Source organism: Burkholderiales bacterium (genome assembly GCA_035543335.1).
Classification (GTDB): domain Bacteria; phylum Pseudomonadota; class Gammaproteobacteria; order Burkholderiales; family JAHFRG01; genus JAHFRG01.
In genome coordinates, this window is the sequence record DASZZH010000015.1 from 1 (window position 1) to 56,742 (window position 56,742).

Annotated in this window: 61 protein-coding genes, 1 tRNA gene and 1 pseudogene (1 of these 63 only partly in view); 24 read left to right on the forward strand and 39 right to left on the reverse strand. The window is 57.5% G+C overall.

What is annotated here, in order from left to right:
• Nucleotides 1–138, reverse strand: a 138-nt coding sequence (locus tag VHE58_02915; protein ID HVS26238.1) for a pilin, incomplete at its 3' end; no start/stop codon positions are given.
• A 559-nt stretch (nt 139–697) separates the two neighbouring features.
• On the opposite strand from VHE58_02915, the gene VHE58_02920 reads away from it, so the two are divergent.
• Both VHE58_02920 and VHE58_02925 read left to right on the forward strand, forming a co-directional pair.
• Nucleotides 698–1,450, forward strand: a complete 753-nt coding sequence (locus VHE58_02920; GenBank protein HVS26239.1) for a glycosyltransferase — start codon at nt 698–700, stop codon at nt 1,448–1,450.
• Entirely contained in the window at nt 1,437–2,300 is an 864-nt protein-coding gene (locus VHE58_02925) for a ChbG/HpnK family deacetylase (GenBank protein HVS26240.1), read from the forward strand. Before VHE58_02920 ends, VHE58_02925 begins: the two co-directional genes overlap by 14 nt.
• A 605-nt stretch (nt 2,301–2,905) precedes the next feature.
• On the opposite strand, the pseudogene VHE58_02930 reads toward VHE58_02925, so the two are convergent.
• A pseudogene (locus VHE58_02930) lies at nt 2,906–3,016 on the reverse strand (integrase core domain-containing protein).
• Between the two features lie 624 nt (nt 3,017–3,640).
• Between VHE58_02930 and VHE58_02935 the strand changes: the two are divergent.
• Both VHE58_02935 and VHE58_02940 read left to right on the forward strand, forming a co-directional pair.
• Nucleotides 3,641–3,736 (forward strand): hypothetical protein, encoded by a 96-nt coding sequence (locus tag VHE58_02935; protein HVS26241.1) that lies wholly within the window; start codon nt 3,641–3,643, stop codon nt 3,734–3,736.
• A 779-nt stretch (nt 3,737–4,515) separates the two neighbouring features.
• On the forward strand, nt 4,516–5,736 hold the full coding sequence (locus tag VHE58_02940; GenBank protein ID HVS26242.1) for an acetamidase/formamidase family protein: 1,221 nt from the start codon (nt 4,516–4,518) through the stop codon (nt 5,734–5,736).
• Between the two features lie 1,136 nt (nt 5,737–6,872).
• Here the strand turns inward: VHE58_02940 and VHE58_02945 are convergent.
• Complete coding sequence (locus tag VHE58_02945; protein HVS26243.1) at nt 6,873–7,181, reverse strand: hypothetical protein; 309 nt, start codon at nt 7,179–7,181, stop codon at nt 6,873–6,875.
• Between the two features lie 59 nt (nt 7,182–7,240).
• Between VHE58_02945 and VHE58_02950 the strand changes: the two genes are divergently transcribed.
• A complete protein-coding gene (locus VHE58_02950; protein HVS26244.1) occupies nt 7,241–8,269 on the forward strand; it encodes a site-specific integrase in 1,029 nt (342 codons plus the stop codon).
• A 20-nt stretch (nt 8,270–8,289) separates the two neighbouring features.
• Here VHE58_02950 and VHE58_02955 read toward each other — a convergent pair.
• Nucleotides 8,290–8,365: transfer RNA gene (locus VHE58_02955), tRNA-Arg, on the reverse strand.
• 110 nt (nt 8,366–8,475) lie between these two features.
• Between VHE58_02955 and VHE58_02960 the strand changes: the two genes are divergently transcribed.
• Together VHE58_02960 and VHE58_02965 are read left to right on the forward strand one after the other, a co-directional pair.
• Entirely contained in the window at nt 8,476–9,015 is a 540-nt protein-coding gene (locus tag VHE58_02960) for a c-type cytochrome (protein HVS26245.1), read from the forward strand.
• Between the two features lie 185 nt (nt 9,016–9,200).
• Entirely contained in the window at nt 9,201–10,028 is an 828-nt protein-coding gene (locus tag VHE58_02965; GenBank protein ID HVS26246.1) for a symmetrical bis(5'-nucleosyl)-tetraphosphatase, read from the forward strand.
• A gap of 171 nt (nt 10,029–10,199) precedes the next feature.
• Here VHE58_02965 and VHE58_02970 read toward each other — a convergent pair whose 3' ends face one another.
• The 19 genes from VHE58_02970 to VHE58_03060 form a co-directional block, all read right to left on the reverse strand.
• Nucleotides 10,200–10,712, reverse strand: a complete 513-nt coding sequence (locus VHE58_02970) for a lysophospholipid acyltransferase family protein (protein HVS26247.1) — start codon at nt 10,710–10,712, stop codon at nt 10,200–10,202.
• Between the two features lie 113 nt (nt 10,713–10,825).
• On the reverse strand, nt 10,826–11,281 hold the full coding sequence (locus VHE58_02975) for a glycine zipper 2TM domain-containing protein (protein ID HVS26248.1): 456 nt from the start codon (nt 11,279–11,281) through the stop codon (nt 10,826–10,828).
• 15 nt (nt 11,282–11,296) lie between these two features.
• Nucleotides 11,297–12,232 (reverse strand): carbohydrate kinase family protein, encoded by a 936-nt coding sequence (locus tag VHE58_02980; GenBank protein HVS26249.1) that lies wholly within the window; start codon nt 12,230–12,232, stop codon nt 11,297–11,299.
• Nucleotides 12,233–12,314: 82 nt separating this feature from the next.
• Nucleotides 12,315–13,172: a DUF692 domain-containing protein gene (locus VHE58_02985; protein HVS26250.1), complete on the reverse strand. Its 858-nt coding sequence runs from the start codon at nt 13,170–13,172 to the stop codon at nt 12,315–12,317.
• Between the two features lie 279 nt (nt 13,173–13,451).
• Nucleotides 13,452–13,697 (reverse strand): hypothetical protein, encoded by a 246-nt coding sequence (locus VHE58_02990; protein ID HVS26251.1) that lies wholly within the window; start codon nt 13,695–13,697, stop codon nt 13,452–13,454.
• Between the two features lie 204 nt (nt 13,698–13,901).
• The gene (locus tag VHE58_02995; GenBank protein HVS26252.1) at nt 13,902–14,279 is read right to left on the reverse strand and encodes a diacylglycerol kinase; all 378 of its coding nucleotides are present in this window, start codon (nt 14,277–14,279) and stop codon (nt 13,902–13,904) included.
• Nucleotides 14,280–14,289: 10 nt separating this feature from the next.
• Nucleotides 14,290–14,442: a hypothetical protein gene (locus VHE58_03000; protein HVS26253.1), complete on the reverse strand. Its 153-nt coding sequence runs from the start codon at nt 14,440–14,442 to the stop codon at nt 14,290–14,292.
• Nucleotides 14,443–14,463: 21 nt separating this feature from the next.
• Complete coding sequence (gene tpx / locus VHE58_03005; protein HVS26254.1) at nt 14,464–14,964, reverse strand: thiol peroxidase; 501 nt, start codon at nt 14,962–14,964, stop codon at nt 14,464–14,466.
• A gap of 107 nt (nt 14,965–15,071) precedes the next feature.
• Nucleotides 15,072–15,854 (reverse strand): DUF3426 domain-containing protein, encoded by a 783-nt coding sequence (locus tag VHE58_03010; protein ID HVS26255.1) that lies wholly within the window; start codon nt 15,852–15,854, stop codon nt 15,072–15,074.
• A gap of 5 nt (nt 15,855–15,859) precedes the next feature.
• A complete protein-coding gene (prmA, locus tag VHE58_03015) occupies nt 15,860–16,747 on the reverse strand; it encodes a 50S ribosomal protein L11 methyltransferase (GenBank protein ID HVS26256.1) in 888 nt (295 codons plus the stop codon).
• Nucleotides 16,748–16,770: 23 nt separating this feature from the next.
• Nucleotides 16,771–18,126: an acetyl-CoA carboxylase biotin carboxylase subunit gene (gene accC / locus VHE58_03020; GenBank protein ID HVS26257.1), complete on the reverse strand. Its 1,356-nt coding sequence runs from the start codon at nt 18,124–18,126 to the stop codon at nt 16,771–16,773.
• 180 nt (nt 18,127–18,306) lie between these two features.
• The gene (locus tag VHE58_03025; GenBank protein HVS26258.1) at nt 18,307–18,444 is read right to left on the reverse strand and encodes a hypothetical protein; all 138 of its coding nucleotides are present in this window, start codon (nt 18,442–18,444) and stop codon (nt 18,307–18,309) included.
• A gap of 72 nt (nt 18,445–18,516) precedes the next feature.
• Nucleotides 18,517–18,981 carry an acetyl-CoA carboxylase biotin carboxyl carrier protein gene (gene accB, locus VHE58_03030; protein ID HVS26259.1) on the reverse strand — a complete coding sequence of 155 codons (465 nt, stop codon included), beginning with the start codon at nt 18,979–18,981 and terminating at the stop codon, nt 18,517–18,519.
• Nucleotides 18,982–19,056: 75 nt separating this feature from the next.
• Nucleotides 19,057–19,488, reverse strand: coding sequence for a type II 3-dehydroquinate dehydratase (aroQ, locus tag VHE58_03035; GenBank protein ID HVS26260.1), 432 nt, complete (start codon nt 19,486–19,488; stop codon nt 19,057–19,059).
• Nucleotides 19,489–19,582: 94 nt separating this feature from the next.
• Nucleotides 19,583–20,104, reverse strand: a complete 522-nt coding sequence (locus VHE58_03040) for a redoxin family protein (protein HVS26261.1) — start codon at nt 20,102–20,104, stop codon at nt 19,583–19,585.
• Entirely contained in the window at nt 20,105–21,922 is a 1,818-nt protein-coding gene (dsbD, locus tag VHE58_03045) for a protein-disulfide reductase DsbD (protein ID HVS26262.1), read from the reverse strand. It abuts the gene before it with no gap.
• Between the two features lie 15 nt (nt 21,923–21,937).
• A complete protein-coding gene (cutA, locus tag VHE58_03050) occupies nt 21,938–22,273 on the reverse strand; it encodes a divalent-cation tolerance protein CutA (protein HVS26263.1) in 336 nt (111 codons plus the stop codon).
• Nucleotides 22,274–22,355: 82 nt separating this feature from the next.
• Complete coding sequence (locus VHE58_03055) at nt 22,356–22,895, reverse strand: hypothetical protein (GenBank protein HVS26264.1); 540 nt, start codon at nt 22,893–22,895, stop codon at nt 22,356–22,358.
• A gap of 44 nt (nt 22,896–22,939) precedes the next feature.
• Complete coding sequence (locus VHE58_03060) at nt 22,940–23,824, reverse strand: SDR family oxidoreductase (protein ID HVS26265.1); 885 nt, start codon at nt 23,822–23,824, stop codon at nt 22,940–22,942.
• 84 nt (nt 23,825–23,908) lie between these two features.
• Here VHE58_03060 and VHE58_03065 point away from each other — a divergent pair, with 84 nt between their 5' ends.
• Entirely contained in the window at nt 23,909–24,940 is a 1,032-nt protein-coding gene (locus tag VHE58_03065; GenBank protein HVS26266.1) for a CDP-6-deoxy-delta-3,4-glucoseen reductase, read from the forward strand.
• A 97-nt stretch (nt 24,941–25,037) separates the two neighbouring features.
• Here the strand turns inward: VHE58_03065 and VHE58_03070 are convergent, their stop codons facing one another.
• The 6 genes from VHE58_03070 to VHE58_03095 form a co-directional block, all read right to left on the reverse strand.
• Nucleotides 25,038–26,264 carry a heme biosynthesis HemY N-terminal domain-containing protein gene (locus VHE58_03070; protein ID HVS26267.1) on the reverse strand — a complete coding sequence of 409 codons (1,227 nt, stop codon included), beginning with the start codon at nt 26,262–26,264 and terminating at the stop codon, nt 25,038–25,040.
• Complete coding sequence (locus tag VHE58_03075) at nt 26,261–27,310, reverse strand: uroporphyrinogen-III C-methyltransferase (GenBank protein HVS26268.1); 1,050 nt, start codon at nt 27,308–27,310, stop codon at nt 26,261–26,263. Before VHE58_03075 ends, VHE58_03070 begins: the two co-directional genes overlap by 4 nt.
• Nucleotides 27,311–27,315: 5 nt before the next feature.
• Entirely contained in the window at nt 27,316–28,122 is an 807-nt protein-coding gene (locus VHE58_03080) for a uroporphyrinogen-III synthase (protein ID HVS26269.1), read from the reverse strand.
• Nucleotides 28,119–29,099 carry a hydroxymethylbilane synthase gene (gene hemC / locus VHE58_03085; protein HVS26270.1) on the reverse strand — a complete coding sequence of 327 codons (981 nt, stop codon included), beginning with the start codon at nt 29,097–29,099 and terminating at the stop codon, nt 28,119–28,121. Before hemC ends, VHE58_03080 begins: the two co-directional genes overlap by 4 nt.
• Before the next feature lie 73 nt (nt 29,100–29,172).
• Nucleotides 29,173–29,928 carry a LytTR family DNA-binding domain-containing protein gene (locus VHE58_03090; protein ID HVS26271.1) on the reverse strand — a complete coding sequence of 252 codons (756 nt, stop codon included), beginning with the start codon at nt 29,926–29,928 and terminating at the stop codon, nt 29,173–29,175.
• Nucleotides 29,925–30,938: a histidine kinase gene (locus VHE58_03095; protein ID HVS26272.1), complete on the reverse strand. Its 1,014-nt coding sequence runs from the start codon at nt 30,936–30,938 to the stop codon at nt 29,925–29,927. The genes VHE58_03090 and VHE58_03095 overlap by 4 nt, the downstream gene beginning before the upstream one ends.
• 73 nt (nt 30,939–31,011) lie before the next feature.
• Between VHE58_03095 and argH the strand changes: the two genes are divergently transcribed.
• From argH to VHE58_03135, 8 genes are all read left to right on the forward strand, one after another.
• On the forward strand, nt 31,012–32,406 hold the full coding sequence (gene argH / locus VHE58_03100; GenBank protein HVS26273.1) for an argininosuccinate lyase: 1,395 nt from the start codon (nt 31,012–31,014) through the stop codon (nt 32,404–32,406).
• A 332-nt stretch (nt 32,407–32,738) separates the two neighbouring features.
• Nucleotides 32,739–33,176, forward strand: a complete 438-nt coding sequence (locus VHE58_03105) for a hypothetical protein (GenBank protein ID HVS26274.1) — start codon at nt 32,739–32,741, stop codon at nt 33,174–33,176.
• A 483-nt stretch (nt 33,177–33,659) separates the two neighbouring features.
• Nucleotides 33,660–33,887, forward strand: coding sequence for a hypothetical protein (locus VHE58_03110; protein HVS26275.1), 228 nt, complete (start codon nt 33,660–33,662; stop codon nt 33,885–33,887).
• A gap of 63 nt (nt 33,888–33,950) precedes the next feature.
• A complete protein-coding gene (locus VHE58_03115; protein ID HVS26276.1) occupies nt 33,951–34,241 on the forward strand; it encodes a hypothetical protein in 291 nt (96 codons plus the stop codon).
• Nucleotides 34,242–34,328: 87 nt separating this feature from the next.
• A complete protein-coding gene (locus tag VHE58_03120; protein HVS26277.1) occupies nt 34,329–34,802 on the forward strand; it encodes a hypothetical protein in 474 nt (157 codons plus the stop codon).
• Between the two features lie 89 nt (nt 34,803–34,891).
• The gene (locus VHE58_03125) at nt 34,892–35,431 is read left to right on the forward strand and encodes a DUF924 family protein (protein ID HVS26278.1); all 540 of its coding nucleotides are present in this window, start codon (nt 34,892–34,894) and stop codon (nt 35,429–35,431) included.
• 104 nt (nt 35,432–35,535) lie between these two features.
• Nucleotides 35,536–36,234, forward strand: coding sequence for a hypothetical protein (locus VHE58_03130; protein HVS26279.1), 699 nt, complete (start codon nt 35,536–35,538; stop codon nt 36,232–36,234).
• A gap of 80 nt (nt 36,235–36,314) precedes the next feature.
• Nucleotides 36,315–36,563 (forward strand): hypothetical protein, encoded by a 249-nt coding sequence (locus VHE58_03135; protein ID HVS26280.1) that lies wholly within the window; start codon nt 36,315–36,317, stop codon nt 36,561–36,563.
• Between the two features lie 25 nt (nt 36,564–36,588).
• Here VHE58_03135 and VHE58_03140 read toward each other — a convergent pair whose 3' ends face one another.
• From VHE58_03140 to VHE58_03165, 6 genes are all read right to left on the reverse strand, one after another.
• Nucleotides 36,589–37,713, reverse strand: coding sequence for a zinc-dependent alcohol dehydrogenase family protein (locus VHE58_03140; GenBank protein HVS26281.1), 1,125 nt, complete (start codon nt 37,711–37,713; stop codon nt 36,589–36,591).
• Nucleotides 37,714–37,827: 114 nt separating this feature from the next.
• The gene (grxD, locus tag VHE58_03145; protein ID HVS26282.1) at nt 37,828–38,133 is read right to left on the reverse strand and encodes a Grx4 family monothiol glutaredoxin; all 306 of its coding nucleotides are present in this window, start codon (nt 38,131–38,133) and stop codon (nt 37,828–37,830) included.
• Nucleotides 38,134–38,182: 49 nt separating this feature from the next.
• Nucleotides 38,183–39,028: a peptide chain release factor N(5)-glutamine methyltransferase gene (prmC, locus tag VHE58_03150; protein ID HVS26283.1), complete on the reverse strand. Its 846-nt coding sequence runs from the start codon at nt 39,026–39,028 to the stop codon at nt 38,183–38,185.
• Complete coding sequence (gene prfA, locus VHE58_03155; protein HVS26284.1) at nt 39,028–40,110, reverse strand: peptide chain release factor 1; 1,083 nt, start codon at nt 40,108–40,110, stop codon at nt 39,028–39,030. The genes prmC and prfA overlap by 1 nt, the downstream gene beginning before the upstream one ends.
• Nucleotides 40,107–41,360: a glutamyl-tRNA reductase gene (gene hemA / locus VHE58_03160; GenBank protein HVS26285.1), complete on the reverse strand. Its 1,254-nt coding sequence runs from the start codon at nt 41,358–41,360 to the stop codon at nt 40,107–40,109. The genes prfA and hemA overlap by 4 nt, the downstream gene beginning before the upstream one ends.
• 177 nt (nt 41,361–41,537) lie before the next feature.
• Nucleotides 41,538–41,795, reverse strand: coding sequence for a hypothetical protein (locus VHE58_03165; protein ID HVS26286.1), 258 nt, complete (start codon nt 41,793–41,795; stop codon nt 41,538–41,540).
• Nucleotides 41,796–42,098: 303 nt separating this feature from the next.
• On the opposite strand from VHE58_03165, the gene ispG reads away from it, so the two are divergent.
• On the forward strand, nt 42,099–43,337 hold the full coding sequence (gene ispG / locus VHE58_03170) for a flavodoxin-dependent (E)-4-hydroxy-3-methylbut-2-enyl-diphosphate synthase (protein ID HVS26287.1): 1,239 nt from the start codon (nt 42,099–42,101) through the stop codon (nt 43,335–43,337).
• A 565-nt stretch (nt 43,338–43,902) separates the two neighbouring features.
• On the opposite strand, the gene hpnA is transcribed toward ispG, so the two are convergent.
• The 4 genes from hpnA to VHE58_03190 are packed head-to-tail and all read right to left on the reverse strand — an operon-like array spanning nt 43,903 to nt 48,664.
• A complete protein-coding gene (gene hpnA, locus VHE58_03175; protein HVS26288.1) occupies nt 43,903–44,898 on the reverse strand; it encodes a hopanoid-associated sugar epimerase in 996 nt (331 codons plus the stop codon).
• 16 nt (nt 44,899–44,914) lie between these two features.
• A complete protein-coding gene (locus tag VHE58_03180; protein HVS26289.1) occupies nt 44,915–45,619 on the reverse strand; it encodes a hypothetical protein in 705 nt (234 codons plus the stop codon).
• Nucleotides 45,616–47,580: a squalene--hopene cyclase gene (gene shc, locus VHE58_03185; GenBank protein ID HVS26290.1), complete on the reverse strand. Its 1,965-nt coding sequence runs from the start codon at nt 47,578–47,580 to the stop codon at nt 45,616–45,618. Before shc ends, VHE58_03180 begins: the two co-directional genes overlap by 4 nt.
• 19 nt (nt 47,581–47,599) lie before the next feature.
• Complete coding sequence (locus tag VHE58_03190; protein ID HVS26291.1) at nt 47,600–48,664, reverse strand: phytoene/squalene synthase family protein; 1,065 nt, start codon at nt 48,662–48,664, stop codon at nt 47,600–47,602.
• Nucleotides 48,665–48,769: 105 nt separating this feature from the next.
• Here VHE58_03190 and hpnI point away from each other — a divergent pair, with 105 nt between their 5' ends.
• The 7 genes from hpnI to VHE58_03225 all read left to right on the forward strand — a co-directional run.
• Nucleotides 48,770–49,939, forward strand: a complete 1,170-nt coding sequence (gene hpnI / locus VHE58_03195; GenBank protein ID HVS26292.1) for a bacteriohopanetetrol glucosamine biosynthesis glycosyltransferase HpnI — start codon at nt 48,770–48,772, stop codon at nt 49,937–49,939.
• Nucleotides 49,940–49,958: 19 nt separating this feature from the next.
• Nucleotides 49,959–51,380: a hopanoid biosynthesis associated radical SAM protein HpnJ gene (gene hpnJ, locus VHE58_03200; protein HVS26293.1), complete on the forward strand. Its 1,422-nt coding sequence runs from the start codon at nt 49,959–49,961 to the stop codon at nt 51,378–51,380.
• Nucleotides 51,377–52,246, forward strand: coding sequence for a hopanoid biosynthesis-associated protein HpnK (gene hpnK, locus VHE58_03205; protein ID HVS26294.1), 870 nt, complete (start codon nt 51,377–51,379; stop codon nt 52,244–52,246). The genes hpnJ and hpnK overlap by 4 nt, the downstream gene beginning before the upstream one ends.
• Before the next feature lie 58 nt (nt 52,247–52,304).
• Nucleotides 52,305–54,929: an MMPL family transporter gene (locus VHE58_03210; GenBank protein HVS26295.1), complete on the forward strand. Its 2,625-nt coding sequence runs from the start codon at nt 52,305–52,307 to the stop codon at nt 54,927–54,929.
• Nucleotides 54,926–55,918 carry a flippase-like domain-containing protein gene (locus VHE58_03215; GenBank protein HVS26296.1) on the forward strand — a complete coding sequence of 331 codons (993 nt, stop codon included), beginning with the start codon at nt 54,926–54,928 and terminating at the stop codon, nt 55,916–55,918. The genes VHE58_03210 and VHE58_03215 overlap by 4 nt, the downstream gene beginning before the upstream one ends.
• Nucleotides 55,919–56,062: 144 nt before the next feature.
• Nucleotides 56,063–56,434 carry a copper resistance CopC family protein gene (locus VHE58_03220; GenBank protein HVS26297.1) on the forward strand — a complete coding sequence of 124 codons (372 nt, stop codon included), beginning with the start codon at nt 56,063–56,065 and terminating at the stop codon, nt 56,432–56,434.
• Between the two features lie 3 nt (nt 56,435–56,437).
• A protein-coding gene (locus VHE58_03225) for a CopD family protein (protein HVS26298.1) crosses the window boundary here: on the forward strand, nt 56,438–56,742 show its 5' end (the start). The gene runs 1,141 nt beyond the window's last position; only the first 305 of its 1,446 coding nucleotides appear in the window; the start codon lies at nt 56,438–56,440; the stop codon falls past the right edge of the window.

Sequence of the window (56,742 nt, forward strand, 5' to 3'; positions counted from 1 at the left end):
CAGTTCCACCGCTTCAGCGACCTGGGCACGCGCGGTATAATCCTGGTAGGCTGGAATCGCCACCGCCGCCAAAATACCAATGATCGCTACCACGATCATCAGCTCAATCAAGGTAAAGCCTTTTTGCAGGTGTTTCATAAACCCTCCAAATTGAACAGTAATGGTAATAAAAATTTGTTGCAAGCTTTATGTGAAAGCACAAGGCGTGCCATTTTACTGTACTTAATGATTCTTACAATTCATAAAGATAAAATGAGAAAAGTATCTAAAAGTACCAAAGTGCCGTTTTCCGTCCGATTCGACCCATAATTGAGTCGCGAAACTTACCCCTGTCAAGTTACGACCACTAAGATTAAACCCTTATTTCTGTTATCATCGGTCTCAGATGAATCTCGCTCTTTTGTTGGTTCTGGTGCAACAATTTCACAATTGATATGGCCTCTCGCCAGTGTCCGCTTTTGGCCGATTCGCAACTTGGAGGTAAGCGATCCAAACCGGTCATTCCCTCTGGCTGCTAATCCGGGGCTTTGGTTCGAGCCTCGATCTGGGAGCCAAGGCGAAACTAGAACGTGGGGAAAACGTGGGGAATTGGCGCGCGTTGGCGTGTTCAGGCGAGTGAGGGCGGGCCGTTAGAACAACAAATTAGACGAATAACATCATTAGATTTTCCTATCACTTGTGCGAAGATGATCGAACGATGCGTGAGAACGACGTCTATCTATCGGTGGTAATTCCCGCGTGGAATGGCGGAGAACGCATACATGCGACAATTCACGCCGTAGCTGAGTGGGCTCGGACCCAGGATTTTCGTTCCGAGATCGTCGTAGTCGACGACGGAAGCAATGTAGTGGCGGCAGGATTGCTTTCCGGCCTCGGCGAGAGCGAACCAAAAATCATTGTTCTCCGAAACGCGACCAACCGTGGAAAAGGCAGCAGCGTCGCGCGGGGCATGCTGGCGGCGACGGGAAAGTACCGGGTGTTCATCGATGCTGATCTCGCGTATCCACCAAGCGAAATATCCAGGATCATGCGCGAGCTCGAATTTGGCTGGGATCTGGCCATTGCGTGCCGCACTCTACCGGAGTCACGATACGTGATGAGTCCCGGTCATTTTCATTATCTCTACACCCGCCATCTCATGAGCCGGCTGTACAACAGGATCGCGCAGGTGCTCCTATTGCCCGGCATTCACGATACGCAGGCGGGACTCAAGGGTTTTTCGAGCGCCGCGGCAAGCATCGTTTTTTCCCGGCTTACGATTACACGATTCGGCTTCGATCTTGAGTGCCTGCTCATTGCGCGCGCTCACAACCTCCGGATCATCCAGACTCCGGTGGAATTCCATTATGACAACGAGCCCAGCACGGTGAGGCTCCTGCGCGACGGCGCGGGGATGATTGCCGACCTCGCCAAAGTGCGTTTCAAAGGCTGGCGGGGTGACTATTCCTGACAAAAGGCTGATCATCAATGCCGACGATTTTGGACTATCCGAGGGCGTAAGTCGGGGTATTGTCTTCGCTGCCGAGAATGGAATTGTTACCTCCACGTCGGTGATAGTGAATATGCCGGGATGGAAGGACACCGCGAGCCTGGCGCGCAGCGCGGATTCCCGACTCAGCTTCGGCTTGCATCTGAATCTTGTCGTGGGAAAGCCGCTGACGTCGGTACCGACGTTATTGGACGCGCACACCAGCGAGTTTCTTTCTATCGCCCAGCTTACAATGCGCGCCCTCACGGGCCGGATTGATCCCGCTGATGTTGCCCGTGAGTGCACCGCACAGCTGGAAAGGCTCACTGCGATTCACATCAATGTTACGCACGTTGATAGCCATCGGCACTCGCATGCGCTTCCGCAACTTGCATCCGTTGTTGCGCGGATAGCTCGCGAAAATCGGATCAGATTTATCCGGCGGCCGCTCGAGCCGCTTCCATTCAATCCCGGGAACTGGCGCGCTACGGTGAAAAAGGCTGCTCTCGCGGCGGCTTGGCGCATGCACGGTGGGGATCGTGCCTCCAGCGGCATCGACCACTTCTATGGAATCTCGCTTCAGGGGGAAAAAGATTTCGCCTCCGAGCTCAACGTGCTGATTGACCGCCTTCCGATAGGCACGAGCGAACTCATGGTCCATCCGGGCTACGTTGATGAGGAAGTAGCGGCAGTGGACGGATACACCTCTGAGCGAGCGGCCGAGCTTGCAGCATTGACGTCTCCAGCGCTACGCCAGCGTCTCGATGCCCGTGGAATTACGCTCGTGAATTTTCTCGACCCGTTGGGAGCATCTCGCACGCCACAAAACTGAAAAAATGTGAAACTGCAGAGCGATCCAGCCAAGTGTGCACGGCAGGGCGCGGCGCAAGAGGTCGGGTACGCTTGCTTTGATTACTGCGGCACAAAGATGGATCTCACGGTGGAGCTCAAAACGGTTCTGGTGCAACAACTTCACAACCCTACGACGGCTAGTGGTTGAAAGGTTCCCTAAATCACAATGGATGGTGGACCCGAATCAACTTTGCATCAGAACCCTTTTCGGTTTGTTGCCACCGCTCTCGGCGATCCTGGATCGCCTGGTTGACGAGGCGAAGTTGTGATCTTTGTCATTGACAGGGCGAGGTTGTGAGGGCAATCTCCAAGGTAACCGCTGGCGCGTCCTCCTCAATCGCCAGCTCTTTAAAGCGGCGCTTTGGCTGATCGTGGCCGGCGCCGTTTTTCTTTGGTGGTGGTCCGCATGAGTGGATCCTTCTCGCTAGCGACCGCAGCAGTTGCTAGCGATCTTGCTCGAGGCGACGCTAGCGATTCTGCCGGCGAGCTGCTAGCGTTCTGGTGCGCCTAATGGCACGAATCATTTTTTCTTTAAATTGATCCACAAATGGAATGTCGTCATCGAGGTAATTCCTGATTGCGTGTTTAAGCGGGCTGGCTTTGAACCCGAGCCTGCGGCGCCGGCGGTCGGTAGCCCAGGCTGCTATGCGGTCGCTCGGTGTTGTAGCGCCTGAGCCATTGATCGACGATCACCTGCAGCCCTTTAATCCGTAGAACAGCTTCCCGACAAGGACTCGAACCTCGACCTGCGGATTAACAGGCGCTATAAGTAGCTACTCTTAAACGTAACGTAGCCCGCCCTCATTCGCCAACGCTCGCCGACGTTTGCTGAGTTCCCCACGTTTTCCCCACGTTCTAGTTTCGCCTTGGCTCCCCATTGTGGGCAAAACTGGGCACTGGCAGATGCTAGTGGAACTGGCTTATCGTTCAAGGTGAGGGAGATGGGGCATCCCCAAGGGGCTACCACCGGAGCTTATCCCGAAGCTCAAGACCAGCCGGGCACTGTCTTGAACGGGAACAATCAATTCGCCCGTTTCAATCCAGCGGCCGGCCTGGCTTATAAACCCGTCAAGACACTTACGGCCGTTTCAAGCACCATGTCACACTACGTTACACAACGTTACAAATTTTCTGTTTATCACTCTTATATTTTTTGCAACGATGCGGTATTGTCAACTTAAGTTGAAAATCAGGGTACAGCCTATAATATCTTGACGTTCGGCATCCGTTTCGAACATTATTTGTGGTAGCCGTAAAAGTTAAGTTGACAGTGCCGTGATTACGCATAAGCGACAATCAGGCTTTACCTTGATCGAACTTGTGGTCGTCATTGTTATTTTGGGCATACTTGCTGCGGTGGTTCTGGTGCAAAGTCAGTTCAGGACTACTAGCTGTCGTGTTCGAATGGGCATTTGAACCACAACCCATCGTAGGGTTGTAAAGTTGTTGCACCAGAACCCTTTTGTTTGATGAAAGATAAAAAGCTATGAAGAACATTAAAATAGGTTCGGACATACATCATTGCCTAAAAATATTAGCGGCTCAGAACGATCGGAGTATTTGCGAACTGGTAGAGGCACTGCTGCTGCAGGGGATGAAACAGATTGTGCTCAAGCAGAAGCGTAAAGGGGTGCTCCCCAAGAAGGGGTCACTTATCTCCCGGCTTGTTCAGGCTGCAGAAGAAATTCGGAGGGTGCCGCAAAATGGGCGGCGTAAGCTTCCCAAGCGGTCTAGCTAAAAAGTTCTACACAGATTCATTTTTAGTAGCGGAGGGGTCGCGGCGACCTTGAGCTTCAAACTCCGGCAGCGGAGATGAACAAAAACTGTCCATGTTGAGTCTGGTTTCCGTTGCCCCGTTTGGGGAGCCGATCAAGGCAGCACGACGCACTCTGACCAGCGCCCAGCTTCATCTCTGTTGGCATGCATCGACGGATTCGAACCGACATAATCCAGTGCCCAGATTTGCCCTCTACGGGGAGCCATCTAGGTGCAAAGCTGGGCACATCGTATCTATCCACTTGGCACAAATACTCAACCAGCTCACTCACGCCTCAGGTGCCTCTAATCTTTCTTGTTGTGCTATGCTAATTTTTCGCGCCGCTTCCGCGTGCGCCATCAAATCATTCTCTAAGGAGGCTCCCGAAATGACTATATCATCGGTTTCATTCGCAATTAAGCAGGCGCCAATGGTTGCTGTGGCGACGTTCGCCTGCGCGGTCACGCTCGCACAGGCCGCGGATTTCAAGATCCTGCAACCGCTTGGCGACAAGCCTATGGCGGTGAAAAAGGGTGTCCTGCCGTGGGGTGGATATTACGTCCCGTCAACTCCTGAAACGGTACGTTGGGGAAGTCTGCCGAACGCCGAAGCTAAGCCCGTGCTCACGGTACCGTCGGGAAGCGTGGTCACGTTTGATACCGTTTCGCACGAAGGGATTCTCGAAGATCAAGGCAAGGACCCGGTCAGATATTTCGGCCAGTTCGGCATCAAACCTGGACAGGTGCTGAATGACGCCAAGACGATTGCAGCGTCAAGCGTCGAACACGATTTCGCCAAGGACGGTCCGCACATCGTGACCGGGCCGGTCGAAATTGAAGGCGCGAAAACAGGCGATGTGCTCAAGGTTGAGATTCTGTCGCAACAATTCCGTGTTCCTTACGGTGTCATCTCCAACCGCCATGGCAAGGGCGCCTTGCCGGGCGAATTCCCGGAAAACATAGGGCCTGAAGACGGCGCGGATGCGGCACATCCAGACCTTTACCACAACGTTTCTGTTTTCGTGCCTATCCAGCAGACAGACGGCAAATGGTACGCGGTAATCAAAGACGAAGGCGGCGTTACAGCACGCTTTCCGCTGCAGCCGTTCAACGGTCTCTTCGGTGTAGCGGTCAACACCAGGGAGAAGCCACATTCGGTTCCACCGGGCGAATACGCCGGAAACATGGACTTGAATGAACTCACCATCGGCGCGACGCTCTACATCCCGATTCAGGTTGACGGCGCACTGTTCTACGCCGGTGATCCGCACTTTGTGCAGGGCGACGGCGAAGTGGCGCTTACTGCTGTGGAAGGCTCGTTGCGCTCAACATTTCGGCTCACCGTGCTGCACGCAGGCGACCCCGCTCTGCCGATGCAGGCGCCGATGAAGAATCCGTTTGCGGAAAACTCGAAATACTGGATTCCCATCGGGCTCAACGCCGACCTGAATGAAGCAATGAAAGATGCGACGCGCCAGACGATTCAGTTTCTGAGCCAGAAGATCGGGATGGATCGTGCTGCGGCATTAGCCTATACAAGCGCCGCAGTGGACTTTGAAGTAACCCAGGTGGTTGATAAGGTCAAAGGCGTGAACGGCATGATTCGGAAATCCGATTTCCATGCCGGGCCGCGGCGGGCCTATCCTGCGGCCGGAAAATAACACTCTAGGAGTCAGAGACGAATTATTTTTAAAGCGATTAAAATTTTACTTCCAGCATTTAGCGTTCGCAAAAAATGCTGAGCTGACCGGCCTTTTCTGTACCAGGTTGAACGTAGTAGGGTTCAATTTATGAAGCGCTGGCGAACGACCGCTTCTGGCCGAAAGCGGGCGTTCGCCTATGTCTGCTTTCAGCCAACGGCGGGCGCCGGCCGAATTCGCTTTACTGGCGCGGGCGAGCTTATCTCAGTAAAGTTAAACAACGCCGAAAAATTCTAATCCGCATTGGATCAAGGTTCGGGAACAGCTCATTGATATGAGTTGCACTCTTTCAAAAAATGGTACGAACGTTCAGCACCTCGAGGGTTGACGCGCTTCCAGTGATGGTGCCAGTTTTTAAGTGGTTCGCAATGTACTTTCATCAATGATTGGTTGGGGATTCGTTGGTGTTTTGTAGGTAGTTTGTAGGCGTTTTGTAGAACGCTTGTACCCTTTTAGTAGGCTTACGGTACGCCAACACGGGCACTTTTATGCGGTTTATATCGGCACTAGATTTATTGGATATTGCAACTATGCCGCTGAAATCACTGGAAACGCAGCCAGTAGATCGAGCTGTAGGGGAAATGTACGGGAAATGTACGGGAAATGTAGAAAAAACGAAGTTAAATAGTCGGTTTTTTGCGAACAGATCCCTCGTTATTAGTGCATAGGGAGATATTCCTGCAACTAGGTGCGCAGCATCAGCACATGAACTGGAAGTGAACAACGGCAATTCTCCATTTCACCGCATCTTCCCTATTCTTGACAGGTCCTTGTGCAGTCAGGTAGCCTGTTATCAGCTCGCTGAATCAACTATGTGATAGTTCAGCCGAGTCACGCGGCGGGAAGATCCCTATGATTTAATCCCCCGAGGAAAGCCGCGGCGCTTGATGAGCAAGTGTATTCAAGCATGAGGTCCTACCTCTAAGGCTACGGATCGCCTGATCCGATGGTTGACCGGTGCTAACTCTTGATGACAAGAACAGAGCCCGGCCAATCGGTTGCGGGAGATTGTGTCTCCCAAGACCAGGCAACGGGGCGCGTACCACTCTATTTCAGTCATTGTTGCGGCTGGGAGCGGTACGCAAGTAAATCTCCATTTACACGCTTGCCCCTCTCCCTGCCGCGGGAGAGTTGACCATGCGTTCCTGCCGCAAGGCAGAGGTATCGGGCAAACGTTCGGTTATCGAACGGCCCGATGCCTTCCAACTGTGTTTTAACGTGCCCGCCGAAGCAATGGCGGACTCGGTCCTGCGCGTCTGGTAGCCATGAATACGCTCACCCTCAAGGAAGCCGCGAAGTTCCTGCACATCCACCCCGTTACCCTGCAAGAGAAGGCGCGCGCGGGTGAGATTCCGGGAGCCAAGGTTGGCAAGTGCTGGGTTTTTCTTGATGTTGACCTGGTGCAATACCTACGCTCAAAATATCGACAGCGGGCGTTGCAGGGTGAACATAAGGAGGTTCATAAATGTCACTCTACAAACGCAAAGGCTCACCGCACTGGTGGGTTAGATTTACCCACAACGGACAGCGCATACAGCAAAGTACTGGGACTGAAGACAAACTGAAGGCCCAGGAGTATCACGACAAGCTGAAGGCGTCCCTGTGGGTTCAACAGAGGCTCGGTGCAAGGCCGAGCCACAGTTGGAACGATGCAGTAGTGAAATGGCTGCAGGAGACAAGCCACAAAGCCACGCATGAAACTGATATCAGCAGGCTGCGTTGGCTCGATAAGCACTTGGGCGGTATGTCGCTGGAGTCGATCACGCGCGAAACCATTGCCAAAATAGGCGAGATCAAAGCACGTGAATCGAGCGAAGCGACTGCAAACCGCAGTGTGGCGCTTATCCGGGCGATTCTCAGAAAAGCGGTATTTGATTGGGAATGGCTTGATCGAGTGCCCAGGGTGCGGTTGTTCAAGGAACAGACGCGCAGAATCAGGTGGATTACTCGCATCGAAGCAGAACGGTTGCTGAGTTTTCTGCCGGCGCACCAAGCGGACATGGCCCGCTTCGCTCTTAATACCGGGCTAAGGCAAGCCAATGTCACGGGCTTGGAGTGGTCGCAGATCGACATGTCGCGCCGTGTGGCTTGGGTGCACGCTGACCAGGCGAAAGCGCGAAAAGCGATTGCGGTTCCGTTGAACGATGAGGCAGTTGAAGTGATACGGCGGCAAATCGGCAAACACCCTCAACGTGTGTTTTCCTATCGCGGCCGGCCGGTGAAACAGGTCAACACCAAGCTTTGGCACAAAGCATTGCGCAAAGCCGGTATTGAAAACTTCCGCTGGCATGATCTTCGACATACCTGGGCAAGCTGGCACGTGCAAGCTGGAACACCGATCTACGAGCTTCAGGAACTGGGCGGTTGGGAATCTGCAGAGATGGTGCGCCGTTACGCTCACTTGGCACCTGAGCATTTAGCAAAAGCTGCCGCAAGAATTATGCCGATTGGTACAAAAATGGCTACAGTAGAAAAGCAAAAAGGTGCAGCGTAACGACTAAGTTGTTGAACGATTGGCGCGCCCTACTGGATTCGAACCAGTGACCTTTGGCTTCGGAGGCCAACACTCTATCCACTGAGCTAAGGGCGCGTATTGATTGGTGTTTTAAACGCTTACAGTTTAGCGTTTTCCCTTGCAAGCGTCTATGACTGCCGCACGATTCCCGCTATAATTACGGCTTTTTCAGGCAGGGATTTTCCATGAGCGACGAGCATACCTCGCCCATCCAGACGCCCAAACAATTGATTGCGGTGGTTCTGGCCGCTTTTCTGGTTCCCGTCTTTACCTTCATTTTTATTTCGCAACTGGTGGTGGGCAGTTTCGGCGACGTGAGCAAAAACGATCCGGCGATGTCGCCGGAAGCAGTGGCCAAACGCTTGAAGCCGGTTGGTGAAGTCGTAGTGGCGGACACTGTCGTTGGAGCCGCAAATCAATCCGCGGTAAGATTCAACGAGCCCGTCCCTGTGCAGCCCGCACCGGTCGCAGCTAATATTGTTGCTGTCAACGGCAAGGCGGTGTTTGAAGCCAACTGCGCCGTATGCCATGTGCCGGGCGTGACGAATGCGCCGAAGTTTGGCGACAAAGCGGCCTGGGCCCCGCGCATTAAGACCGGAATTGACAATCTTTACCGTAGCGCGCTCAACGGGAAAAACATCATGCCCGCCAAAGGCGGCAACGCCGCATTGGCCGATGCCGAAGTCAAAGCCGCAGTGGATTACATGGTCAGCCAGTCAAAATAAATCCACGTGCATATAAGACAGGCGCAGAATTCAATCTGCGCCTTTTTTGCTTCGGCATAACCATGCGCTTCGCGAATGGTTAGCCTCCGACACAATAAGCCCGCTTCCGCGGGCGTATTGTCTTTGTCATTTTCCGGTTTGGATATTATCTTTGTTCTCAACCTTTCCAGCCTGACTTCTACCTAATGGCAACTTACGCAATCGGTGACATCCAGGGCTGCTTCAGCGCCTTGCAGCGGCTGCTAGACAAAATTCATTTTGACGAATCCTGCGACCGGCTGTGGTTTGTCGGCGATCTGGTGAACCGCGGCCCGGATTCGCTGGCAACGCTGCGTTTCGTGAAAAGCCTGGACGAACGCGCGATCACGGTGCTTGGCAATCATGATCTGCATTTGCTGATGGTCGCCGAAGACCGCGCCAAGACCCACAAGAACGACACTTTACAAGGCGTGCTGGATGCGTCCGACCGCGAAGAATTGCTGGATTGGCTCAGGCGCCAGCGCATGATGCATGCGGAAAACGGCTACGCCATGGTGCATGCCGGCCTGTTGCCTTCGTGGTCAGTGGGAAAGGCGCTCTCCCTGGCGCACGAAGTCGAAGAAGCATTGCGTGGAGAAAATTATCGCGAACTGGCGGCGCGCATGTATGGAAATCAACCCGCACAATGGCGCGATGATTTAAGCGGGATGAATAGACTGCGCGTCATCATCAACGCCATGACCCGGCTGCGCGTGTGCACTCAGGACGGCGTGATGGAATTTGCGCACAATGGAAAACCCGAAAACGCGCCGCCTGGATTCATACCGTGGTACGACGTGCCTGGACGCGCGAGCCGGGACACCGTAATTATTTGCGGGCACTGGTCAGCGCTGGGTCTTGTTCTACGCGAGAATCTTGTGGCGCTGGACACGGGCTGCTTGTGGGGAGGAAATCTGACTGCTGTGTGTCTGGAAAACCGCCGGGTATTCCAGGCTTCCTGTGACGAACAGCAAGCCCCAACTGGCTGGCAATAGCCGCTTCCGCGGCGCGCGCGAGCTCCCTGCGGTTTTTCCCTTCCGCCGCAATCGGTCCGGCGAATATCAGTTCCGCACCCATCTCGCGCTGCGCCAGAATTTTCAGCAGTGAACCCAACAAACTCATATCGTCCACATACGCCGCCTCGGTGTTGATCACACCGTCCCGATTCACAAAAGTATCGCCACCGGATACACCCTCGCCTGCGCCAGCACCGCGGGCTCGAGCAGTGAAGAATGAAAAGCGCGCAGGTAAGTACCGTCAGTGGTCGTGCTCTCGGGAAAAACCGCGATGCAATCGCCGTTGATGAGCGCCTGGCTGATATTCTGATTGATGCGCGCGGTATCGCGGCGCTTCGCGCGCTCGATAAACAAAGTACCGGCCTTTTCGCACAGCCATCCTATCAACGGCCAGGTACGCACTTCCGCCTTGGCGACGAAACGCGCCGGATACTGGATATAGAGCAGGTAAATATCCAGCCAGGAAATATGGTTGGCGACCAGCATGGAGTCGCGCGGCAGGATTTCAGGCGGATTACCCCGGATTGCAAGCCGGATATTCAGGATGTCGAAAAGCTTTAACGACCAGCGCTTGAGCGTTTGCGCTTGCCGTGCCTTGCTGAAACTGGAAAAGAAAACCGCAAGCCACACGGCGTAGAGGAAATGCGCAATAAGCCGCGCCAAGCGGTGGCAGCGGGTGAAGATGCCGGTTGGGCTGCTTATCTTTTGATTCTATCAGGCAAACCGGACAACCAGGCCGGACGCGTTGCCCAAGCGCCCTCGGATAGGATTTATTACTAGTGCGCGACTCGAGAGACGCCGCCGCCGGCAATGATGCGTACGCGCTCGCCGGGCCTGAATTGTTCATCCGCTTCCTGGGTGATGGCGACGGTGTTGCCACTGTCCAGTTTCACGACGATTTCCAAACCGTCCTTGCGCGTGACCGCTTCTTCGGCCGCGGAGCCCACGATCCCGCCCGCCACGGCGCCGATTATCGCCGCCACCGCGCTGCCTTTGCCGCTGCCCACCGTGCTACCGGCGACGCCGCCGACTGCGCCGCCCGCCACCGTGCCGATCGGAGTCTTGGTGCCCTCGATCCTCACTGGGCGCACGCTTTCCACCGTGCCGTTTCTGACGTTTTGCTCCTGACGCGCCTGGCCGCGCGAATAAGCGCTGCCGGAGAGGCTTTGCGCACAGCCGCCCAACAGCATGCCGGTTGCGAGCAAGGCAATCAACAAAGACAAGTTTTTCATTCGAGCCTCCTGAATCTACCAGATATTCGTCCCGAAATGCCGTCGGTACAACACCCCGATCTCCGCGCGGTTTGCGCTGTGGTTCTGGCCGCCACGCCGTGCAATTTTAATCGCTCCCATCAACGAAGCAAGCCGCCCAATGGTCCCCCAATCCATACCCTGGGCAATCCCGTAGAGCAAGCCGGCGCGGTAGGCATCGCCGCAACCGGTGGGATCCACCACTGCCTCCGCTTTAACGCATGGAATCTCGATGCGTTTACCCCCGGCATAGATCAAGGAGCCGCAAGCACCCAATGTGACAACCAGGGCTTTGACAAGTTTTGCCAGTTCCTCAATTTTTTTGCCAGTCTTCTCCTGCAAAAGCTGCGCTTCGTAATCGTTCGCCGTGACAAAATCGGCTTGATTGATGAAATTGAGCAATTCCCCGCCGTCAAACATCGGCAAGCCTTGGCCGGGATCGAACACAAACGGGATGCCCTGCTCATGAAATTCGCGCGCATGCTGCAGCATGCCCTCGCGGCCGTCGGGTGAAATGATGCCCAGTTTCACGCCATCCGCATCCGACACATGATTGTAATGTGAGTAGTTCATCGCGCCTGGATGAAACGCGGTGATTTGGTTGTCGTCGAGGTCGGTGGTGATGAAGGCCTGCGCAGTAAACGTGTCCGGCACCTGGCGCACGTGCTTTTGCGAGAGCTTGAGCTTCTCCAAGCGGTAGGCATAAGGCTGATAGTCTTCGCCCACGGTGGCCATGATGAGCGGATCGCCACCCAGCACTCTCAGGCTGTAAGCGATATTGCCGGCGCAGCCGCCGAATTCGCGGCGCATGTCCGGTACCAGAAACGAGACATTAAGAATGTGAATCTGCTCGGGCAGAATGTGGTTCTTGAAATAATCCTTGAACACCATGATGGTGTCGTAGGCGATTGAGCCGCAAATCAGCGTACGCACACTAGCCCCTCGGGCTTAAGGAAAATTAAACGGGGGTAATGATAACACGGCACCTTGATCGCACTCCGGGCCGTGTCGTCAATTACATCGCGGCTTTTTGCAGTATTGGCTCTGCGATTCGCCGGGCGTGATTAAGTTCGGCGAGGAGGTCTTTGAGAGGGGGGATATTATCGTCGCGCTCGATCATGGTCGAGACCGGGCCGAAGCGTCTGACGGCTTGCTCATAGAGCGCCCACACCGGGTCAATGATCGGATGGTCATGGGTATCCACGATGTAATTTCCACAGTTCTGATGCCCCGCCAGATGAAATTGCTGCACCCGCTCGATGGGGATGCCGTTGAGATAGTCCTCGGGGTCAAAGCCGTGGTTGAAGCTGCTCACATAGATGTTGTTGATGTCGAGCAGGATTAAGCAGTCGGCTTGCTCTGCGATATGGGTTAAGAACTCCCACTCGGTGAGTTGGGACTGCCTATAGGTGACATAGCTTGAGACGTTTTCCAAAAGAATCCTTCTGCCCAGGTAATCCTGAACCTGCTTGACTCTATCTGTCACATGCTGAATGGCTTCCTCGGTATAGGGTAGCGGCATCAAATCATGCAGGTTTAATCCGCCTACGCCCGTCCAGCATAAGTGGTCGGAGATCCATTTGGGCTCGATTCGGTCGGCCAAGGATTTAAGTTGTTTGAGGTAATCCGGGTTTAAGGGATCCGAGCCGCCAATCGAGAGCGACACGCCATGCATGACCACCGGGTAATCGGCACGAACCCGATCCAGGTAATACAAGGGTTTGCCACCTGGCACCAGGTAGTTCTCGGACAGAACCTCAAACCAATCCACTGCTGGACGCGTAGACACAATCTCCTCGTAGTGGGGGATGCGCAGACCCAGGCCAAAACCTAAATACTCGGGCTTGCGGGATTTGGGAGTAAGGCGGGACATGGGGAGTGAAAGAAAACGGACACCTGGTCATGAAGTGCCCGTTATATGAGATTACGAACCTTTAATTTGCTTACAAGCCTTGGCGTCCAGCGCAACAAAGCCTTGACCCTTGCAGACGTCAACGCCGGCGCAGGCTAAGGCAATGCCTGTGAGTTTCTTAACTGCGGTCATGGTTCAGTCTCTAATTGAAATACTCAAGTTGAATGGGATGGATCGATAACTTTACCACTTGTTTCCCTGGCCGGCTTTAAGAGACTTTAGTTATGGACCCGGCTGGCTTCACTTAGCTTTCGCGCACTCATCGGCCCCCATAAACACAAAGCCATGCCCTTTGCAGGTGTTTTGCCCTTTGCAGGAGCTGGTCGCGGTCTTGCAATCACTCAAGCCCTTGCAGCCGTTGACGCCGGCGCAGGCCACTTTGCCCGAAGATCCGTAGCTTCCTGATTCAGTAGCACACCCGGCAACAAACACGCTGGCGGCTGCCACTGCCAATGCGATGCCCGAAATTCTCTTAACTGCGTTCATGGTATAACCTCCTTAAGATTAGATTGGAACCCATACCGGAATTAAGGCCTTTTGTTAGCCCCAGGCCTTGTGTGGGCAGACCGGCTTCCCGCACCCCACCCCATTGCCTTGATACGTAATGCAAAAGGAAGCGGATGTAGCCAGACAACTGTTGGTCGCATCACAGGGGCTCACCTTACATTATAGGAAACGGTTTTGTGCCGTCTAGGCAAACAGCACCAGCGCCCAGACCAAGGGGACGTTAATCAAACTGATAAACACGGCGGCGCTGCCTAAGTCCTTGGCACGCTTGGCCAAGGGATGCCGCTCCATGGAAATGCGGTCCACCACCGCTTCGATGGCCGAATTGACCAGCTCGACAATCAAGACCAGCAGCACGCTGGCGAGCATCAGCGCGTGACCCACGCCGCTCGCCGGGAGCCACCCGGCGAGCGGTATCAAAATAACGGCGAGCAGGACTTCCTGGCGAAACGCGGTTTCGTTTTTGAATGCAGAGACAAGCCCGTCGCGCGAATAAAGGAATGCGTTCCAAATGCGGGCGAGGCCGGTTTTGCTTTTCTGCGGGTGGTCCGGGGTTTCCATGGCGCTTCGGCTAATGCTGCGTCTGCAGCCGGCTTAACGAGCCCGCTTTGATGTCCGGCACCGGAATGAATTTCTCGCTGGCATCGGGCGTGATGTCCACCGCCCGGGGTCTTGCCTTGTCCGGCGCGAACAAGGCGATTAAATTTAACCGCCGGTAATCCATCTCGTCCTCCCGGACCCGGTGTTATCGCAGCGCTTTCAGCGCCGCGTCGTAATTCGGCTCGTTCTTGATTTCCGGCACCATCTCTGCGTGCAGCACTTTGTCGTCGCCGTCGAGCACCACCACCGCGCGCGCAGTCACCCCCCCAAGCGGCGAATCGGTAATCGCTACGCCGTAGTTTTTCATGAACTCCGCGCCGCGCATGGTGGAAAGGGTCATCACATTGTTCAAGCCTTCAGCGCCGCAAAAGCGTGCTTGCGCAAACGGCAAATCGGCGGAAATCACCAGCACCACGGTATTGTTGAGCTTGTTCGCCTCTTCATTGAATCGGCGCGTGGATTTCTGGCAGGTCGGGGTATCGAGGCTGGGTACGATGTTGAGCACTTTGCGCTTTCCCGCGAAATCCTTGAGGCTCACATCCTTGAGATCCTTGTTAACCAGCTTGAAATCCGGCGCCTTCTGACCTACGGCCGGGAAATGGCCTGCGACTGTGATGGGATTGCCTGCGAGAGTGACTTTTGCCATGACGGGTTCTCCTTAATTTAATTGCCTGAAATAAAAAAGCAGATTTCGTAAAGTATGCCTTGCATGTAAGGCGCGCGCAACCAAGCATATTTTTATGATCAACTCGCTTATTGATAGAACAGGAACAAACGGTAACCGGAAGGCTCGAGGTCGCCGCTGTCGATAAAAAGCTTGGTGGTGAATTCGTTGTTCGCTTCCATGCCGCGGTTCGCATCCACGCCGCCCGCCAGATAGTCCGCGGGAGTGAGCACGCGGCGCGCCACCATCTGGGCCTGAGTATTGGTAAAAGTGAGTTCCAATGCCGGATAGGCTTGGGCGAACGGCGCGCGATTGCGCAGCGTGGCGGTGAGGATGATGAGGTTCGGCCGCTGCGGGTCGGCCTGCAAATCGGAGGCTTCGATGCTTATCCATTCGGCATAGCGCGGCAAATCCACCGCGCACTGCAACAGCTCGCAATAGCGCTGCAAAAAGGGCTTGGTTTCGGGATAGTAAGCGGCAATCGGCACGCGGAAAAAATAAGCCGCCTGCGCCGCCAGCATGAGAAGCAGCAGCAACGCAGCGGCAGACCAGGCGATTGTTTTGGCTGGACTGTGTTCTGCTTTCTCCAAAGCCTCGTCGGTGAATTTGAGCGGTTTCGCCTGCTTGCCGCTCACCTTGGTTTGCAGTTTGGGTACCGTTTCCGGGGCGCTGGTTTTCTGCGGCATGCTGCGCGCTTGCAGGACGGTTTCGCGCAGAGCACCCGGCGCATCGTCCAGCGTGGCAAGGCTGTCGAGGGCGTTGAAAATTTCCGCGCACTGGCCGCAGCGCACTCGGCCCTCGCCCGCCCGCAAATCCTCGTGCCGCACCCGGAACGTGGTGTGGCAGCTTGGGCAAGTGGTGACCATGCTCATCGCGCTCACCTCTTGGTTCCGGCTAGACACACCCAACCGGAATCTTCATCCGCCTTACGCATGCCAAACCATTGCAGATAAGCCTCTTCGACTTCGCGCGCCTGGTCGGTGAGAATGCCGGATAACACGATGGCGCCGCCGCATCGAGTGGCTTGCGCAAGCAGCGGTGCTAGCAGCTTCAACGGATTGGCCAGGATGTTGGCGAGCACCACATCGGCCTCGAACAGCGGCAACTCGTTTGGAGTATAAAACTCTGCATCGACTTTATTCTGCCGTGCATTGGTCCTGCTCGAGTCAAGCGCTTGCGCGTCGCAGTCCACGCCCACCGCACGTTGCGCGCGGAGTCTTTTAGCCGCAAGGGCAAGAATCCCGGACCCGCAGCCGTAGTCAAGCACCTGTTCCCCACCTTTGAGATGCGCATCCAGCCAGTTTAAGCACATACGGGTGGTCGGATGGCTGCCGGTGCCAAACCCCAGACCGGGGTCAAGAATGAGATTAAGCGCATAAGCATCAGGCACAGCATGCCAAGTCGGCACCACCCACAGGCGCGGCGAAATCTGCATCGGCGCAAACTGCGACCGCACCAAACGCACCCAATCCCGGTCCGGCACATCGGCAACAGTAAACTTGGGGTGAACGAGATGCGCTGTGAGCGACGCGGTTTTGACGATGGCGGTGATATCCACGCCGGCGGGAAACAGGCCGTTTACCCGGCTGGACTGCCATAGGGTCGGGGACGACTCGCCCGGTTCGTCGAAAACCGGCTGCTCATCCGGGGTTCCGGCATGGGCATCGGAAACGTCCACGGACAGCGCACCCAGTTGCAGCAGCACCTCGCTCAGGATTTCGGCTTGTTCCGCATTCGCTTCGAGAGTAAGCGACAGCCAGTTCATTGTTGTATCCAAGACCGCAGTTTTCATTGATTCTTTTTGTATCCAGCCAATTTCTGTTCCAGATAATGAATGCTGGTCCCCCCGCGCAGGAAAGCGGCGTCCAGCATCAGTTCCTGATGCAGCGGGATGTTGGTCTTGATGCCTTCGACGATCATTTCCGAAAGAGCGATGCGCATGCGCGCTATCGCCTGCGCACGCGTATCGCCATAGGCAATCAGCTTGCCGATCATCGAGTCATAATACGGCGGCACGAAATAATTCTGGTAGACGTGGGAGTCCATGCGTATGCCCGGACCGCCGGGTGTGTGATAGGAAGTAATCCGCCCTGACGAGGGAACGAATTTGTACGGGTCTTCGGCGTTGATGCGGCATTCGACGGCGTGTCCTTTCAGCGCCACGTCCTTCTGCCGAATACGCAATTTTTCTCCCGCTGCAATGCGGATTTGTCCCTGCACCAAGTCGATGCCGGTCACCATTTCGGTGACCGTGTGCTCGACCTGCAGGCGCGTGTTCATTTCGATGAAATAAAACTCGCCGTTTTCGTAGAGAAATTCAAACGTGCCGGCGCCGCGGTAGCCGATCTTGCGGCAGGCGTCGGCACAGCGCTCACCGATTTTACCGCGCTGCTTCGGATGCAAATTCGGCGCGGGCGCCTCCTCGATGATTTTCTGGTGCCGTCGCTGCATCGAGCAATCGCGGTCGCCCAGGAAAATGGCATTGCGATACTCGTCGGCGAGCACCTGAATTTCGATGTGACGCGGATTTTCAAGGAATTTCTCCATATAAACGGTGGGATTGCCGAAAGCGGCTTGCGCTTCGGAACGCGTCATCGCCACTGCGTTCATCAGGGCCGCTTCGGTATGCACCACGCGCATGCCGCGTCCCCCGCCGCCGCCCGCCGCCTTGATGATCACGGGGTAGCCGACAGTGCGCGCGATTTTCACGATTTGCTCGGGTGAATCGGGAAGGCTGCCGTCCGAACCCGGCACGCAGGGCACGCCCGCTTTCTTCATCGCCGCCTTGGCGCTCACCTTGTCGCCCATCAGGCGAATCGTTTCCGGACGCGGGCCGATGAAGACGAAGCCGCTCTTCTCCACGCGCTCGGCGAAATCGGCGCTTTCAGATAGGAAGCCATAACCGGGATGAACCGCCTCAGCGTCGGTCACTTCCGCGGCGCTGATGATGGCGGGAATGTTGAGATAGCTCTGGTCGGATGGCGCCGGGCCGATGCACACCGATTCGTCAGCAAGCTTCACATACTTGGCTTCGGCATCCGCCTCGGAATGCACGGCCACGGTCTTGATGCCCATTTCGCGGCAGGCGCGCTGGATGCGCAGGGCGATCTCACCGCGATTGGCAATCAGAATTTTTTCAAACATGTGAAAAACCGGGGGGAGTAAAAAGTGAGGCGTGAAGTGTAAAAGCAAAAATAAGCGCGGAATAAGACTGAAGCCCCTGAGCAGTTAGCAGGGTGTTGAAGAACTCCACGGGGCCGCGGCGTCGGCTTTCCGGGATGGGATGCGCGAAGCGAGCCGCGTCGAATAGCCGTTGCATATTCGCTAGGCGAGCGACAAAGCAGACCACCCGGAAAGCCACGCCCCATTCGGGTTTGCACGAAAATGCCCATCTGCTGCGTTGCGCTCCTCGGCATCGTAGTCCGGGCTACGACCTTCGTCGCGCGCCTTGCATCTGGGCATTTTCGTGTCAAACGCGGCTCCCGGAGAGTTTTTCAACACCCTGTTAACTCCTCGCTTGTCACTCCTTACTCCTTACCCAATAACGAACAGCGGTTCGCCGTATTCCACCGGCTGGCCGTTCTCTGCCAGGATTTCCTTGATCACCCCGGCGCGGTCCGCTTCGATTTCGTTAAGCAGTTTCATCGCCTCGATGATGCACAGCGTGTCACCGGCATTGACCCGCTGCCCGACTTCGACAAACGCTTTGGCGCCGGGGCTGGCCGAGCGGTAGAAGGTGCCGACCATCGGCGATTTCACCACATGCCCCTCAGGTTCGGCGGGCGCTGCCGGCGCACCGGCAGCCGCGGTTACTGCAGGGGTTGCGGGTTGGACGACGGTTGCACTTGCTGGCTGCGCAACGGGAGTCACGGTGGCCTGCACCGATGACTGGCTTACCCGGCTGATGCGAACTTTTTCCTCGCCTTCGGTGATTTCCAGTTCGGCAATCCCCGACTGCTCCACCAGATCGATCAGCTTTTTAAGTTTTCTTAAATCCATAGCTGGCCTCTACCAATGTGTGAGCCCCAAAGCTCGAGAAGAACCGCGTTGACGCAGCGGGACGGCTTCAGAGACTCATGTTTGCAGGGCGAACTCAAACGCCAGCTCGTAACTCTTAGCGCCGAGACCGCTAATCACCCCTACCGCCAGGTCGGAAAAATATGAATGGTGGCGGAAGGATTCGCGGGCATGAATATTTGAAAGATGAACTTCGATAAAAGGGATTTTCACTGCGGCGAGCGCGTCGCGGATGGCAACGCTGGTGTGGGTATATGCCGCCGGGTTGATGATGATGAACTCCACCCCTTCCTTGCTTGCCTGCTGGATGCGTTCCACCAAGGTGTTCTCGGCGTTGCTCTGGAAACAGGTGAGCCTGGCGCCCGCCTGTTTGGCGCGTTCCTTAAGGCGAACATCAATCGCCTCGAGGGTGTCGTGACCGTAATGTTCCGGCTCACGGGATCCCAGCAGATTTAAATTGGGGCCGTGCAGAACCAGGATATTTTTCATACACCAAAGTTTGCACAATTTCGTCTAAATTGTCCACTTTTTCGCTGAACTTCGCCGAAATTACGGCAAAATGCTTGAAGGTAATGCTGGGTTTTTAGAGCAGAGGGGTGATTATGGCGTCGAGCTTGGCCTGCGTCAATCCGCCTAGCTGGGTGCTGACGATCTTGCCCTTACGGTCGAGAATAGCGGTGAACGGCAGTGCCCCGGCACGATTGCCGGCCTTGCGCGACAACTCCATGGCATCGAGATCCCCCAGCAAAACCGGGTAGTTAATGCCTACTTCCTTAATATAGGCTTCCACTGCGTCCTTTTTATCCAGGGCCACCCCGACGAAAACCAGTCCGCGGTCGCGATATTTGTCTTGAATCTTCACGAACTGGGGGATTTCCTCACGGCAAGGCGGGCACCAGGTCGCCCAAAAATTGACCACCAGCACCTTGCCCCGCCACTGCGCCAGATCCTGATTTTGCCCGTTGAGGTCTGGAATATTGGCGGCGAACAGCGCTTGGGCATCTGCTTCCGCCACTGCCGGCGCCTTAGCTTGCCAGCCGAAAAACATGCCGGCGCCCAAGGCCAGAACCGCAACAGCAAAAAAGAGGAGCGCGCGCTTGCCCATTTATTTCAAGACCGCGCCTAGAGTGGCGATGAATTTTTCCGGGCTCTGATAGCCGACCACCCGCACGCCCTTAATCTCATTTCCCTGCTTATCGAAAAACAGGGTTCCCGGCGGACCGAACAACCCAAAGCGTTTCATCATGGCGGCATCCTCCGCGGTATTCGCCGTCACATCGGCCTGCAGCAAAACGACATCTTTGAGTTTGGCTTGCACCGCGGGGTCGGTAAAAGTGAAGCGCTCCATTTCCTTGCATGACACGCACCAGTCAGCGTAAAAATCGTACATGACATATTTGCCTCCGGCTTGCGCTACCACCTGATCAAGTTCCGCATTGCTTTTGACGCGTTGGAATTTGAGCCCCTGCACGGGCTGGGTGGGGCCGTTAAGCTGGGCCAGTGGCCGCAATATATCGCGCCCGCCAGAGAACACGCCAACTAAAAGTGCAATTCCTGCGACCAGGGCGATGATGCCGATTCCTTTCCCCAGTCGCGCGTAGCCCAACGCTTCAGCAGGTAGCGGATCGACGGCTTTCAGGTACACCGCCCAGACGATCAGCAGTGTCGCCCACAAAGCCATGTGTACTTGCGGCGAAATTAATGGTGAAATGATCCAGATCGCCACACCGAGCAGCAGCACCCCGAAAAACCGTTTCACCGCATCCATCCACGGGCCCGCCTTGGGCAAGAACGTACCTGCGGAAATGCCCACCGCCAAGAGCGGCACACCCATGCCCAGCGCCATGGCAAACAAGCTCGAGCCCCCCAAAACAACATCGCGCGACTGACTGATATAAAGCAGCGCGCCTGCAAGCGGCGCGGCCACGCAGGGGCTTACAATCAGCGCGGAAAGCCCGCCTATGACGAACGCACCGGCAAGATTGCCAGCTTTGATGCGATTCGCCGCATCATTCAATCTCCCTTGAACGGAGGCGGGAAGCTGCAGCTCATACCAACCAAACACGGACAGCGCAAGAGCTACGAAAAGCGCGGCAAACGCACCGAGCACCCAGGCGTTTTGCAGCGCGTTGGAAAGCAGCGTTCCGCTCAAGCCCGCCGCCACGCCGGCGACGGCGTAGGTAATCGCCACGCCCAGCACATAGGCTCCGGACAACGCCAGTCCGCGGGCCTTGGTCATTGTTTGTTTCTGCCCAACGATGATGCCGGAGAGAATCGGGATCATCGGAAACACGCAAGGCGTAAATGCCAGCAACAAGCCAAAACCGAAAAAGCTTGCGACGATAAACCAGAAGCTTCCGCCTTTAAGCAAATTGGCGATTTGCGATGATTCATCGTTGGCAGCCGGGTCATTGGAACTAAGCAGCGGGCTGGGCGATGCGGCGGCTTTCAGGCCCTGCAGGCTGGCGATTGGGGCGGGAGCAGCAGACAACCGGCTGGTTGCGGCAACCAGACTCAGATGCGCGCTCTGCTCAAGCGGGGTGTAGCACACGCCCGCATCGGCACAGCCTTGCGACACCGCTTTCAGGGTCAACGTCTGGCTTGGTCCCAGCGCTTGCTTAAGCGGCAGCTTGATTTTGAGGTCACGCCGATAGGTTTCGACGCGCCCGAAAAACTGGTCCTGATGCATTTCGCCCGCCGGTATCTGCGGCTTGCCCAGGGAAAATCCCGCCGGCTGCACTTCAAACCGGAAACGCTCGCGATACAGGTAATAACCGTCGGCGATTTGATAGCGGATTTCGATATTGCCGGGGTCGAGCATTTGCGCCGAAAAACGGAACGCCTTTTCCGGCTCGAGCAATTCCGGCTCCGCCGCGCGCGCAAGCAGGGAAAACAGCATCAGCAAAAAGAACAGCAGACGCATGTCACAGGAATGAAACTAGTTGTTTTTGACGGGCAGCGTCTCCGCCACGATCCATTCCAGATAGGCTGCCGATCCGGTGGTTATAGGGACAGCAATCAACTCGGGAAGTTCGTAAGGATGGTGCTGTTTTACCAGCTTTTCCACTTGAGGAAAATGCGTTTTGATGGTTTTGATGAAAACCGGCACTTCGGGCGCGGTTTCGATTTTTCCCTTCCAGCGGTAAATCGATGTGCATTCAGCCATGACATTGATGCATGCCGCAAGCCGTGCCTCCACGAGTTTGTTCGCGAGTTTGAAAGCAGACTCGCGATCGGGAAGATTGGTGATGACGAGAATCGCCTCGGGTTTCATGGTAATCCGGGTTTGAGTTTGCGCCTATTCTACCCGGTTCCGGACCATTCAGAGACGCCCGTGTCGCGGGCCGTGTGGCGGACTAGTTTTGAGGTGCGACTGAGCTTAACACCCCGCTTGCGAGGAGTTTTCTGCCAATGCTTTGAAACGCGGCAAGGTATGCGCTTTGAAACGCGCATTCATAGCCGCTGACAATGGCGCCGACCTCGGAACTCGACTTGAACGTGCCCAGTTCTTCCCCGCCGGGTAGATACGCGGTGACGCTCACGTCGGCATAGAACACTTTCATCAAGGGATTGAATGAGCCCTTACCGCTTACTTTGATAATCACATCCGGCGTCGGCATCTGCTCGCGCGGCAGAACCTGGGAGACCAAGGGCGCGAAAGCGTCAAGCGCTGCGTTGCGCACCAGCCGCCCTTCTGGATAGTAGATCTCAGTGTAATAGTAATAGTGCGAGGTCCATTGCGTGAGCTGCTCCGGCGTCATGTCCACGGCAAGGCGGATGGGCAACGGGTCGTCGGCCGTGGCGGCGGGATTATCCGGCAAGGTGGGCGCGACACCACACCCTGCCAGCAAGGTGAGCAGCAGGGCGGAAAACGTTTTTAAGACAGGGGGTGTCATGGCACTGATACAATATCCGTAAGACGAAACGGCGCCAATTAAGTTCAGTGCCGCCGGTCGCGGGCTTGCGCCGCGGCAATGCCATCAGCGACCACTGGATAATGCAATTTCACTTGCAGCTCGCGCTTCATGCGCCGGTTGGCAAGCCGCCTTGATTCCTGCATGAAGGAAAGCAGAGTTTCAGACAGCTCTTGCCCCGCTTCGGCTTGCGGAATGCGCGGCGGGCGCGGCAAGCCGAAGGAGTCCGCGACCAAATCGAAATAATCGCCCATCTTGAGCTCCGAATCGTCGCTGGTGTTGTACACCCTTCCCGGTCGCCCCAGGCGCAGCGCGGCAATTACAATGCGCGCCAAGTCATCGGCGTGGATGTGATTAGTGTAGGCGTCCTGATCCGGGAGCAGCGCCGGGGTTCCGCTTTTTAAACGCTCAAACGGCAAGCGGTCTTCGGCGTAGATCCCCGGCACGCGCAAAATGCTCACGCGCACGCCGCTGCGCATTCCCCAATCGCGGACCCGGCGCTCGGCGTCGAGGCGGCGCCTGGCGCGCTCGGTCTGGGGTTTGAGCGGCCGCGTTTCGGGAACGATTTCGCCGCCGCAATGGCCATACACACCGCTGGTACTGATGTAGATGAGGCGATGTGGTAAAATTTTTCCCTTGGTCAGCGCGGCAAGCAGATGCGCGGTGCGCGTGTCGCGGGTGCCGAGTGAAGGCGGCGGAGCAAAATGTACCACGTCATGCGCTAGGCCGCCGAGCATGGTGAACGTCTCCGGCTTATCGAGGTCTCCGGGAATCGGCGTAATGCCGTACGTGCGCAGTAAATCGAAGCGCGCGGGCGAATGCGAAAGCGCATAGATGCGATAGCCACCGCGAAGTTGACGCACCATGCGCAGGGCAATATCGCCGCAGCCGACAATCAAAAGCCGTCTCATGCTGTTAATTGTAGAATAAATTTTAGAATGATGGCGGGTCACCACTATAAGAGGCGGTAAATCCCGCCTTAAGGATTTGAGTTAATGCCCTTCCAGATCACTATCAAGCCCAGCGAACACGTCTTTTCCGTCGGGCCCGGCGAAGCGATACTCGAAGCCGCCTTGCGCCAGGGCTTTGCCCTCCCCTACGGCTGCCGCAACGGCGCCTGCGGCTCGTGCAAAGGCAAAATCCTGCAGGGCACGGTGGATTACGGCGTTTATCAGGAAAGCGCGCTGAGTAGCGTGGAAAAACACGCCGGCATGGCGCTCTTCTGCCAGTCCAAGCCACAAAGCGATATGGTTATCGAATGCCGTGAAATCAACGCGGTCAAGGACATTCAAATCAGGAAACTGCCGTGCCGCTTGCAGAAAATGGAGCGGCCGGCGGACGATGTCATGGTGCTTTACCTCAAGCTTCCCGCGAATGAGCGCTTACAGTTCCTCGCCGGCCAGTACATTGACATTCTCATGAAGGACGGCAAGCGCAGAAGCTTCAGCATGGCCAATCCGCCGCATGACGACGAGCATATCCAGTTGCACGTCCGCAATATCGTCGGCGGGGCATTCACCGACTATGTATTCAATAAAATGAAAGAGCGCGAAATCTTGCGCTTCGAAGGGCCGCTCGGCACGTTTTTTCTACGCGAGGATTCCGACAAGCCGATTATCTTCGTCGCCAGCGGCACCGGCTTCGCCCCCATCAAGGGCATCATCGAGCACGCGTTTTACAAAAGCATAAAGCGGGAAATGGTGCTGTATTGGGGCGCGTGCATCCCGCCTGATTTATACATGCGCGAACTGCCGCTGCTCTGGGCCAGGGAGCACACCAACTTCCGCTTCATCCCGGTGCTTTCAGAAGCCCGGCCCGAGGACGAATGGCATGGCCGCTCCGGTTTCGTTCACCGGGCGGTGATGGAAGATTTTACGGACATGAGCGGCTTTCAAGTCTACGCCTGCGGCGCGCCGGTGATGGTGGACGCCGCGCGCTGCGATTTCACTTCGATGTGCAACCTGTCGCTCGAAGAGTTTCACTCGGACGCGTTTACTTTTTCCAACGATCCCAAGCCGGCTGCCTGAACCGCCAGGGCGCCAGGATCTGTCGTTGCGAGGAGCGCGAAGCGCGACCAAGCAATCTCGCTGTTTTCCGGGGTTTGCGTCTTGGCGGTTCAAAAAATCAAAGCGCTGCCTTACGCCTGCCGCCAGTGACGTTGCCTAGCTGACGGAATGCCAAATCCAGGCTTTTGCGGTAATGCACGCTGGCGGCTTCGTTCCGGCCGGTCTTTTCGTACAGCTTTGCAAGTTCACGATGCGCGGTGGGGGTTGGCTCGACGCTGATGCTGGCTTCGAGATAACTTTGCGCCTTGCCCCACAGCGCCTGATGCACGCACAGCTTGCCGAGGGTCAGCAACAAACACGCATCGCGGCGGTGGGAAATGAGCCAGCTTTCGGCGCGCTGGATTTGCTTGAGTGTTTCCGCATCCTGGCCCAGGCATTCGGAATAATGGCAAATCAAATCGCTGTCCCATTCATTTTCCAGGCTTTCCTCGATGATTTCATGCGCCAGGCGGCAGCCGCCGAGCGCCATGAAGCAGCGCGCAGCGGTGGCGGCGACGCGAAGGTTTTTCTTGTCGGTCGAAGGAATCTTCCGCCAGTATTCCTTCAGCGCCCGCACATCCCCCGCTTGGCGTTTGAGGTTTTCCTGCGTGGCATACAACCGCATTCCCCGCGCTTGAGTCTCATCATAGACGCCGCGTTTTTCTAGTTGCGCGATGAGTTGCAGCACCTGTTCCCAGTTTTTCGCCTGCTGCTGCGCGCGAAGTTCGAGCCGCAGCGCCGCTACGTGCTTTTTCGAGGAGTCTTTATTGAGCGACCAAAGCAAATCCAGCGCTTCTATGGGACGGCGCTGGTCGAGCAGCATTTCGGCTTTTATAATCACGCGCGCCGTGGCGACATCGGGCGCTTCTTTTTCCGCTTTGGCCAGATACTCGTCGCGCTTTTCGAAAGCTTTTACTTCATGCGCCGCGCGCGCGGCAAGCAGGGCCGTCAATCCCGGCGATTCGCCAAGTTCCAGCGCGTTGGCCGCCGCTTTTTCCGCCTTGCCGTAACGGCCCTCGAAAAAATGCCTCAAGGCCTCTGCAAATGCTTGGCGCGCTTTTTCGCCGCGGCGGCGCAGACGATAGGCGCGTACCTGCGCCGGCAGGCGCAGGGTATGCACGGCAAGGCGCACCAGGAAATAAACGACGATGAATGCGCCAAGCAGCAGCAGTATCGCCAGATTGAGCGACAGCTCTATGCGGTAGGGCGATTGAACCACCAGCACATAGCCATTGCTGAAGCCGAACGCGAGCGTGAGCCCCACCGCGAGGGCAAAAATCGCAATCAGCCAGAACAGGGCTTTCACCGTGCTGCCTTGTCGCGACCGAGCTTGAACTTGCGCACCGCCTCGAGACTCGCGGTAATATCGGGCAGTTCGATGCTGATGGGGCTTTCCTGTAGCTGTTGCAGGCTCCCCAGCATAACCTTGGTGACCTTGGCGCTGTCGTCGTAATAGCGGGTGAGCCACTCCTGCGCGGAAGCCAAGTCGGCCTTGTAGCTCACTTCATCGTGCAGCATCAACGCCAGGCGCGCGCTCAGGAGTCTCAACTTCAAGTTCTCGCGCAGGAAAAACACCTGGTTGGGCGCGAGAAGCGGAATTTCATGCTCGGCAGTATTCTGGATGCGCACCAATTGTTTCATATCCTGCCAGATTTCGCGCGCGAATTTAAGCCACGCGTTCTGCGCAGCCTGTTGTGCTGCTTCGGATTGGTCCGAACGCGGGCGTACATCCATGGCTAGCGGCAACGTGTCGACAGCGGCATTCAAATTGTCGAGGCGCACGCTGATGGCCGCCGAGTCCACGTAAGGCACGGCCTTCAGGCGTTCGATGTCCTTGTTAATGACTTTGCGCAGCGGGATGAGCTGCGGGCGGTCGACGCGCTGCAATCGCGCTTCCGCCGCCTGCAGCGCAATCAAGGCCGCCTTGACGTTGCCGGCGAGCTGCAATTGCTGGCTCGCAATGTTGAGTATCTGCTCGACTTCGGCGAGCGCCCATTCATCGCGGTTGCGCGAGAGCTCCTGATACAGCGCTTCCATAGCGACTTGCTGGTTTTGCGACTCGGCGAGCTTGCTTTCCAGCAAACCCAGCTTCACCTGCGTTTCGCGCACCGCTTCCTGCGTGTCCTTGACGATGGCGCGGTTGTCCTTGACGATGCCATCGGTCTCAGCCAAGCGCTTAGCGAACTCCTGCTGCAATGCTACTATCTGGCCGCGCGTGTCATACCACAGCCAGCCCATTAGCGCCGCGGCCATAAGCGCGGCGATGAGCGCCAGGTTCAGGCGTCTTAGCGCTTTGGTGTCGGGCGCCGTCGCCTCTACCGGCATAGTTTCAGATTGCGGATTTTCACTCATGAACTTTATTGCGCTTCGGCGTCAAACCACTCGATCAAGCCTTGCACCAAACCTTCGTCACCTGCAGCCGTTACGATGACATTATCCAGCCCCAGCGCACGCGCCACTTTGGCAATGCGCGGATGCGGCACGAAGAGGTTTGATTTTATCAGCATATTCTGTCCTTTCTGCCCGGCCATCTCGAAAAGATTGCGCAAACCTTCGCTGCTCGTCACGGTGACCGCATCCGGCGCATGCTTTTGCCACAACTCCAACCATGTCGCCGCATCCGCCGCAGGCTTGACACGCCGATAGCATTCCGCGTATTCGACTTTAGCGCCGCGCTCAGTGAGCGTGTCCGCGAGAAGCACGCGTCCGCCCTGCCCGCGAAAAATCACCACGCGCTTTCCGTTCACGTCACGCAATTGCGGAAGTTCGAGAAGAGCTTCGCTGTCAAAACGCGACGCGGGGCAAATCGCTTCTTTCACGCCAAAGCGCTGCAATTCCCTCAGGCTGCCTGCGCCGACGGTTGCGAATTTGAGCTTTGCCGGCAGTGCACGCCGCACGGCAATCAAGCTCATCGCCCTGTTCACCGCGTTGGCGCTCACGAAAATAGCGAGGTCAAATTCCTCGAGCCGCGCGACGAGCCGCTCCAACGGTTGTGTGTCGGCCACGTCCCGGATTTCCAGCGCCGGAAACAGGACAGCGCAACCGCCGGCGGCGCGGATTAAATCCGCAAGCCGATGTGCCTGCCCCGCCGGCCGCGTCACCACGATATTGCGTCCCGCCAACGCGGATTTAGACGGCGCCGATTTAGAGCGGACATCAATCATGCGCTTTCCAGTTCGGCGAGGATTTGGGCCGCGCCTTTGGCTTTTAATTCCTGCGCCAGCGATTCGCCCAGCGCTTCCGGCTGCCCGCATTTTCCGCGTTTTTCCGCGCGGATCAGGCGGCGGCCGTCCGGGGTCGCGACAAAGCCGCGCAGCCAGATTTCATCATTTTGGATTTCGGCGTAACCGCCCAGCGGCACCTGGCAACTGCCGGAAAGCGCCCGGCTCATGGCGCGCTCGGCGCTGACGCATAGCGCGGTTTGCTGGTGATTCAAGGGCCGCAGCAACTCAAGCAGATCCCGGCGGGAGGCCAAGCATTCAATTCCCAGCGCGCCTTGTCCCGGCGCCGGCAGGCTTTGCTCGGGACTTAATAATGCGGTTATGCGGCTTTCCAATCCGAGGCGCTTGAGCCCGGCTGCCGCAAGAATAATGGCGGCATAACGCTCTTCATCGAGTTTCTTGAGGCGCGTGCCGACATTTCCGCGCAGCGAATTCACCTCGAGATGCGGAAAGCACGCGCGCAGCTGGCTTTCCCTTCGCAGGCTGGAGGTGCCGACCACGCTGCCCGCAGGCAATTCGGCAGGCGATTTGTAACGGTTCGACACGAACGCATCGCGCGGATCCTCGCGCTCGGTGATGGCCGCCAGAGTAAAACCTGAAGGCAGACGCATCGGCAGGTCTTTCATTGAATGCACCGCAATGTCCGCGCGTCCTTCCTGCAAAGCCTGCTCCAGTTCCTTCACGAACAAACCCTTGCCGCCGATTTTGGCGAGTGGCGCGTCCAGCAGCGTATCGCCTTGCGTGGTCATGCCGAGAATCCTGATCTCGAGTTTTGGGTAGAGCGCGCTGAGTCGGGTATGAATGAAACGCGCCTGCCACAGCGCAAGCGCGCTTTCACGCGAGGCGATGACAATTTTGGCAGGAACGGTGGTTGAGGGAGATGGGCTCAAAATGTTTTCTGGCGCACGGGTGAGGCTCAAGAAAGTTTCCGCGACTATTTTAACATGCACCCTCGTCCGCAACGCGCTACGCGAGGGGCTTAATCAGAGGTTCCTAGCGCGTGAATTCCTTGACGAGGTACTGCTGGCGGCGGCTCACCGGCAGTTTTTCTTCCACCCCCTTCAGCACCACCACCCAGTACGGCTCGTTGCCTTCCTCGGTTACTTTGTCAAATCCGGTGATGCTGTCCTTCGCCACCAGGCAGCTGCGGTGGACGCGGATGAAGCGTGCCGCGAATTCCTCTTCCAGGCTGGTGAGCGGTTCCTCCAGCAAATACTCGCGCGCCGCGGTGCGTATCGTCACATATTTCAATTCGGCCTTGAGATAGATGATGTCGGCAACCGGAACCAGTATGATTTTGCCGCGCTCCTGTACGCTCAAGTTGGTGCGCGGCTGCCTTGCCAATTGCTGCAGCTGTGCCTGCTTCGGCGGATGGCCCAGTTGCGCTTTCTGCAAAGCGGCGAGCAGCCGTTCGCCGCGCACGGGCTTGAGCAGATAATCCACCGCGTTGACTTCGAACGCCTGAATCGCGTAGACATCGAAGGCGGTGGTGAAAATAATGGCGGGTATCGGCTCCAGCTTTAACAGATGGCGCGCGACCTCGATGCCGTCCATTTCCGGCATGCGGATGTCGAGCAGCAACAAGTCTGCCGGTTCGCGCGAAATCAAATCCAGCGCTTCGCGGCCATTCGCCACGTCCGCCACCACCACATGGGGGAAGCTTTCCGCGCAATCGGCGAGCAGCTCTTTGAGGCGGTTGCGCGCCGGCGCTTCGTCGTCCACGATCATGATGCGCATGGGGTCGGTCATTTTTCCGCACGCAAATAGGGAATGACGATGTGCACCTCGTAGGAACCGCTGCGCTCCGTGGCGGTGAAGCTCGCCTCCACGTCAAAATGCAGGCTCAAGCGCTCGCGAATGTTCTGCACTGCCATTTTGTTGCCAACGCGATGGCCGCCGTCGCGCCGGTAAGGGTTGCGCAGCACGGCATGCACCTGGTCATTGCTCAGATAAATATTGATGCTGATAACGCCCGGCTCGGTTCTCGGCTCGATGCCGTGATAGACGGCGTTCTCCAAAAGCGGCTGCAACACCAGCGCCGGTATTTTTGCATCTTCCGGCATGTTATCAATGTGCCACTCCACCTGCAGGCGACCGCCCAGCCGCAATTTCTCCAGGCTCAAATAACCCCGGCACAAATCCACTTCGTCGCGCAAAGTGGAAAGTTCGCGGCTGTCGGCCATCAGCACCCGGTATAAATCGGCAAGGTCTTCCAGCGCCATCTCGGCGCGCTTCGCGTCCGAGCGGATCAGGCTCAACACGGCGTTGATGCTGTTGAACAGGAAATGCGGACGGATGCGCGCTTGAAGCGCCTGCAGCCGCGCTTCGGACAGCGCCGGCGAAAGCGCGCGGTTGCGCAAATCGAAATAGGCAAGCAGGGCCGCCGTCAACAGGACGCAGAACAACTCATAGCGCCACGGGCCGGCGTCACCCGCGCCGTAAATGCTGATGCCGAGAAAATAAATCGAGAGAGTTATCGCCGATTCCAGAATCAGCACCAGCCCGGCGCCGAGGTAATAGTTCAATTGACCCAGCCAGGGATTGGCGAGCATCAGCATCAACAGGCTCACTACCAGCACCGGCTCGGCCAGCGCCACCATGCCGGTGAATTCCTGCAGGGTTTGCGCGATGGACGCGCTTTTAAGCGCCGCCGCAATCAGACACGCGCCGTTTACCACCAGCACAATGCGCAGCAGGACGCCGAGGTTGCGGAAATTCGGCAGGGTACGGGGGGTGGAGTTTTGATTTATACTTCGCATTTTGGCAGCGTACGGGTGGCCGTTACCGCTGCTAAGCGTTACATAGTGCACCACTTTTGACAAGAAGCACGTCATGCCCAAAAAAACCAAGAGCGCCGCAAAGACCCGGTCGGGAAGATTCAGCGAACCGGTAAGCAAGCTCACGCAACGCTATACCGCGTCGGTCGGGTTCGACCGGCGGCTTGCGCCTTTCGACATCGAGGCGTCGCTCGCGCACGCCCGCATGCTAAATGCCGCGGGCATTTTGAGCGGCAAGGATCTCGCCGCGATTCAACGCGGGATGAAGCAAATCCACGCCGAAATCGACGCGGGCGTCTTCCCCTGGCGGCTGGAACTGGAAGACGTGCACATGAATATCGAAAGCCGGTTGACCGCGCTGTCAGGCGAGGCGGGGAAGCGGCTGCATACCGCGCGCTCCAGGAATGACCAGGTGGCAACCGATGTGCGGCTTTATTTGCGGGCGGCGATTGATGAGATTTCGGGTCTCATCAAAGCCGCGCAGAAAGCGCTGCTCGACCTCTCCGAAAAGCACGCGGCGACCATCATGCCCGGCTTCACTCATTTGCAAGTCGCGCAGCCGGTGACCTTCGGCCATCATCTTCTGGCTTATTTCGAAATGTTGAAGCGCGACAGGGAGCGGCTTGCCGATTGCCGCAAGCGGGTAAATCAACTTCCGCTCGGCGCAGCGGCGCTCGCCGGCACCAGCTACCCGATTAACCGGCAGCGGGTGGCGAAAGATCTGGGGTTCGACGGCGTGTGCCAAAACTCGCTGGACGCGGTTTCCGATCGCGATTTCGCGATTGAGTTCACCGCCTGCGCAGCGCTCATTATGACGCATCTTTCGCGCTTTGCCGAAGAGCTGATTTTGTGGATGAGCCCCGGCTTCGGTTTTGCCGAGCTCGCCGATCGCTTTTGCACCGGCTCGTCCATCATGCCGCAGAAAAAAAATCCGGATGTGCCGGAACTCATGCGCGGCAAGACCGGCAGGGTCAACGGCCATCTGGTGACGCTGCTTACCTTAATGAAAGCACAGCCGCTCGCGTACAACAAGGACAACCAGGAAGACAAGGAACCGCTGTTCGACGCCGTGGACACGGTGACCGACAGCCTGCGGATTTTCGCCGAGATGCTTCCCGCAATCAGCGTCAAGCGCAAGGCGATGCGCAAGGCGGCAGCTCAAGGCCATGCCACAGCGACCGATCTTGCCGATTATCTGGTGAAAAAAGGCCTGCCGTTTCGGGATGCGCATGAAGCGGTGGCGAAAGCGGTGCGCTACGCAGTAAAACGCGGCTGCGATTTGAGCGCGCTGAAACTCGACGAGCTCAAGCAGTTTTCCAAGCTCGTCGGCAAAGATGTTTATTCCGTGCTGACGCTGGAAGGCTCGGTGAACAGCCGCGACCATATCGGCGGCACCGCGCCGAAACAGGTCAAGGCGGCGATCCAGCGCGCCAGAAAGCAACTCAGTTAGAAACCGTTCGTGGTGAGCCCTTCGACAAAGCCTCCGTTCGGCCTGAGCCTAGCGCAGCGTGATCGAAGGCTTTCTCGAACGGGGCTTGGCCTACCGTCTCGCGTTTTGGCTTCGTCACTTGGCGACTCACAGGGGATACCAAAAACCCTAACTGCTGTAATACTATTTCGCTCTGCCCCCCAATTGTTTAAGTTGATTACTTGAGCACTTGATTCCGATGTAGTATGAGAAAAATACGAACAAATGCGGCAATATAAAGCCGCTTTTTTGCGGGCTATTTCATCTTAGGCCGAAGAGTTCTGCCAACATCTAATGAAACAAAGGAGGATGTTATGCGATTCAAACTAGCCCTTATTTCTGCAATCTTTCTTCTGGTTTTCGTTGCTGCTGGGTGTGCGACAATGAGTGACGTTGTTACAGCGAAGGCTGATGGCACAAGCGAAACTTACCCCGTAAATGCAGATCAAGCGTGGGAAATTTCGAAAACCGTATTTCGCTGGGAGGGCGCGGATGCGATCGAGGAACACCGAGACCAAGGATACATGGTCACCAGCAGCGGAATAACCGGTTATTCCTATGGGGCGGTCATGGGAGCATGGGTTGATAAAATTGACGCGAACCACACTAAAGTCACGGTAGTCACAAAAAGGCGTGTCAAACTCGACGCATTCACCACCATGATGGAATCAACATATCATAAGCGGTTTGCCCAGGCAGTAGCGATAGTAAAACGTGGAGAACCACTTCCATTAAAAGCTCCATCAGAGTAGATCCACGTGGACATGAAACGGAACATGACAGGGTAGCCTTCGCCGAAGTTTGGGGTACGGTGGCACCATGGGACCAAGCTGCTTATCCCCGCGATCCGGCGCGCCCGCAAGCAACTTAGTTAAAAGCCGTTCGTGGTGAGCCTGTCGAACCACTTAAGAAATAACGCCGGTGGCAGACCGGCGGCTGGTGACTTTCTTTTGCGTCGCCAAAAGAAAGTCACCAAAGAAAACGCGCCCCCGGTTCGCCGATTTCCCCTGCGTTCCTCAGCCAAACCGGGCGCTGCGCAACTCGCGCTACGCGCTCAGACAGTGCTCGCTGACTTCCCCCGCTTTGGCTTCGCCACTTGGCGGCTCACAGGGGATACCAAATACCCAAACTGACAAAAATTATTCCGCCTCTACACTAATTGTTTAAGATATGTGCAAAATGCTGCAATATCATAAAGCCGCTTTTCGGCGGTCTATTTCACGTTAAGTGTCGCGATGAGCGCTGTCCCGAACAGCAGCCAGTTTCGTGAGGACCTCGACCTTGCCGGGCAGCTTGCCGTTCGGGCGCGCGTGTTTCTCGATATCTGGTGGGTCTACGAAGGCAAGCCTACTCGCGGAAAGTATCTGGCGACAATGAGCCGGTTTTCGGAATTCTACCGCTTCGAGCCGCACGCGCATTTCGTCGCGATGGTGATGTATCTCTCGCAGCTCTTTGAGCCGTGAGGCGACACGCTAAACCTACCCACTCTCGTCGAAAAGGCCCCTTCCGTAGGACTTCCCACTTCTGTGCCCGAACAGGGGCTGTCGATTCTCGAAACTGTAAAACCTCTCGTCTCGAAAGTCATGATTCTTCGAAGCAACCTTTTCGCACACCGAAGCGCCAAGCTCTCGTATGCGGAGGTCTTCGAGTTGGCTGAAGTCAATGACCAACTGCGGGACCTCAGCGATGCCGCACTTCGCATCGCAAACCTCCTTGGCGACGCCGCAGGGGTCGGCGAGAAGATCGTTCATGCTCTCTCTCCCGTTCACGCGGAGGGAGTGCTCAAGACGTTAGCGGGTTCGCATGCCGACATCTAACCGCACGATCGACACGGACCGTTTGGCAGCGGGCTGCGCGCTGCCAAACGGCTGGTCATCGTGGTCGTTAGGTGGCAGAAAGGTTCCGTGAAGATTTCGAAGAGCACTCGTCACGCGAAACTCACCGGTGATTTCTCTGAGCACCTTGTCCTTTATTGGCTCTCGAAGTACGGGTTTGAGTGTGCACGCGTGGATCACACCGGCATTGATTTGATTGCCCAGAACCCAAAGAGTCGGGAGCGGATGGGAATTTCAGTGAAATCCCGTTCGCGTACCGAAGGGAGCGAGAAGGACGATGTCCGCATTGATCGTGACAAGCTGCAAAAAACTGAGCGTGCATCACGTGCTTTCGGTTGTTCGCCATACTTGGCAATCGTCGTTGATGGCGCTAATCTTATTCGCTGTTTTGTGCTCCCCTTAAAAACTCTTTACCGTCTCTACCCGAGCTGCAGATTACGCAACACTGGCTGGAGAATGACCGATAAGGCTCTAGCTCGTTACTACGAGCATCCCGAGGTGAAGATCTTTGAATTCATGACTGACACAAAGCGGTGGTGGTAATTACTGCCACCTAACACCACGTTCGAAAGAGATGCGTGCAAGAAAGGCGCGCGCCGCTGAGCTGAGACATTGTAAGTGACCAAACCAATATGCATTACGATGCAATTATTGATTTTTGGTTTAATGAGATAGAGGCAAAATGTTGGTGGAAAAAAGATAGTGATTTTGATCGATTGATAGCGGACAGGTTTCTGGAAATCCATAATGCGGCAACAAAATGCGAGTTATATGTCTGGAGAGACAGTCCTTTGGGAAGACTCGCAGAAGTTATCGTTTTGGACCAGTTTTCCCGCAATATATATCGCGGCACTCCTTTGTCGTTTGCATACGATCCGCTTGCACTAGCTTTGGCGCAGGAAGCGATAAATGCAAAAACGAATCAATCATTAGGCCCGGATCAAAAGGCATTTCTGTACATGCCCTTCATGCATAGCGAGTCCCCTGTAATCCATGAACTCGCCTTGGAACTATTCAAGGAACCCGGGTTGGAATCTAATTTAAAGTTCGAAATCCAGCACAAAGCCATCATTGATAGGTTTGGCCGTTATCCACATAGGAATGAAATTCTGGGCCGGCAATCTACCGAAGAGGAAATAAGTTTCCTAAAAGAGGCAGGGTCCTCTTTTTAATTATGAGTGAATTTTCTTATAACAATTTTCTCAACCCGGACGCACTTGATCGGCGCGCCGCTGAGTTCGCACGTTAGGCGCTGCTAATCCGATTAGAGGCAAAGATGTTCGTCGGACATTATGGTGTGAGTTTTGCGGCGAAGAGTGTGGAGAAGACGCTCCCCCTGTGGCTGTTATTTGTGGCCGTGCAGATCGTGGATGTCTTCTGGGCTATTTTCGTTCTGCTTGGCATTGAGAAGGCGCGGATCGTACCCGGCATCACGGCCTCCAATCCACTTGACCTGTACTACATGCCGTACACCCATAGCCTTATAGCTGCGGTCGCATGGTCAGGACTCGCGTTCGCCGCATACAGGTTCATTCCGACCTTCAAGGGTTCAACCAAGGCTGCGCTGATCTTGGCAGGTGCGGTGTTCTCTCACTGGGTGCTGGATCTCATCGTCCATCGGCCTGATCTTCCGTTGTATGACGACACTCTAAAGATGGGATTTGGTCTCTGGAATTACCCCGTTGTCGCCTTTGCATTGGAAGCCGCGATCTTGTTTGGAGGCATCGTGCTCTATCTTCGATCGACTACTTCAAATTCCGGGATTGGAAAGTACGGAGTGGCATTATTTGGATTTATTATGCTTCCGATACAGGCCACGGTCTTTTTTGGTCCTCCTCCTCCTTCGGACCGCGCCGCCGCGCTCACAGCATTGGTCCTTTACGTAGTTTTTGCATGGATCGCCTCCTGGCCCGAAAGAAAGCGGATACCTCTTGGAAATACAACGTCCGAACCCACAATCCAACATCGCGCTTAATCCGACGCTCGAGCGGACGCGCGCAAAAGGCGAGCGCACCTCTTACGGACAAGCCTTAGGTAACATCACGCTTCTCTTCCATGAATGTGAACCTCAGCCCATTTGATGAGTTGGTCACCAAACTCCGAGAGCATGGCTTTGGCGAGGGCGCTGACGAAATTGCAATGCTGATGAGTTCAACTTGGACTACCTCGTCCGAGTTCATCGGCGAGCTTGGACGGGCAGTGCTTCGATTTCAGCGCGAGCACCCGATTATTTCAACCGATTTGCGGGATGCGCTCGACCGCTGCATGAGACAGGTTCGGATTGTTTGGCCGGATATTCAGTAAGCATGAGACACACGCCGCCCAAGCGTTAGAACACCACCACCTGGCGTACAGCTTTTCCCTCGGCCAGGCGGTCAAATCCTAAATTGATGTCCTCGAGTTTGAGCCGCCCGCTCAACAGCCGGTCAACCGGCAGCCGTCCTTGCTGGTACAGCGCGATGTAGCGCGGGATGTCGCGCATTGGAACACAGGTGCCGATGTAGCTGCCTTTCACGGTGCGCTCTTCGGCCACCAAGTTCACCGCCGGCAGCGGGAAGGTGGCCGTGGGCGGCGGCAGGCCTGCGGTGACCGTCGTCCCGCCACGCCGCGTGATTTTGTAGGCGAGTTCCAGCGCTTTCACCGACCCGGCCAATTCGATCGCGAATTCCACGCCGCCCGCGCTTGCCGCGCGTACTTGCTCGGCGCAGTCCGGTGAAGCGGCGTTGAAAGTATCGGTCGCGCCCAGGCTCTTGGCGAGCGTGAGCTTGTCTTCGGAAAGATCGACGGCGACGATTCGGCGCGCGCCGGCCAGAATCGCGCCGAGAACGGAAGCCAGCCCCACTCCGCCCAGCCCGACCACCGCTACTGTCGAGCCCGGAGTGACGCGCGCCGTGTTCAGCACCGCGCCGACGCCGGTTAACACGGCGCAGCCGAACAGCGCCGCTTTGTCGAGCGGCAGATCCGGGTCTATCTTGACGAGCGAGCGGCGCGATACCGTGGCGTACTGTGCAAACGCCGAAACGCCCATGTGGTGATTAAGTAGCGTTGCGCCGCGCCTGAGTCGCCGCGCGCCGGAGAGGAGCGAGCCCGCGACATTGGCCGCCGCCCCGGGCTCGCACAGCGCAGGCCGGCCTTCGGCGCAGGGCAGGCAATGGCCGCAGCTCGGCACGAACACCATCACCACATGGTCGCCCGGCTTGAGGTCATCAACGCCCGCGCCCAACTCTTCGACAATTCCGGCCGCTTCATGGCCGAGCACCATGGGGGTGGGCCGCGGCCGGTCGCCGTTGATGACCGACAGATCCGAATGGCACAAACCGGCGGCAGCGATTCTGACCAGCACCTCGTCATGCCCGGGCGGATCGAGTTCGATGTCCTCCACCGAGAGCGGCCTGGACGCGGCATAGGGCAGTTTAGAGCCCATCTGATTCAGCACGGCGGCTTTAATTTTCATAAGCAATCTCCGGGAACCTACGCTTCCATTCAAGTGTAGAAGATTACACCGTTAATGGCATCCGCATGGCCAACAAAAAAGCCGGCAGCGCCGGCTTTTTGCGTATGAGAGAAATTATTTAAGCAATTTCTGCAGCTCGCCGTTCTGATACATTTCGGCCAGGATATCCGAGCCGCCGACGAATTCGCCGTTCACGTAAAGCTGCGGGATAGTCGGCCAGTTGGTGAATTCCTTGATGCCCTGGCGGATGGCCGGGTCTTCCAACACGTTGACCGAAAAGAAATCCTGCACGCTGCAGGCCCGGAGTATCCGCACCATGTTGGCGGAAAAGCCGCATTGCGGGAAATCCGGTGTGCCTTTCATATACAGCACCACGGGGTGCTCGGTGACCTGTTTTTTGATAAGTTCCTGCGCGCTCATGCCTGCTCCATCATCAAATTAAACCGACATATTATAAACGTTTTCGCTTTCAAGCTATCTGACCGCCACAAACGCGGGGAATTCCCGCCAAATCCGCCGCGGAAAACAAATTGAAAAACCCGCTTGCGGCCAGCAAGCTGCGACAGGCCTCGGCTTGACCGTAACCATGCTCAAACAGCAAGCAGCCGCCCCCATGCAAATGGCGCGGTGCGCGGCTGGCGATGTGCTTGATGCACTCCAGCCCGTCGCTTCCCGCCAGCAGCGCTGGTCCCGGCTCGAAACGCAAATCGCCCTGTTGCAAATGCGGATCGGACGCCGCGACATAAGGCGGGTTTGAAACGATGAGATCGAATTTTTCATCATTCAACGCAGCATACCAGTCGCTTTGCTGAAAACGAATCGAATTCGTTTCGCCCAGCAGGTTTTGCGCGTTTTGTTTCGCCACTTCCAGCGTAGCAGCGGAATAATCCACCGCATTGATTTGTGCGAGAGGCCGATGTCTGGCGAGCGCAACCGCGACATTGCCGCAGCCAGTGCCAAGGTCCAGCACTTTGCAAGATTTGTTTTGCGGGATGCGCGCCAGCGCCAGCTCAACCAACAGTTCCGTCTCAGGACGGGGAATCAGCACCGCCGGTGTCACTTTGAAATTGAGGCCGTAGAACTCGCGCTCGCCGAGAATGTAGGCCACCGGCTCGCCCGTTCGCCGGCGTTTGACGAATGTGTAATAGGCCGCCGCCTGTCCCGGGCTCAATGGCTCATCGTCATGCGCCACGAGAAATACACGGTCCGCCCCAAGCACCGCCTGCAGCAGCGGCCGCGCATCGCCGGCTTCAAGGCCCGTATGGCGCAGCGCTTGCGCAATGCGGATGGATTTTTCCAACGCGACTGCTGACATCAATTCTCCTCGGCCAATGTTGCAAGCAGCTCAGCGTGGTGTTCGGCCATCAGCACGTCGGTCAATTCGCTCAAATCGCCGTCCATGATCTGATCAATCTTGTGCAGCGTGAGATTGATGCGGTGATCGGTGATGCGTCCCTGTGGAAAATTGTAGGTGCGGATGCGCTCGGAACGGTCGCCGCTGCCAATCAGCGACTTGCGGGTCGCGGCCTGCTTCGCCTGCTGCTCGCGCAACTGTTTATCCTTGATGCGCGCGGCGAGAATCGCCAGCGCCTGCGCCTTGTTCTTGTGCTGCGAGCGGCCGTCCTGGCATTCCGCCACGATGCCGGTCGGCAAATGCGTGACCCGCACCGCGGAATCGGTCTTGTTGATGTGCTGCCCGCCGGCGCCGGAGGCGCGGTAGGTGTCGATGCGCAGTTCCGCGGGATTCAACACCACTTCGGAAATTTCATCGACTTCGGGCAACACCGCCACGGTGCAGGCGGAAGTATGAATGCGCCCCTGCGTTTCGGTCGCCGGCACGCGCTGCACGCGATGGCCGCCGGATTCGAATTTAAGCTTGGAATACGCGCCGCGGCCGATGATCTCGGCGATGATTTCCTTGTAGCCGCCGATGTCGGAGGGGCTTTCCGAAATCACTTCCACCTGCCAGCGCTGCCGCTCGGCATAGCGCGAATACATGCGGAATAAATCCCGCGCGAACAAGGCGGACTCTTCGCCGCCGGTGCCGGCGCGGATTTCCAGAAAAATGTTGCGCTCATCGTTGGGATCCTGCGGCAGGAGCTTTTTTTGCAGCTCGTTTTCGAGGCGCACGAGCTTTTCCTTTCCCTCGCGGATTTCGGCTTCGGCAAACTCGCGCATCAGCGGGTCGGACTGCATGTCCAGCGCCGCTTCGATGTCACGCTGGTTCAACCGGTAGGTCTGATACAACTCGACGATGGGCGTAATCTCCGCATGCTCGCGCGTGAGCTTGCGGTAATTTTCCATGTCCGCGGCGGCGTTCTCGTGGCTTAGGAGTTGGTTGAGTTGGTCGAGGCGTTTGCTGAGTTGCGAGAGCTTGCCGGCGATGCTGGGTTTCATTCGGATCGGTGCAGCTGATAAAGGCGGTTGATCAAGGCCGCCAGTTGTTCGCGCTCATCGGCTCCCGCGTGGTTCAGCGCTTGAGTGGGAACATGCAGGAACTTGTTGAGCAGCGCCTGGCTCAATTGCTCCACCACCTGCTGCGGGTCGGCGCCGCGCTGAAGCTGTCTGAGCGCGCGCTGCAATTCTTTTCTGCGGCTGCGCTCGGCGTGGTCGCGAAGCGCGCGGATGGTCGGCACCAGCTCTCGGCTTTCCAGCCAGTGCACGAAATTCGTGACATTGGAATCAATGATCGCTTCCGCCTGCGCCACGGCGTTATGGCGCACGCCCAGCCCGCTTTGCACCATGTGCCCGAGGTCGTCCACGGTATAGAGGAACACATCGTCGAGCTTGCCTACTTCGGCTTCGACATCGCGCGGCACGGCAAGGTCGATGAGGAGGAGCGGCCGATGCTTGCGCGCTTTAATCGCCCGCTCCAGCATGCCCTTGCCCAATATCGGCAACGGGCTCGCGGTGCTGGTGACGATAATGTCGTTGACGGCAAGCTGCTCCGGCAGCTCATTGAGCGTAATGGTCTCGGCACCGAGGCGTTGCGCCAGAGTTTGCGCGCGCTCCAGCGTGCGGTTGGCCACCGTGATGCGCTTCGGTTTGTGCGCCGCGAAGTGGGTCGCGCACAATTCAATCATCTCGCCTGCGCCGATCAGGAGCAGATGTTGTTCGGCAATTGCGGGAAAGATGCGCTCGGCCACGCGCACGGCGGCGGCGGCCATGGAAATCGAACAGGCCCCGATATCGGTGTGGCTGCGCACTTCCTTCGCCACCGAAAACGAGCGCTGAAAGAGTTTGTGCAATAGCAGGCCCAAAGTTCCCGCTTCTTCCGCGGTGCGCACCGCCTGCTTGATTTGCCCCAGGATTTGCGGCTCGCCCAGCACCATCGAATCGAGGCCGCTGGCGACACGGAAGGCGTGCTTCACCGCTTTTTCCTGCGGCAGGGTGTAAAGATAAGGTTGCAGGCTCAGGGTCTTGAGATGGTGGTAATCGGCGAGCCAATCCACCGCCGCTTTCGGCTCCGGCGTATTGCAATAGACCTCGGTGCGGTTGCAGGTGGAAATGATGGCCGCTTCCGCAACCGGCCTGCGGTTCACCAGGTCCCGCAAGGCTACACCCAAAGTTTGCGCGTGAAACGCGACCCGCTCGCGCATGGCCAAGGGGGCGGTCTGGTGGTTGATGCCAAAGGCAAATAACTGCATGCCGTGACCTGTAGAAACAGAAAAAGCGGAGAGTATTATAGCATTGGGGCGTTTGGGAAAAGCTCGGCACGCAAGTACTGCGTCAGGGCCCGCCCATACGCGCTGGAAAAAGAAAACGGACGCCCGTCGGTTAAAGCGAAGGTGTCCGTTGAGTGATTAACTACGGGTACCTAGCCTTTATTTGGCCTTGGCCTTGGCTTTGGCGGCATTGCAATCTTTTTCGGTCATGGCGACGAAGCCCGTGCCCTTGCAGCCGTTCTGGCCCTTGCAGGCGTTCTTGGCGGTCTTGCAGTCGCTCTTGCCCTTGCAAGCGTTCACGCTTTCACAGTGCATTTTGCCTTCGGCCGCCACGGCTTGACCTACGCCGGCAGTAACAAACATGCCGGCCGCGGCAACGGCCAAAGCAATACCTGTGAGTTTTTTAACAGCGGTCATGGTTTATATCTCCTGAAGTTGCAAAAAGCCCGGTTTTTTAGCCCGGCAGGCAAGCCGGACTATTCATAATGCGACCGAGCTGCGCATTGATGAATTCTGATGATTGGTGCCTTGGTCGAGAAAGCCCTGCATTTCCTAACAGTAACGTGCTCACCAAGGGTTGAGTTGACGGGCTTCTCGCCCGTTCGCGCGCCCAAATTTATGCCGACTGCCCCCAAATACGGTAAAATTTACGATTTGGATTCACTTTCCCGGGCGCGCGGTCTGCCGCCGCGCCACCAAGTGTAGGGGTTTTTTAAGGAAATGTCTCCGCAAACGATTTCCAGACGTGTGAGCGCCGGCGTGCGCATCGGCCCGGTTACCATCGGTGGCGGCGCTCCCATCGTGGTGCAATCGATGACCAATACCGATACCGCCGACGTCGAGTCCACGGCCATACAGGTAGCCGCACTGGCCCAAGCCGGTTCGGAACTGGTGCGCATCACCGTCAATTCCGCCGAAGCGGCGGCGGCCGTGCCCGCCATCCGCGGACGCATGGAGCAAATGGGCTGCAAGGTACCGCTGATCGGCGATTTTCATTTCAACGGCCACAAGCTCCTCACCGAATATCCCGGCTGCGCCGAGGCACTAGCTAAATACCGCATCAACCCCGGCAACGTCGGCCGCGGCTCCAAGCGCGATGAGCAGTTCGCCACCATGATCGAGGTCGCGTGCAAATACAGAAAGCCGGTGCGCATCGGCGTGAACTGGGGCAGCCTCGACCCGGCGCTGCTCACGCGCATGATGGATGAAAACGCGAAACTTCCCGAGCCCAAGGACGCCAACGAAGTCACGCGCGAAGCGCTGATTGTCTCGGCGATCGACAACGCCAGGCGCGCGGAGGAAATCGGCCTTGCGCACGACAAAATCGTGCTCTCCTGCAAGGTAAGCGGCGTGCAGGACTTGATTACGGTGTACTCGGAACTGGCGCGGCGCGGCGATTATCCACTGCACCTGGGCCTTACCGAAGCGGGAATGGGCTCAAAGGGCATCGTTGCTTCGACCGCGGCGCTCTCGGTTTTGTTGCAACAGGGCATCGGCGACACGATACGCATTTCGCTCACGCCCGAGCCCGGCGGCGACCGCACCCGGGAAGTCATTGTGGCGCAGGAAATCCTGCAGACGATGGGGTTGCGCTCGTTCACGCCGATGGTGGTGGCCTGCCCCGGTTGCGGCCGCACCACCAGCACTTTTTTCCAGGAACTCGCCGACAAGATTCAAACCTATCTGCGCAACCAGATGCCGGTATGGCGCGAGAAATATGCCGGCGTGGAAGAAATGAACGTGGCGGTGATGGGCTGCGTGGTGAACGGACCGGGCGAGAGCAAGCACGCCAACATCGGCATCAGTCTGCCCGGCTCGGGGGAGACGCCGGTGGCGCCGGTGTTCGTCGACGGGCAAAAAACAGTGACGCTCAAGGGCGCGAACATCGCCGAGGAATTCCAGAAAATCGTCGAAGACTACGTGCGGGCGAGGTACGCGAAGCATGGAACCTCTGATTAAGTCCCGCGCGTGCACGACGGTGTGTTTTCCGGCTGTCGGGCGCGAAGCGAGGAGCGCCGTTGGGTGGTTACCCAATAAGCGACGAGCGCTAAAGCCCGGCGGTTGGAAAGCGCCCCGGACTCGGTCTCGCGCAGGGCGCGCGGACACGTTACTGGCAAAGCCAGCTGTTTGCGGGAAGCGCGCCATTGGCCCGCCTTCCGCTCCGGATGGCTCCGCCAACGCCGTGTCGGCGGGCCTGGTACCGGAAGGGGCGCAAGCTGCCGCAAGGAACACAATAAAACGGGGCGCTCATGCTGCCGCTCCCGCACCCAAGCTTCGCTTACCGTGTCGCGGCAGCCGTCCCATCCGGGTTGCGGCGAATGAACGGCCGTCTGCGGCGAACCCTCACCCCATCCCTCTCCCGCAAGCGGGAGAGGGAGCGTTCGTTCCTTCTCCCCCAGGGAGAAGGTTAGGATGAGGGCGGCTCGGGCTTGCGTTACTACTCAGTAGCGCTTCGCCCTTGCGCCTTGCATCCTGCCGTTCCTCGCCCGCAACGCGCATCGCGAAGGACTTAATCAGAGGTTCCTTAGCCGCAATAGCCGTTGGCGCGGAACCAATCCACCGCGTCTTTCAGCGCTTGTTCCACCGCCCGCGGATGGTAGCCCAGTTCGCGTTGCGCCTTCTCAATCGAAAAAAACATGTATTTTTTGGAAAGCCGCACGCCATCCACGGTCGCGCGCGGCTCGCTCCCGTCGGTGAGCCACGCCCAGGCTTCGGCAAGATAAGCAATCGGCAAAACCAGATTGTGGGGCAGCCTCACACGGGGCGGTTTATGCCCGGCAATTTTCGCCACTACGGTCAAAATTTCCTTGAGCGTCATGTTGCGTGCGCCGAGGATGTAGCGCTCGCCGATGGTGCCGCGCTCATAAGCCAGCCAATGCCCTTCCGCGACATCGTCCACATGCACCAGATTGAGGCCGGTGTCCACATAAGCCGGCGTGCGACCGCAGGCTGCATCCAGCACCATGCGCCCCGTAGGTGTGGGCTTGATGTCGCGCGGCCCGACCGGCGTGGAGGGATTAACGATGACCGCGGGCAAGCCCTGCTCCTGCACCAGCTTTTTCACTTCCGCCTCGGCCATGAATTTCGAGCGTTTGTAATGCCCAATCATGTCGGCGAACGCCACCGGTGTATTTTCATCCGCCGGCGTGCCGTCGGCATTCAAGCCCAAAGTCGCGACACTGCTGGTATAGACGATGCGTTTCACGCCGGTCTTTAGCGCCGCCTGCATGATGTTAAGCGTGCCGTTGACGTTGCTTTGATAAAGCTCATCGGGGTTGCGCGTCCACAGGCGGTAATCGGCAGCGGCGTGAAACAGCGAATTACAGCCTTCTAATGCGCGCTCAAGCGAGGCTTTGTCGGTGAGATTGCCCTGCGCGATTTCCACGGGCAACTCCTCGATGTTGCGGCGGTCGCTGGTGGGACGCAGCAAGACTTTCACGCGGTGTCCTGCGGCGATAAGTCTGCGCGCGAGCGCCGAGCCGACAAAACCCGAAGCGCCGGTAACCAGACTGGCAGTCATGTGACAGCGCTAATAGCTACTGCAAGCACAATTTCGGGCCGGCGAGCCGGGCGATGGTTTGCAGCGTCGCCTGCGCCGCACGGAAGTTCTTGCCCAACCCGATCAGCGCGCCAATATCCGCAGGGTGGGCAAGCAGGGAGAATAAAAGTCTGGTGAGATGCAGGCGCCCGTATTCGTCGCTGGCGCGGATTACGCTGCGGGGAAGGGTCATGTCGGCGGTATCCACCACCGCGCGCACCGCTACAAACGGCACGCCGGCCTGCTTCGCCGCTTGCACAATCGCCGCGCTTTCCATATCCACCGCCACTGCACCGCTCGCTTGCGCCAGGGACCGTTTTTGGGCGGAGCCGGTCATGACGGAAAGACACTCGATCAACGCGCCGTCGCTCACCATGACATGTCGGGCGACGCAAGTATGAATACGGCTGCGCCAAGCTTCGTCAACCGGAAACTGGTTTTGGTCCGCGGCATGGATTTGCCGGGGCAATACCAGGGTTCCCGGACCCAACTTGGGATCAAGCCCGCCGGTGACACCCCAGCTCAACAACGCAGTGGCTCCGGCATCGAGCAGGGAATGCGCCGCGCGCCGGGCTTTGTCCCTGCCGATGCCGCTGACTTGAATCCAGCCGGCGTCATTAAGTGAAATGCGTTCGCCCGGTTTGACTTTCCTCCCCAGCAGACAACGCGCCTCAAGCGGCAGCGCGGCGACGATGCCGATCACGCTCCGTGGTGGCTGCGCTGATTGTAGTAACGCGCCAGTGCCCACAACGGGAAAAACTTGTCGTAACCGTGGTACTTCAGATAAAACACGCGAGGGAAGCCTGGCGCCGTGAATCCCGGATCATTCCACAAGCCATTAGCCTGTTGTGTACCCAGCAGGTGTTCCGCGCCGCGCGCGACTTCCGGCGCATCCGCTTCGCCCGCCGCCATCAGCGCGAGCATCGCCAAAGCCGTCTGGAATGCGGTGCTGGAATTGCCCTGGCCGGCTTTTTCCGGACTGAAATAAGTGTCGTTGCCTTCGCCCCAGCCGCCGTCGGGACGCTGCATGCGTTTAAGCCACTCCACCGCGCGCCGGATATACAACTGGCCCGGCGCTTCTTGAGCAAGCTCCAGCGCCGCCAGCACCGACCAGGTGCCGTAGAGGTAATTCGTGCCCCAGCGGCCGAACCAGGAACCGTTTTTTTCCTGCTCGCTCTTCAGGAATTCGAGGCAGCGCTTCCACACCGCCTGATACTTGCCGAACGGCGCCAGCAACGCGATGCAGCGCCCGCTCACGTCGCTGGTCGGCGGATCGAGCAGCGCGCCATGATCGGCAAACGGGATTTCGTTGAGATAGTAATAAGTATTGTCGACATCGAATGCGGCAAAGCCGCCGTTCTTCGATTGCATGCCGCACACCCATTCCGCCGCGCGCCGCAAGCTCTCGGCGTAGCGCACTCTGTCCACCCGGTGCATCGCCCAGCCCACCGCGGCGGTGTCATCGATGTCCGGATAATGACCATTGCCAAACTGAAATGGCCAGCCGCCGCCCTGAAGCTCCGGCCTTGAATCGCGCCAGTCGCCAGGCTCATCGAGAAGCTGCCGTTCCTTGAGCCAGTCGAGCGCGCGCAAAACCTCCGGCGTGGCTTGTTCACCCTCGGCTTGATGCAGCGCTAGTACAGCAAGCGCGGTATCCCAAACCGGAGAGGAACACGGCTGGCAATGCGCAGAGTCTTCGTTGATCACCAGTAATTTCTTGAGCGCCCTCCTGGTAGTCTGCCGGTAAGGATGGTCGGCGGGATAACCCAGCCGTGCCAGCGCTTCATGCGCGTTGACCATTGCGGGGAAAATCGCGCCCAGTCCGTCTTCGCCGTTAAGCCGTTCGATAAACCACTGCTCGGCCTTCTTCATTGCATGGCGGCGGATGAAGCCAGGAATCGCCGGCTCCAGAAACTTGCCAAAGCGCTCCAGACGCAGTAACAGCCAGTTCAGGCGCGAGCGCACTGGAAAATAATTTTTTTCCTGCTCAGGGGGGACGGTGAAAAGTTCGCGAATACCTGTCCCGCGCGGATTCCTGGCCTGCGCTTTCAGGCTGCAGAGAATCGCCAGCGGCACCATCACAGTGCGCGACCAGTAGGACACCTTGCTCAAATGGAACGGGAACCAGCGCGGCAGCAGCATGATTTCCACCGGCACTATCGGCACGCCGCGCCAGGGAATTTGCCCGAACAGGGCGAGGGCGATGCGGGTAAATACATTGCAGCGCGCCGCGCCACCATGCGCGAGGATAGCCTCGCGCGCCTTCACCATGTGCGGCGCGTCCGGGCTGTCGCCCGCGATCTTCAGCGCGTAATAGACCTTGACCGAGCAGCTGATATCGAAATCGCCGCCGTGATAAAGCACCCAGCCGCCGTGCGCGTCCTGGTTGCGGCGCAGGGACACCGCAATTTTTCTTTCGAGCTCAACGTCAATTTCATCCATGAAATGCATCATCAGGATGTATTCGGCGGGAATAGTGCAGTCGGCTTCGAGCTCGAAGCACCAGTAGCCTTTTTCGTGCTGCAGTGCGAGCAGCGCATCGCGCGCGGCGCTGATCGTTTCCCATAACGCCGCTTGGCGTGTGCCGATCAAGCGCACATTGCTGTGTTCGTGCGCTCGGGCGGGGTTGCCCGATACTGCCAGCTCTTGGTATCGTTCCGGCATTCGTTATTTCTCCGAACTGCTATCCTGGCGCGGCTTGCAACGAGGCGGCACGCGGCAACCCAAACGCTGTCATGTTAAAAAGCCACTTCGGCATGGTGTCGCTGCCGACTGTAAGCTGTGTTGCCAAAATCGTCGCTTTCACCGCGCGCCGGGAAATCTTCACTTCGTTGCCCGACGTAAAATCGCGGTTGGCGCTGATTTTGCGCAAAGTCAGCACCGCCATGCCGAGCGCCCAGAAGCAGAACTTGCGTATGCCGGTCTCATATCTCGGGATGAGCAGCGTGTAAGCCAAAGCGTTGCGCAAATGCGCATGGGCAATGGCAATCAGTTTTTCCAGCCCGGCCGCAAAAGCGGCATCGTGGCGCTCCCTGGAAAGATTACGCAAGTCAAAACCGCTTTCACGAAACACGTCCTGCGGCAGCCAGCAGGCGCCGCGGCCGAGGTCTTCCCAGATGTCTTTCAAAATATTGGTCATCTGCAAACCCTGGCCAAACGAGGTCGACAATTCTAGCATTTTTTGGCGGTTTTTCCCGATTCCAACGGAGTAATCGCAAAACAGTTCAGTGAGCATTTCTCCCACCACACCGGCCACGTGGTAGCAGTAGCTGTCGAGCTGCGGCAGATCTTTCAAGCCATAAGGACTGGGGTTGGACTGGAACAGCGCCATGCCGTTCGCCATGATGCGCACGCAGCGCTCCATCGCCCCACGCTGGTTGTGGCTGAAACCGTGGGTGAGGCGGATGACCTGCGGCGTATTTTTGATCAGATCCTTTTCCGCTTCCTGCGTGGAACTCGAGAGCAGCGGATAAAACTCGGCGGCGAAAGTTTCAGGCGCCGCTTCACCGGCAACCACCTGGATGAACTGGTCGGAGAAATAGCGCTTTTGCCCGGCGCTCAAGGCCGGTTCGTCTTCAATGGTGTCGGCGATGCGGCACAAGAGATAGGCATTGCTCACCGCGCTGCGCAAAGCAGAGGGAAGCTGTGGGATGGTCAGCGCAAATGTGCGCGATACCCCCTGCAGGATATGCTCCTGATACGCTTCACCGCTGAGTTGTTTGCCTCGCTCCGCCTGCCCATCCGGCATCTTGAAAATCCCCGGTTGCCACGCCTGTTAGCGTCCGGCGCAAGGGGCACATTGTAGCTCAAATCGCCTGGAAGGGCTGCTGCACCCCATTATCTGCTGATGGGCATGTTAAAATTTGCACTCGGAACCGGTCTAAGGAAACTCACCATCATCGCCCCTACCCTCATCGCTTTCGCGCTCACGCTGGCTTCACTGGCCTACCTTGCTTTTGCCCTGCTGCGCGTCATTGCTTTCGGGAAACAACGCGCAGGTCCGAGTGCATACCAGCCGCCCATCAGTTTGCTGAAGCCGGTTTGCGGGTTGGAACCCGAGCTCTACCAGAACCTGCGTACGTTTTGCGACCAGGATTATCCCGATTACCAAATCATCTTCGGCGTGCGCGATCCCAATGACCCGGCGATTGCCGTCATCAAACGCCTCATCCGGGAATTTCCGCAACGCCACGCTGCCCTGATCGTGGATGAAACCGTCACCGGCACCAATTTCAAGGTGAGCAACCTCGCCAATATGTACCGCGCGGTAGAGCATGATCTGTTGGTCATTGCCGACAGCGATATGCGAGTGGGACGCGATTATCTCGGCGCGGTTGCCGCCCCGTTCGCCGATCTGCAAGTCGGCGCCGCGACTTGTCTTTACATGGGCGTGCCAGTTGATGGCTTCGCTTCGCGGTTGGGCGCGATGTTCATCAACGATTGTTTCGCCCCCTCGGTTTTGGTCGCGCTTTCCTTTCAGGAGTTGCGCTACTGCTTCGGTGCGACCATGGCGGTACGGCGCCCGGCACTCGAAAAAATGGGCGGCTTTGCCGTCCTCACCGATCAACTCGCCGATGACCACATGCTGGGCAAGCGCATAGCGGAACAAGGCCTTAAAGTCGCGTTGCCGGCCTACGTCGTTGAAAACCATGTATGGGAATCCGGCTTCAAAGCGCTGTTTCTGCACGAGCTGCGCTGGGCGCGCACCATCCGCGCCATGCAACCTGTCGGTTATGCGTTCTCCTTCATCACTTATCCGGTTGCGGTTTCGGCCCTCTTAGTCCTGATTTTTCCCATGAAAGCCGCGGGGTTAACGTTACTGGCGGTTTCGGTTATAATGCGCGCTTTACTGCACTGGTCAGTACACGCCGGTTTCCGCATACCGGGACCCACTCAGGCCTGGCTCGCGCCATTTCGGGATCTTTTGAGTTTCGTGGTTTGGGTGGTAAGCTTCTTTGGGCGGAGCGTGCAATGGCGGGAACAGAATTTTTCGGTCCGGAGGGACGGACAGTTAACGAAATAAAGGAGCACGCTATCTCATGATGAAGACCCTGTTTTTGAACCCTCCGTCATATGAAGGGTTCGACGGCGGCGCCGGCTCACGCTATCAGGCGCGGCGGGAAATCCGCTCGTTCTGGTATCCCACCTGGCTCGCCCAGCCCGCGGCACTCGTCCCCGGCGGCAAACTGATCGACGCGCCCGCGCGCGGCCTGTCGCTCAACGACATTCTGCCGCTCGCCAACGATTATGAACTCGCCATTCTGCATACCAGCACGCCATCTTTTGAATCCGACGCCAAAGTCGCTGAAGCGCTTAAAGCCAAAAACCCCAAGCTCATGATTGGCTTCATCGGCGCGCACGTGGCCGTGCAATCCGAGCTTTCGCTTAAGCATTCGCCCGCGATTGACTTCGTCGCGCGCAACGAATTCGATTTCACTGTCCACGATGTCGCCTCCGGTCGTCCGCTTGCGGAAATCGACGGCATCAGCCACAAGGTCAATGGCAAGGTGGTGCATAACCGCGACCGCGCCATGATCGAAAACATGGACCAGCTGCCGTGGGTCGTCGACGTCTATAAGCGTGACCTGGTGATCGAAGATTATTTCATCGGCTATTTGCAGCACCCCTACGTTTCGCTTTACACCGGCCGCGGCTGCAAATCGCGCTGCACCTTCTGCCTGTGGCCGCAGACCATCGGTGGCCACCGTTACCGCACCAGGAGTCCGGGAAACGTGGTGGCGGAAATCGCGCACGCCAAGGAATATTTCCCGCAGGTCAAGGAGTTCTTCTTCGACGACGACACCTTCACCGACGACCTGCCGCGCGCCGAGGAGATTGCCAAAGGGCTCGGCAAGCTGGGTGTCACCTGGTCGTGCAACGCCAAGGCTAATGTGCCGTACGCTAGCCTGAAAGTAATGAAGGAAAACGGCTTGCGCTTGCTCCTGGTCGGCTTCGAGACCGGCAGCCAGCAGATCCTGCTCAACATCAAGAAGGGCATGCATGTCGACATGGCGCGCCGTTTCATGGCGGATTGCCACAAACTCAGCGTGGTGGTGCACGGCACTTTCATCATGGGCCTGCCCGGCGAAACGCACGCAACCATTGAAGAGACCATCCGCTTCGCCAAGGAGATCAACCCGCACACGATTCAGGTCTCGTTGGCCGCCGCCTATCCCGGAACTTACCTGCACAAACAGGCGATGGACAACGGCTGGTTGCTGCGCGACTCCACGCACATCGTCGCGCAAGAAGGCTTCCAAGTCAGCTCGCTCAACTATCCGCACCTTTCTCACGAAGAAATTTTCAAGGCGCTGGAAAAATTCTACAAGCGCTTCTACTTCCGCCCGAGCAAGATCGCCGAAATCACGTTTGAAATGATGCAAAGCTGGGAGATGACCAAGCGCCGGCTGCGCGAAGGCGTGGAATTCTTTCGCTTTCTTTACGGGCGGGAAGATCGGGTTTGAAGCGGCTCATCGTCACGGCTGACGACTTCGGCGCATCCCTTCCCGTCAACGAGGCAATCGAGCAGGCACACCGCCAGGGCATTCTCACCACCGCGAGCTTGATGGTGGGTGCCGCAGCAGTCCGGGATGCGGTGGAGCGCGCCAAGCGCCTGCCCTCGCTCAAAGTCGGCTTGCATGTGGTCCTCGTCCGCGGCCGTCCGCTTTTACCTCCCGACCAGGTTCCCGACCTGGTTGACACGCAGGGGAATTTTTCCTCGCGGCTCGCCCGCGCCGGCGTGAATTTCTTCTTTCGCTCCAAGGTAAGACGCCAGCTCGAGGCGGAAATCCGCGCGCAGTATGAAGCGTTCCGCGCCACCGGCCTCGTACTAGATCACGTCAACGCCCACAACCACATGCATCTGCACCCGACGGTGCTCGGCCTCATCCTCAAAATCGGACCGGGCTACGGCGCGCACGCGGTGCGCCTGCCTAACGAGCCTTTCATTTATTCCTGGCGCGCCGCAAGAAATGCGCTCACGCTGCGTATCGCCAATTCGCTGCTGCTCAAGCCCTGGATAACCCTCATGCGCTGGCGCTTGAATAAAGCCGGGGTGGCTTGCAACGAATACCTGTTCGGAATGAGCGACTCCGGCCGGATGAACGAACAGCGCGTGCTCGGCCTCCTTGCCCATCTGCCGCACGGCGTCTCGGAAATGTACTTCCATCCGGCGCTTGAAGCCTGGGACGGCATGGACCCCGGGATGGCGCACTATGACCATCAAGCCGAGTTCCAGGCCCTGGTGAGCCCGGCGGTCGCGCGGGCCGTGCACCAGCACCAGATAGAAAAAATCAGTTTCGGCGATCTCCCGGCCAAACCTTTTTCTTGAATCGCATGAATCCCGGCAAGTCACAACGCAGCTTCGCTTCCACGAACGGGGACAGCTCTTGCTAGACAGCTTTGGTAATCAGTATCGCCGCGTCGTGGTGCGCCTGGTGGAGTTCTCTGCCCGCAACGCCAAAGGCTTGGTGGCGATCGTCTTGCTGTTGACCGCGGTGTTTCTCTACTACACCGCAACCCACTTAAGCCTCGACACCGATCCCAACCAAATGCTCGATCCCCAGCTGCGCTTCCGCCAGCTGGAAGAGGATATGCAGAAGGCCTTCCCGCAGTTTTCCGATTTGATTGTGGTGGTGATCGAAGGCGACAGCGCCGGACATGCCGATTCAGCCTCGCAAAAACTTATCGCACGGCTGAAGCAGGAAACAAAGGCGCTCGAATCAATTTACGACCCCGAGCAAACCAGTTTCTTTTCCCAGAACGGGCTGCTTTATCTCGACAAAAAAGAATTGCTGCAGCTTTCCGACCGCCTGACCGAGGCGGCGCCATTTCTTGGCACTCTGGCGCAGGACCCCAGCTTGCGCGGCCTGTTTACCGTGCTCGGCCGGGCACTCGATGAAAATTTGAGCCCCGACTACCGCACCCGCCTCAAGAACATGCTGGACAGCATCAGCGGCATCGCCGAGGCTTTGTCCGCCGGGCGCCTGCTCAAGCAATCCTGGCGCGGCCAGTTCATCGAAGGCACAATGGCCCAAGGCAACGACCGGCGGCACTTTATTCTTATCAAACCCAAATTCGATTACTCCTCGATGCAGCCGGGCCGAGAGGGAATTAACACCGTCCGCCGGGTCGCGCAGGAATTACAGCTCGACCCGCAACATGGAGTGCGCGTACGTCTCACCGGAGACGTTCCCATCCAGGATGAAGAGCTGGACAGTGTTGCACGCGGCGCGGGTCTGGCCAGCCTGTTCTCCACTTTGCTGGTGTGCGTGATTTTGGTCCTGGGGCTGCGCTCGACCCGATTGGTGGCCGCGATTCTGGCCACGCTGTTTGTTGGCCTGATTTGGACTGCGGCTTTTACCGCTTTTGCCATCGGCCATCTTAATTTGATTACAGTGACCTTCGCCGTGCTGTTCATCGGCCTGGGTGTCGATTTCGGCATTCAGTTCGGCATGCGTTACAAGGAAGAACTGCATCGCACCAAGGATGGCGATAAAGCGTTAAGCGAGGCCGCCTATGGCGCGGGCGGGATGTTGACGCTGGCAGCGGTCGCCGCCGCCATCAGCTTTTTCTCCTTTACCCCCACCAGTTACCGCGGGCTTGCCGAGCTTGGCGTTATTTCCGGCGTGAGCATGTTCATCGCCCTGTTTTCCAATCTCACTCTGTTGCCGGCGCTGCTCAAGCTCATGCCGGTGGACATGGAAAGCAAACTGCCCAAGAGCAGCATGCTTATCCGCTTGCGCTTTCCGGTGCGGCGCCACCGGAAAGGCATCCTCCTCGCGGCTATGCTGGCGGCAGTGGTTTCGCTGGCGCTGCTGTCACAGGTGCGCTTCGACTTCAACCCCCTCAACATGAAGGATCCGAACACCGAGTCGGTCGCCACCTTCCTCGACATGCTGAACGACCCCAATACCACGCCCTACACCATTGATGTCCTCACCACTAACCTCAACGAGGCCAAGGAGGTCGCGGCAAAACTGGAGAAGCTCGCGGTGGTGGACAAAGCGGTGACACTCGCCAGCTTTGTGCCCGACGACCAGGACGAAAAGCTTGCGGTCATCGCTGACATGGCGCTGGTGCTGCAACCGCTGGTTACTCCGGCGCGGGTTGCCGCGCCGAGCACGCATGAAGAGTTCCAGTCCGTGGAACAGTTTCAGAAAAAATTGCAGGAAGCCGGTGGGAAAAATCCCGATTCCGCTTTTGCCGCAAGCATGAAGCGTCTGGCCAACGCTCTGGAAAAGCTTAAATCCGTCCCCGGCTGGCCGGACCAGGCGCTCCAGCAACTGCGCGACGGCGTGGTAGGCGACTTGCCGCAGAATCTGGCGCATTTGCGCAAGCTCCTGCAACCGCAGCGCATCGAGCTCAAGGACGTGCCGCAGGATTTGCGGGAAAGATATGTCGCTGCCGACGGCCGCGCCCGGGTTGAGGTTTTTCCAAAAATCAATGTAACCGACAACAAGGAATTGCGCCGCTTTGTGTACGAGGTGCAAAAAGTCGTGCCCCAGGCCATCGGCACGCCGGTGGCGCTGGTCGAAGGTGGCGACACGGTAGTGCAGGCCTGCCTGCAAGCCACCGTGATCGCCTTGTTCGCAGCGTTAATCCTGCTGCTCCTGGTATTGCAAAGCGTCTCCGGGGCGTTTCTGGTGTTGCTGCCGCTGATCCTGGCAATGGCGATAACCGCGGCAAGTTCCGTGATTCTCGACCTGCCGCTTAACCTGGCGAACATCATTGCGCTGCCGCTGCTGCTGGGCTTAGGGATAGCCTTCGGCATTTACCTGGTGATGCGCCAAAGAAGCGAGCTCGACGTCGAGCACCTGTTTCGCAGCAGCACGCCGCGCGCCGTGTTGTTCAGCGCGCTTACCACCGTGGTTTCGTTCGGCTCGCTGGCTTTCTCCGAACACCGCGGCATGGCCGGCATGGGTCTTTTACTCACCCTTGCCTTGTCGTTTGCGCTGCTCTGCACCCTGGTGGTTTTGCCGGCAATCATGAGCGCCATCGAGGACAAGCGGTGAAGCTCGGCATCGCCATCGCTGCGCTCGCCGGTCTGCTGGCGGCGGTTTTGCTTATCGGTTACCACGGCTTTATCGCGGTATCCGATATTCTGCTCACCGCCGGCTGGGGACTGGTGGTGGTGAGCCTGTTTCACCTGCTGCCGGTGACGCTTTCTTCATTGGCTTGGCGCCGTTTGTTGCGCAGTACCTGGCGTCACAGCTTGCCGGTATTTTTCTGGGCGCGCTCGGTGCGCGAAGCCGTGGGCAGTCTGCTGCCGGTCATGCAAGTCGGCGGCGAGCTTGTCGGCGCGAGAATCCTCACTTTCCACGGCGCCAAAGCCGGCATCGCCGGCGCCAGCGTGGTGGTGGATCTGACGCTCGAAACCATCGCACAATTCTTTTTCACGCTGCTCGGACTGCTGCTACTGGTATTGCTGGGCAGCTCGGAACAGACGGTGCGCTGGGCGGCAGCGGGCCTTGCCGTCGCCGCGCTGGCCCTGGCCGGCTTTGTCTTCGCCCAACGCAAGGGAATGTTCAAGCTGCTGGAAAATTTTATCGAAAAAATCGCCGACAAATGGGAATGGCTGTCGCTGGGGAAAATCGACAACCTGCACGACACCATCCAGAAACTCTACGGCGAGCGCCACACGCTGCTTATCGCCGGAGTGACGCATTTTCTGTCGTGGATCATTAGCGCAGGCGAGGTCTGGCTGGCGCTTTATTTCATGGGCAATCCCGTGAGTTTCCTGGAAGTGCTGATACTGGAAAGCTTGAGCCACGCCGTGCGCAGCGCGGCATTCGTGGTGCCGGGTGCCCTGGGAGTGCAGGAAGGCGCGTACATGCTGCTGGGCGAAGTGTTGGGCCTTTCTCCGGAAATGGGGCTGGCGCTGTCCCTGGTGAAACGGGTGCGTGATTTGCTGCTGGGCATTCCCGCGTTGCTGGGATGGCAGGCGGTGGAAAGCGGCCGCCTGTGGTTCAGGCCAAACCGCAACAAAAGCGACGGACGTTGAGAGAAGTTCTCATTTCACCGGAAAATGGCGCAGCGGTATTTTGAATTGCGACCCAAGCTGGTAAAATATTCGCGTTTTGTGTGCGTTCTTGCCAGGTTCGCTTAGTCGCGCATGTTTCGCGCGCATTACACAAATTTCGCAATCGTGAAAAAACCAAAACTATCTGCCGTAACCTTTGTGCTATTCTTTTTTCTAAATGGGTACGGCCTTGCCTTCGCGCACGCCGTCGTGGTTGAATCCAGCCCGCGCGAAAGCGCGGTGCTCGAGCAGGCGCCGGACCGCATCCAACTGCGTTTTAACGTCAAAATTGAAAAAACGCTCACCCATGTGAGTCTCACCAAAGGCGGCAAGCAAAGGATTAAACTGCCGCCCTCCGATTTCAGCCAAAGCGCGCCGGAAAGACTGGAAGTGCTTTTGCCGCCTCTGGAACCGGGGGATTACTTGCTGCGCTATTCGGTGCTGGCTGCTGACGGCCATACCACCCAAGGGGCACTGCGCTTCAGCATTGCCAGGTAACACATGACTCTGCTTGCCGGTTTTCTGTCGATTCTGTCTCATGCACTGTTGCTGATCGGCATGTCGGCGGCGGTGGGCGGGCTGATTTTTCTGCTCGCCGTGCTGCTGCCGCTTGCCAACACCGGCAGCGCGGCACGGCTTGCGATAAGGCGTTCGCTCATCGTTCTGGTCTGGGGCGCCGCCCTGCTTGCGCTCGGGCAAGTCCTGGGATTGCTGATGGAGCTCTGGGCGCTCGCGGATGAGTCGGGCGGGTGGCTCATCGCCGCGTTTTTTTCTACGGGGTTCGCTCACGCGGGACTGCTGCATAT

Coding starts and splice junctions, on each gene's coding strand:
- prmA (HVS26256.1), bottom strand. CDS start 16,747: ATGAACTGGCTGTCGCTTACTCTCGAAGCGAATGCGGAACAAGCCGAA.
- dsbD (HVS26262.1), bottom strand. CDS start 21,922: ATGCGTCTGCTGTTCTTTTTGCTGATGCTGTTTTCCCTGCTTGCGCGC.
- VHE58_03125 (HVS26278.1), top strand. CDS start 34,892: ATGCATTACGATGCAATTATTGATTTTTGGTTTAATGAGATAGAGGCA.
- VHE58_02990 (HVS26251.1), bottom strand. CDS start 13,697: ATGAACGCAGTTAAGAGAATTTCGGGCATCGCATTGGCAGTGGCAGCC.
- VHE58_03165 (HVS26286.1), bottom strand. CDS start 41,795: ATGACCGCTGTTAAAAAACTCACAGGTATTGCTTTGGCCGTTGCCGCG.
- VHE58_03140 (HVS26281.1), bottom strand. CDS start 37,713: ATGAAAATTAAAGCCGCCGTGCTGAATCAGATGGGCTCTAAACTGCCC.
- aroQ (HVS26260.1), bottom strand. CDS start 19,488: ATGAAAAATATCCTGGTTCTGCACGGCCCCAATTTAAATCTGCTGGGA.
- VHE58_03040 (HVS26261.1), bottom strand. CDS start 20,104: ATGGGCAAGCGCGCGCTCCTCTTTTTTGCTGTTGCGGTTCTGGCCTTG.
- hemA (HVS26285.1), bottom strand. CDS start 41,360: ATGCAGTTATTTGCCTTTGGCATCAACCACCAGACCGCCCCCTTGGCC.
- VHE58_03190 (HVS26291.1), bottom strand. CDS start 48,664: ATGCCGGATGGGCAGGCGGAGCGAGGCAAACAACTCAGCGGTGAAGCG.
- VHE58_03135 (HVS26280.1), top strand. CDS start 36,315: ATGAATGTGAACCTCAGCCCATTTGATGAGTTGGTCACCAAACTCCGA.
- prmC (HVS26283.1), bottom strand. CDS start 39,028: ATGTCAGCAGTCGCGTTGGAAAAATCCATCCGCATTGCGCAAGCGCTG.
- VHE58_02995 (HVS26252.1), bottom strand. CDS start 14,279: ATGGAAACCCCGGACCACCCGCAGAAAAGCAAAACCGGCCTCGCCCGC.
- tpx (HVS26254.1), bottom strand. CDS start 14,964: ATGGCAAAAGTCACTCTCGCAGGCAATCCCATCACAGTCGCAGGCCAT.
- hpnA (HVS26288.1), bottom strand. CDS start 44,898: ATGACTGCCAGTCTGGTTACCGGCGCTTCGGGTTTTGTCGGCTCGGCG.
- VHE58_03000 (HVS26253.1), bottom strand. CDS start 14,442: ATGGATTACCGGCGGTTAAATTTAATCGCCTTGTTCGCGCCGGACAAG.
- VHE58_03095 (HVS26272.1), bottom strand. CDS start 30,938: ATGCGAAGTATAAATCAAAACTCCACCCCCCGTACCCTGCCGAATTTC.
- shc (HVS26290.1), bottom strand. CDS start 47,580: ATGCCGGAACGATACCAAGAGCTGGCAGTATCGGGCAACCCCGCCCGA.
- VHE58_02960 (HVS26245.1), top strand. CDS start 8,476: ATGAGCGACGAGCATACCTCGCCCATCCAGACGCCCAAACAATTGATT.
- VHE58_02950 (HVS26244.1), top strand. CDS start 7,241: ATGTCACTCTACAAACGCAAAGGCTCACCGCACTGGTGGGTTAGATTT.
- accB (HVS26259.1), bottom strand. CDS start 18,981: ATGGATTTAAGAAAACTTAAAAAGCTGATCGATCTGGTGGAGCAGTCG.
- hpnI (HVS26292.1), top strand. CDS start 48,770: ATGTTAAAATTTGCACTCGGAACCGGTCTAAGGAAACTCACCATCATC.
- VHE58_03130 (HVS26279.1), top strand. CDS start 35,536: ATGTTCGTCGGACATTATGGTGTGAGTTTTGCGGCGAAGAGTGTGGAG.
- VHE58_03060 (HVS26265.1), bottom strand. CDS start 23,824: ATGAGACGGCTTTTGATTGTCGGCTGCGGCGATATTGCCCTGCGCATG.
- VHE58_03075 (HVS26268.1), bottom strand. CDS start 27,310: ATGAGTGAAAATCCGCAATCTGAAACTATGCCGGTAGAGGCGACGGCG.
- VHE58_03065 (HVS26266.1), top strand. CDS start 23,909: ATGCCCTTCCAGATCACTATCAAGCCCAGCGAACACGTCTTTTCCGTC.
- hpnJ (HVS26293.1), top strand. CDS start 49,959: ATGAAGACCCTGTTTTTGAACCCTCCGTCATATGAAGGGTTCGACGGC.
- VHE58_03105 (HVS26274.1), top strand. CDS start 32,739: ATGCGATTCAAACTAGCCCTTATTTCTGCAATCTTTCTTCTGGTTTTC.
- VHE58_03055 (HVS26264.1), bottom strand. CDS start 22,895: ATGACACCCCCTGTCTTAAAAACGTTTTCCGCCCTGCTGCTCACCTTG.
- VHE58_03025 (HVS26258.1), bottom strand. CDS start 18,444: ATGCCCAGATGCAAGGCGCGCGACGAAGGTCGTAGCCCGGACTACGAT.
- accC (HVS26257.1), bottom strand. CDS start 18,126: ATGTTTGAAAAAATTCTGATTGCCAATCGCGGTGAGATCGCCCTGCGC.
- VHE58_03010 (HVS26255.1), bottom strand. CDS start 15,854: ATGAGCATGGTCACCACTTGCCCAAGCTGCCACACCACGTTCCGGGTG.
- VHE58_03090 (HVS26271.1), bottom strand. CDS start 29,928: ATGACCGACCCCATGCGCATCATGATCGTGGACGACGAAGCGCCGGCG.
- VHE58_03080 (HVS26269.1), bottom strand. CDS start 28,122: ATGATTGATGTCCGCTCTAAATCGGCGCCGTCTAAATCCGCGTTGGCG.
- VHE58_03110 (HVS26275.1), top strand. CDS start 33,660: ATGAGCGCTGTCCCGAACAGCAGCCAGTTTCGTGAGGACCTCGACCTT.
- VHE58_02920 (HVS26239.1), top strand. CDS start 698: ATGCGTGAGAACGACGTCTATCTATCGGTGGTAATTCCCGCGTGGAAT.
- grxD (HVS26282.1), bottom strand. CDS start 38,133: ATGAGCGCGCAGGAACTTATCAAAAAACAGGTCACCGAGCACCCCGTG.
- prfA (HVS26284.1), bottom strand. CDS start 40,110: ATGAAACCCAGCATCGCCGGCAAGCTCTCGCAACTCAGCAAACGCCTC.
- cutA (HVS26263.1), bottom strand. CDS start 22,273: ATGAAACCCGAGGCGATTCTCGTCATCACCAATCTTCCCGATCGCGAG.
- ispG (HVS26287.1), top strand. CDS start 42,099: ATGTCTCCGCAAACGATTTCCAGACGTGTGAGCGCCGGCGTGCGCATC.
- VHE58_02965 (HVS26246.1), top strand. CDS start 9,201: ATGGCAACTTACGCAATCGGTGACATCCAGGGCTGCTTCAGCGCCTTG.
- argH (HVS26273.1), top strand. CDS start 31,012: ATGCCCAAAAAAACCAAGAGCGCCGCAAAGACCCGGTCGGGAAGATTC.
- VHE58_02985 (HVS26250.1), bottom strand. CDS start 13,172: ATGTCCCGCCTTACTCCCAAATCCCGCAAGCCCGAGTATTTAGGTTTT.
- VHE58_02975 (HVS26248.1), bottom strand. CDS start 11,281: ATGAAAAACTTGTCTTTGTTGATTGCCTTGCTCGCAACCGGCATGCTG.